This is a genomic window from Streptomyces sp. NPDC054932, assembly GCF_053610205.1.
The window spans coordinates 1-54,296 of the sequence record NZ_JBSGXU010000021.1 but is presented as its reverse complement, the minus strand read 5'-3'; the positions used below and the strand labels follow the sequence as shown (position 1 = coordinate 54,296).

Genomic DNA, 54,296 nt, shown 5'->3' with positions numbered 1-54,296 from the left:
GGGCGGAGGGCCGATCGGGCCGCTCCCCGCTTGCGCGCGGCGGGTTTTCGTGCTGGGCATTTGTTTTGACCTACCTCTGTGAGGTAGGTACGCTCTGACCTTGTGCCTGGGGTGTGCCCTGGGCTCCCGCGTGTGCGTAAGACCCCGCGGAGAGCCTGGAAGACCACACCGCAATCTGCGCCTGCCTCACTTCGGTGAGAGCGTGCAGTATTCGACACACCCGACCGCGTGGGTCGGGGAAGTTCCAGGTTAGTTTCACTACACGGCACACAGAAACCGGAGAAGTAGTGCCTACGATCCAGCAGCTGGTCCGTAAGGGCCGGCAGGACAAGGTCGAGAAGACAAAGACCCCCGCGCTTGAGGCTTCGCCCCAGCGTCGCGGCGTCTGCACGCGTGTGTTCACGACCACCCCGAAGAAGCCGAACTCGGCGCTCCGTAAGGTCGCGCGTGTGCGTCTGACCTCCGGCATCGAGGTCACCGCTTACATTCCGGGTGAGGGACACAACCTGCAGGAGCACTCGATCGTGCTCGTGCGTGGTGGCCGTGTGAAGGACCTGCCGGGTGTTCGTTACAAGATCATCCGCGGTGCGCTTGACACCCAGGCTGTCAAGAACCGCAAGCAGGCCCGCAGCCGCTACGGCGCCAAGAAGGAGAAGTAAGAATGCCTCGTAAGGGCCCCGCCCCGAAGCGCCCGGTCATCATCGACCCGGTCTACGCATCTCCTCTGGTGACGTCGCTCATCAACAAGATCCTCCTGAACGGCAAGCGCTCCACCGCCGAGCGCATCGTTTACGGCGCCATGGAAGGCCTCCGCGAGAAGACCGGCAACGACCCGGTCATCACGCTGAAGCGCGCGCTGGAGAACGTCAAGCCGTCCCTCGAGGTCAAGTCCCGCCGTGTCGGTGGCGCGACCTACCAGGTCCCCGTCGAGGTCAAGCCGGGTCGTCAGTCGACCCTGGCCCTCCGCTGGCTCGTGGGTTACTCCCGCGCCCGCCGTGAGAAGACCATGACCGAGCGCCTCATGAACGAGCTGCTCGACGCCTCCAACGGTCTTGGCGCTGCCGTCAAGAAGCGCGAGGACACGCACAAGATGGCCGAGTCCAACAAGGCCTTCGCGCACTACCGCTGGTAGTCCCAACCCACATCGAGACCGAGAGAAGACTGAGCCGATATGGCTACCACTTCGCTTGACCTGGCCAAGGTGCGCAACATTGGCATCATGGCCCACATCGACGCGGGCAAGACGACCACCACCGAGCGCATCCTGTTCTACACCGGTGTGTCTTACAAGATCGGTGAAGTCCACGACGGCGCTGCCACGATGGACTGGATGGAGCAGGAGCAGGAGCGCGGCATCACGATCACGTCCGCCGCGACGACCTGTCACTGGCCGCTCGAGGACGTCGACCACACCATCAACATCATCGACACCCCGGGTCACGTTGACTTCACGGTCGAGGTGGAGCGTTCGCTCCGCGTCCTCGACGGTGCCGTCACCGTGTTCGACGGTGTCGCCGGTGTGGAGCCGCAGTCCGAGACCGTTTGGCGTCAGGCGGACCGCTACGGCGTGCCGCGTATCTGCTTCGTCAACAAGCTCGACCGCACTGGCGCCGAGTTCCACCGCTGCGTCGACATGATCAAGGACCGCCTCGGTGCGGTTCCGATCGTCATGCAGCTCCCCATCGGTGCCGAGATGGACTTCCAGGGCGTTGTCGACCTGGTCACCATGAAGGCGTTCGTCTGGTCCGCCGAGGCGACCAAGGGCGAGATGTACGACATCGTCGACATCCCCGACACGCACACCGAGGCCGCTGAAGAGTGGCGCGGGAAGCTCGTCGAGACCGTCGCCGAGAACGACGACGAGATCATGGAGCTCTTCCTGAACGGCGACGAGCCGTCCGTGGAGCAGCTGCACGCCGCCGTGCGTCGCATCATCCTGAACTCGGGCAAGGGCAAGGGCGAGCCCACGATCACCGCGGTGTTCTGTGGCACGGCGTTCAAGAACAAGGGCGTTCAGCCCCTGCTCGACGCCGTCGTCCGCTACCTGCCGTCGCCGCTGGACATCGAGGCCATCGAGGGCCACGACGTCCGCGACGCCGAGGTCGTCGTGAAGCGCAAGCCGTCCGACGAGGAGCCCCTCGCCGCGCTCGCGTTCAAGATCATGAGCGACCCGCACCTCGGCAAGCTCACCTTCGTCCGGGTTTACTCGGGCCGCCTGGAGGCCGGCACTGCGGTGCTGAACTCCGTCAAGGGCAAGAAGGAGCGCATCGGCAAGATCTACCGCATGCACGCCAACAAGCGTGAAGAGATCGCCGCGGTGGGCGCCGGTGACATCGTCGCCGTCATGGGCCTGAAGCAGACCACCACCGGTGAGACGCTGTGTGACGACAAGGCACCCGTGATCCTGGAGTCCATGGACTTCCCGGCTCCGGTCATCCAGGTCGCCATCGAGCCCAAGTCCAAGGGTGACCAGGAGAAGCTGGGTGTCGCCATCCAGCGTCTCGCGGAGGAGGACCCCTCCTTCCACGTTCACTCGGACGAGGAGACGGGCCAGACCATCCTCGGCGGTATGGGCGAGCTGCACCTCGAGGTGCTGGTCGACCGTATGAAGCGCGAGTTCAAGGTCGAGGCCAACGTCGGCAAGCCGCAGGTCGCGTACCGCGAGACGATCCGCAAGGCCGTCGAGCGTCACGACTACACGCACAAGAAGCAGACCGGTGGTACCGGTCAGTTCGCCAAGGTGCAGATCGCGATCGAGCCCATCACCGAGACCGACGGTCCGGCGTACGAGTTCGTGAACAAGGTCACCGGTGGACGCGTCCCGAAGGAGTACATCCCTTCGGTCGACGCCGGTGCGCAGGAGGCCATGCAGTTCGGCATCCTGGCCGGCTACGAGATGACGGGCGTTCGCGTCACGCTTCTCGACGGTGGCTACCACGAGGTCGACTCCTCCGAGCTCGCGTTCAAGATCGCCGGCTCGCAGGCCTTCAAGGAGGCCGCGCGCAAGGCTTCTCCCGTGCTCCTTGAGCCGATGATGGCCGTCGAGGTCACCACGCCCGAGGACTACATGGGTGACGTCATCGGTGACATCAACTCCCGTCGTGGCCAGATCCAGTCCATGGACGAGCGTCACGGTGCTCGCGTCGTGAAGGGCCTCGTGCCCCTTTCGGAGATGTTCGGCTACGTCGGAGACCTCCGCAGCAAGACCTCGGGTCGCGCCAGCTACTCGATGCAGTTCGACTCCTACGCCGAGGTTCCCCGGAACGTCGCTGAGGAGATCATCGCGAAGGCCAAGGGCGAGTAACTCTTCCGAGTACACGCTTTAGGCTTGTCACCGGAGCCTCTGGGGCAACAGGAGTAACCCTCCGTTGCCCCGGGGGACCGGCTTTCCAGCAAAGATCACCTGGCGCCGATGAGTAAGGCGTACAGAACCACTCTCCAGGAGGACCCCGTGGCGAAGGCGAAGTTCGAGCGGACTAAGCCGCACGTCAACATCGGCACCATCGGTCACATTGACCACGGTAAGACGACCCTCACGGCCGCCATTACCAAGGTGCTGCACGACGCGTACCCGGACCTGAACGAGGCCTCGGCCTTCGACCAGATCGACAAGGCTCCTGAGGAGCGCCAGCGCGGTATCACCATCTCCATCGCGCACGTCGAGTACCAGACCGAGGCGCGTCACTACGCCCACGTCGACTGCCCGGGTCACGCGGACTACATCAAGAACATGATCACCGGTGCCGCGCAGATGGACGGCGCGATCCTCGTGGTCGCCGCCACCGACGGCCCGATGCCGCAGACCAAGGAGCACGTGCTCCTGGCCCGCCAGGTCGGCGTCCCCTACATCGTCGTCGCCCTGAACAAGGCCGACATGGTGGACGACGAGGAGATCCTGGAGCTCGTCGAGCTCGAGGTCCGCGAGCTCCTCTCCGAGTACGAGTTCCCGGGCGACGACCTGCCGGTCGTCCGCGTCTCCGCGCTGAAGGCGCTCGAGGGCGACAAGGAGTGGGGCGAGAAGCTCCTCGGCCTCATGTCCGCCGTCGACGAGGCCATCCCGACCCCGCCGCGTGACACCGAGATGCCGTTCCTCATGCCCGTCGAGGACGTCTTCACGATCACCGGTCGCGGTACCGTCGTCACCGGCCGTATCGAGCGTGGTGTCCTGAAGGTCAACGAGACCGTCGACATCATCGGTATCAAGGAGACCAAGACCACCACCACGGTCACCGGTATCGAGATGTTCCGCAAGCTCCTCGACGAGGGCCAGGCGGGCGAGAACGTCGGTCTGCTCCTCCGTGGCATCAAGCGCGAGGACGTCGAGCGCGGCCAGGTCATCATCAAGCCCGGTTCGGTCACCCCGCACACCGAGTTCGAGGCCCAGGCCTACATCCTGTCGAAGGACGAGGGTGGCCGTCACACCCCGTTCTTCAACAACTACCGTCCGCAGTTCTACTTCCGTACCACGGACGTCACGGGTGTCGTCACCCTGCCGGCCGGCACGGAGATGGTCATGCCGGGCGACAACACCGAGATGACGGTCGCGCTGATCCAGCCGGTCGCCATGGAGGAGGGCCTGAAGTTCGCCATCCGTGAGGGTGGTCGTACCGTGGGCGCCGGCCAGGTCACCAAGATCTCGAAGTAATTCGGGTTCTGACCTGGTAGCCCGTCCGACGGGCACCAAGTTGCACTGAAGGGCCTCGGCCCATCGCCTCGGCGGTGGGACGGGGCCCTTCGGCATGTCCGGGCCGGGTCCGGGCCGGGTCCGGGCGCCGTCCGGGTCCGTACCCCGTCCGGGGCCGTCCGGACGGGGTACGACGGAGGGCCGCACCCCGGACGGGGTGCGGCCCTCACGTGCGTACGGCGGTGGGTCAGTTCACGCGCAGGGACTCGGTGAACTCCACGCAGGCGGCGTGGTCGGGCAGCAGACCGGTCGCGAGCGCGTCGGCCAGCGAGGGGGCGGCCTCGTCGCGGGCGGACAGCAGCGGGACGTCGGCCGGCCACTCGATGCCCAGGTCGGGGTCGAGCGGGTGCACCGAGTGCTCACCGGTCGGGTTGTACGTCTCCGAACAGAGGTACGACAGGGTCGCGTCGTCGCTCAGGGCGCAGAAGCCGTGGCCGAGGCCCTCGGGGATGTAGACCGCGCGGCGGTCCACGTCGTCCAGGCGGACGCCTTCCCACTGACCGAAGGTGGGGGAGCCGACGCGGAGGTCGACGATGACGTCGAGCACGGCGCCGCGCACGCAGGTCACGTACTTGGCCTGGCCGCGCGGGACGTCCGCGAAGTGGATGCCGCGCACCACGCCGGCGGAGGAGACCGAGAGGTTCGCCTGCGCCAGGTTCAGCGGGTGGCCGACGACCTCGGCCAGCCGGTCGAAGCGGTACCACTCGGTGAACAGGCCGCGCGGGTCGCCGTGCAGCTGCGGGGTGACCTCGAAGGCGCCGGCGATGGAGAGTTCGCGGAACTTCATCGGGCGTCCTCCTCGGCGAGGAGCATGAGCAGGTAGTCGCCGTAGCCGCTCTTGGTCAGCGGCTCGGCGAGCGCGCGCAGCTGCGCGGAGTCGATGAGGCCGGCCCGCCAGGCCGCCTCCTCGATGCAGCCTATTTTGAAGCCCTGGCGCTCCTCGATCACGCGGACGAACTCGGAGGCCTGCACCATCGAGACGAAGGTGCCGGTGTCCAGCCAGGCGGTACCGCGGTCGAGGATGGTGACGTTGAGCTCGCCGGCCTGCAGGTACGCGTCGTTGACGGCGGTGATCTCCAGCTCGCCGCGGGCGCTGGGCTTCAGGCCGCGGGCGATCTCGACGACCTGGTTGTCGTAGAAGTACAGACCCGGCACCGCGTAGCGGGACTTGGGCTTCTCCGGCTTCTCCTCGATGGAGATGGCCTGGCCGTTCTCGTCGAACTCGACCACGCCGTAGGCGGTGGGGTCCGCCACCGGGTACGCGAACACGCGGCCGCCCTTGGCGTCCGTGTGCTGGGCGAGGCGGGTGCCGAGGCCACTGCCGTGGAAGATGTTGTCGCCGAGGATCAGGGCGACGGACTCGTCACCGATGAAGTCGGCGCCGAGGACGAACGCCTGGGCGATGCCCTCCGGGCGCTCCTGGACGGCGTACTCCAGCCGCAGGCCGAACTGCGAGCCGTCGCCGAGCAGTCGCTCGAACTGTTCGCGGTCGTCCGGGGTGGTGATGATCAGGATCTCGCTGATACCCGCCATCACGAGGGTGGAGAGGGGGTAGTAGATCATCGGCTTGTCGAAGACGGGCAGCAGCTGCTTCGAGACTGCCCGGGTCAGCGGCCAGAGTCGAGATCCGGTGCCACCGGCCAAGAGGATTCCACGCATGGGGAGAACCCTATGCGAGAGGGCGTGGGGGAGCAGAGCTCAGCGCATGTGACGTTCGGCAGACCGCTAGACTCTTCGTATTATGCGCATCCTCGTGACCGGCGGCGCCGGCTTCATCGGTTCAGAATTCGTCCGCCAGCAGCTCGCTGCAGATGCCACGGCGCAGATCACTGTCTTCGACAAGCTGACCTACTCGGGCGTCGAGGCCAACCTCGCCCCGGTCGCGGACCACCCCGGCTACGCCTTCGTCAAGGGCGACATCTGCGACGCGGACGCCGTGGACCAGGTCATGCCCGGTCACGATGTCGTCGTGCACTTCGCGGCCGAGTCCCACGTGGACCGCTCGATCGCCGGCGCGGGCCCGTTCGTGCTGACCAACGTCGTGGGCACCCAGGTGCTCCTCGACTCCGCCCGCAAGCACGGCGTCGGCCGCTTCGTCCACATCTCCACCGACGAGGTCTACGGCTCGATCAGCGAGGGCTCCTGGACGGAGGAGTGGCCGCTGGTGCCGAACTCCCCGTACTCCGCCTCGAAGGCATCGTCCGACCTGCTGGCGCTGGCCTACCACCGCACCCACGGCATGGACGTGGTGGTCACGCGCTGCTCCAACAACTACGGGCACTACCAGTTCCCGGAGAAGGTCATCCCGCTGTTCGTCTCGAACCTGATGGACGGCAAGAAGGTCCCGCTCTACGGCAACGGCGGCAACGTCCGCGACTGGCTGCACGTTTCCGACCACTGCCGCGGCATCGACCTGGCCATGCGCAAGGGCCGGGCCGGCGAGGTCTACAACATCGGCGGCGGCACCGAGCTCACCAACAAGGAGCTCACCGGCGTCCTGCTGGAGGCCGCCGGTCTCGGCTGGGAGATGGTCGAGCAGGTCGAGGACCGCAAGGGCCACGACCTCCGCTACTCCATCGACATCAGCAAGATCGGTGCCGAGCTGGGCTACGCCCCGCAGGTCACCTTCGAGGACGGCATCAAGGCCACCATCGACTGGTACCGCGACAACCGCGCCTGGTGGGAGCCGCTGAAGGCGAAGGCGGCCCTGCAGAAGTGAGCACCGACTCGCAGGCCGGGCGCTGGCTCGTCACCGGCGCCGCCGGAATGCTCGGCCAGGACGTCCTGGCCGTACTGAAGGACGCGGGCATCGAGGCCGTGGGCCTGCGCCGCGCCGACCTCGACATCACCGACCCGGCTGCCGTCCGGGCCGCGGTCGAGGGAGTCGCCGTGGTCGTGAACTGCGCCGCCTGGACCGACGTGGACGGCGCCGAGACCGCCGAGGACGCCGCGACCGCCGTCAACGGCACCGGCGTGCGCGTCCTCGCGGAGGCCTGCGCCGCCGCCCATGTGCGCCTGTTGCACGTCTCCACCGACTACGTGCTCCCCGGCGACGCGACGGAGCCGTACCGCGAGGATGCCGTGACCGGCCCGGTCAACGCCTACGGGCGCTCCAAGCTGGTCGGCGAACGGGCCGTCGCCGAACTGCTGCCGCAGGACGGCTACATCGTCCGGACCGCCTGGCTGTACGGCGAGCACGGTCCGAACTTCGTCGCCACCATGCTGAAGCTGGCCGCCCAGCGCGAGACCCTCGACGTGGTCGACGACCAGCACGGCCAGCCCACCTGGACCTACGCGCTGGCCCGCCGGCTGGTCGAGCTCGGCCTCGCCGCGCTGAAGGGCCGGGCCACGGGCGGGGTCTACCACGGCACCGCGAGCGGCCGCACCACCTGGATGGGGCTCGCCCGCGAGGCGTACCGGCTGAGCGGGCTCGACCCGGAGCGGATCCGGCCGACCACCTCCGAGGCGTTCGTGCGCCCCGCCGTGCGGCCCGCCTTCAGTGTCCTTGGTCACGAGGGCTGGGCGGCCGCCGGGCTCGAACCGCTGCCCGACTGGCAGGTCCAGCTCGCCGAGGCGATCACCCGCCCGGCCTTCGCTGATCTGCTGCGACTCCCCTCCACGAGGTGAGCCGGCGCGACTGACCGCCTGCGTACGCACGCCGTCGACAGGGCCCGGGAGGCAACCTTCCGGGCCCCGTTGGCGTCCTTCTGCGTGCCATATGCTTCTCCTACAAAGATGTTGGGCCCTTCGCGCGAAAGGCGCCGTCCGCTGTGCGACTCTCCGTTCTGACCTCCATCACCGGTCTTCTGGTGCTGGGGTACATCCTCGAGCTGCTGCGCCGCCAGCAACTGCGGGAGAAGTACGCGGCGATATGGCTCGCGATCGGATTGCTGGTCGCCCCCCTCGGCTTCGTTCCCGACCTGCTGGACCCGGTGGCCAGGAGCCTCGGCGTGGCATCCGGCGTGAGCCTGGTGCTGTTTGTCGGCTTTGTCCTGGTCCTGTTGGTGAGCCTGCACCTCAGCTGGGAGACCAGCCGACTGGAGGCGGAGACCCGCACCCTCGCGGAGGACGTCGCGCTGATCCGCGCACATCTCGTCCAGCAGGGCGGTTACCCCAGCACGTCGCCGCGCACGGAGGAATCCGGCGCCATCGAGGCACAGGTGAAGTCGTGAACGACGGTCGTCGCGTCCTGATCATTCTTCCCGCCTGGAACGAGGAGGACGGACTGCCCTCCGTCCTGCGCGAGATCCAGCAGCAACTGCCGCACGTCGACACCCTCGTGGTCGACGACGGGTCGGCGGACAACACCGCCGAGGTGGCCCGGGCAGCCGGTTCGGCCGTCGCCCAGCTGCCCTTCAACCTCGGTGTCGGCGGCGCCATGCGGCTCGGCTACCGCTACGCGCAGCAGCACGGCTACGACGTCGCGATCCAGGTGGACGCCGACGGCCAGCACGACCCGGCGTACGTGCCGGCCCTCCTCGAGCGCCTCGCCGTCGGCGACGCCGACCTCGTCATAGGCGCCCGGTTCGCCGGCGACGGCGACTACACGGTGCGCGGCCCGCGCAAGTGGGCGATGTCCCTCCTGTCCGTGGTGCTCTCGCGGATCACCCGCACCAAGCTCACCGACACCACCTCGGGCTTCCGCGCCTGCAACCGCCCGCTCATAGAGTTCTTCGCCCGCTGGTACCCGGTGGAGTACCTCGGCGACACCATCGAGTCCATGGTGGGCGCCGCCCGCTCCGGCTTCACCGTGCGCCAGATCCCCGTGGCCATGCGGGAGCGGACCACCGGCCGCCCGAGCGCCTCGCCGCTCAAGGCGATGGTCTACCTCACCCGGGCCGGCCTCGTGCTGCTGCTCGCGATGATCCGCCGCATGCCGAAGGAGCTCAAGACCTTCACGCCCGGCTCCCCGGCGTACACGGCGTTCCAGCAGCGCACGGCCGAGCTGGTCGGCCGCGAGCTGACCAAGGCCTAGGCGGAGAACATGTCGCGTTTCGAGATCCTGCTGCCGTACTACGGCGATGTCGCGCTGATGCAGGACGCGGTCCGCAGCGTCCTGGCCCAGGACGGCGACGACTGGCGGCTCACCGTGGTCGACGACGGCCGCGAGGCGGGCGTCCCCGAGTGGTTCGAGCAGCTGGCCGACTCCCGGGTCCGGTACTTCCGCAACGAGCGCAACCTCGGCGTGACCGGCAACTTCAACCGCTGCGTCGAGCTCGCCGAGTACGAGTACCTGGTGCTCATGGGCTGCGACGACCTCATGCACCCGAACTACCTCCAGGTCGTGCGCGCGGCGGCCGACCGCGAGCCGACCGCGGCGATGATCCAGCCGGGCGTCCGGGTGATCGGCTCCGACGGTCTGCCGTACGACACCCTGGGCGACCGCACCAAGCGCAAGCTGTACGCCCCCAAGGGCCCGGGCCGCGCCCTGCTCGGCGGCGAGGAACTCGCCACCAGCCTGCTGCGCGGCAACTGGCTGTACTTCCCCTCGATCTGCTGGCGCTCCGAGGCGGTCAAGCGCTTCGGCTTCCGCGCCGACCTGGGCGTCATCCAGGACCTCGCGCTGGTCGTGGACCTGCTGGTGGCGGGGGAGACCCTGGCCACCACCCCGGAGGTCTGCTTCAGCTACCGCCGGCACGCCGAGAGCGAATCCTCGGCCAAGGCCTTCACCGGCCACCGCTTCGAAGAGGCCAAGCGCTTCTTCGTGGAGACCGCCGACCGCCTCGACCGGCACGGCTGGCCGCGCGCGGCCAAGGTCTCCCGACTGCACCTCTCCTCCCGGCTGCATGCACTCACCCTGCTGCCCGGAGCGGCCAAGCACGCCGGTCGCCCCGGTGTCGGCGCCATGCTCCGCCACGCCACGCGCTGAGCGTGCGGCCTATGAAAGCTCCTGGATGAACCCGATAGCGAAACTGCTCAAGGCCCTGCCCCCCGGGACCGCCATGGTCGCGGGGGGCACCGCTGTGCTCGGCGCCGCCTCCTACATCCACCTCGCGGTGGCCGGACACAGCCTCACCAAGGCCGACATGGCCGGGGTCTCGGTGCTGTGGACCCTGGTGATGTCCGTCGGGATCGGCCTGTTCTTCCCGATCGAGCAGGAGCTCACCCGGATCGTCGCCGCCCGTACGGTCGGCGACGAGGGGGCCGCACCGGTGCTCCGGAAGGCGGGGCTGCTGACCGGCGGCATCCTCGCCGTGGTCCTCGGCGCGCTCGCCCTCTTCGCCGGGCCGATCGCCGACCGGCTGTTCCAGGGAGACCTCCAGCTCGTCGCCGTGCTCGGCGCCGCCTTCGCCGGGATGGCCCTGTGCTACCTCACCCGGGGCATCCTGGCCGGCACCGGCCGCTTCACCGCGTACGGCTCCCAGCTCGCCGTGGACGGCGGCCTGCGGATCGCGCTGGCCTTCGCCTGCGCGGCCGCCGGGCTGCACTCGGCGCTCGCCTTCAGCCTGATCCTCGTCGTCGCGCCCTTCGTCGCCCTGCTGGTGACGCTCGCCCCGACCCGAGCCGCGGCGCGGCCCGGCGGCCCGATCGCCGCCCGGGAGCTGGTCCGCGGCCTCGGCCCGCTGACCGCCTCCACCCTGCTCGCCCAGGTCGTCGTCAACGCGGCGGTGATGAGCACCCAGCTCCTGGAGCCGACCCGCACCGAACTGATCGCGGGCCTGCTCAGCGCCCTGGTGCTGGCCCGGGTGCCGCTCTTCGTCTTCGGCTCGCTGCAGGCCTCGCTGCTCTCCGGACTGTCCACCGTGGTGGCCGCCGGCCACCACCAGGGCTTCGCCCGGATGCTCCGCAAGGCGTGCCTGGTCGTGCTCGGCCTCGGCGTCGTCGGCGGTGTGCCGGCCGTGCTGATCGGACCCTGGCTGATCGAGGTCCTGTTCGGTGCCGCGCCCGGCCAGCTCGGCCACGCCGACTTCCTGTGGTTCGCCATCGGGACGACCTGCTACATGCTGGCGATGGTGCTCGGCCAGGCCCAGATGGTGCTGCACAAGCACCGGGCCCAGCTGGTGTGCTGGGTGCTCGGCACCGCGGTGCTGCTCGGCATCACGCTCGTCCCGGGCGACATCGCGCTGCGCGTGGGCCTCGCCTACGCGGTCGGATCGCTGGCCACCGCCGCGGCGATGCTGCTGACCCTGCGCGGCGCCGTGCCGCGCCGCACCACCGCCCCCGTACTCAACGGACATCTCACGGAAGTCTGACCTGTCATGACGCGAGTGGCCCCCCTGTCTACCGCCGACCCGGAGAACGCCCGGTCCGCCGGCGACGACTCTCCGGCGGACAGCCCCACCCCGGCGGGCTGGTGGCACGCCCGGTGGGTGGTGCCGGCCTCGCTGGCCCTCGGCTACGTGCTCAACGTGCTGTTCCGGCTGTCGCTGGTCACCCGGCAGGACTTCCCGACGGTCAGCCCCGACGAGTCGATGTACCTGGTGATGGCCAGGATCCTGGCGGGCCGGCCGACCACCGAGATCCCCGGTGACCAGGTCATCCCCGCCGGCTACTCGCTGCTGATCTCGCCCGCCCTGCGCCTCACCGACGACCCGGTGCACGGCTACCACCTGATCATGGGCATCAACGCCCTGATCAGCTGCCTGGTGCTGCCGATGGCGTACTGGGGGCTGCGCCGGCTGAACGTCTCCAGGCCGGTCTCCTACGTCGCCGCCGCCATGGTGACGCTGGTCCCGCCGGTGGTCTTCTACACGCAGTTCGCGATGGCGGACACCCCGCTGCCCGTCCTGGTGCTCGCGTGGCTGATCGGCCTGCACGGCCTGTTCTCCGAGGGCACCAAGAAGCGCCGGATCCTGTTCGCCCTGCTGGGCGCCTTCGCCGCCGGATACTGCCAGCTCACCCATGACCGCGGCGGTGTGATCATCGCGCTGACCGGTCTGGTGCTGCTGGTGGCGCTGGTCCTCAACTGGGCACCCCGGATCGCCACCGCGTCGGCGCTGGCCCTGCTGGCCGTCATGTTCGTCGTCAAGCAGCTGATGACCACCTGGATGATCTCCAAGATCGACGGCGCCGCCCCGAGCCAGGTCGGCAACGCCGTGTTCCAGACGCTCGAGAACACCCGCCTGCTGCGCCGCACCATCATGCGGATGATCGGCCACCTCTGGTACTTCATGACCTCCACCTGGGGCCTGGGCGCGCTGGCCCTGGTGGTCTGCGTGTGTGCGGTCCTCAGCCCGCGCTTCACCCTGGCCAACCGTGTGGTGGGCTTCCTGATGGTCGCGCTGCTCGGCGGCATCGCGCTGGCGGCGGCCGCCGGCCTGCCCAACGACCACCGGGTCGACACCATCGTCTACGCCCGCTACCTGTCCCTGCTGGTGCCGGTGTACCTGCTCGTCGCGGTCGCCGTGCTGTACCACGTCCGCGGCTGGAAGAAGATCGTCGCGCTCGGCGTGGCCGCGAGCGGTGTGACGCTGGCCCTCACGGCGGCGCTGCTCCACATGGCCAGCCAGCAGTGGGGCAAGTCCTGGTTCATCCTGTGGGGCCTGCCCGACGTCACCTTCCTCGCCAGCATCTCCGCGGACGGCTGGGGCGCCTTCCGCCCCGTACGCACCACCGCGGTCGCCCTGGCCGTGCTCGGTCTTGTGCTGCTGCTGCGCCTGCTCAGCGGCAACCGCCGGGCCGCGCTCGCCACCGGCGCCGCCGCACTGGCGCTGGCCGCGTTCGCCGGCACCGCGACCGTCGCGATCACCGACAACATCACCGAGCCCGCCACGGAGCGTCGCCGCGGTGACGGCAGCGGATTCATCGAGGGGGCCGGCATCCGGCCGGGGGACCGGCTGGTGATGGACAAGGACATCCGCTGGGAGCTGCGGATGACGATGGCCTACCAGGTGCTCGACGGCCGGGTCTGGACCCGCGCCCTGGTCACGAAGGACGCCCCGCCGCCCGAGGCCAACGTGGCCGTGGTCGCCCTGTTCGACAAGAAGGCCGGACTCCCCGGCAGCTGGCGCACCGCCCCGGCCGGCTGGCACGTCGACCGGCTCGTCGAGGACGGCCAGTACGTGATCTGGCGCCGGGGCTGATCCCGCGCCGCCGTACACGAAGCGCAGGTGGTCCCCCGGCCCGGCCGGCCGGGGGACCACCACCCGCTCCTGACCTGGGGAGGGTCCCGCCGGGCGAAGCGCGCGGTGCGGTTTGACCACTCAGCGTGGCGGGGTATTCTCTTCGGCCCGATTGGCCAGGTACGTGCCTCGTATGGCAGACTACTCAAGTTGCTCGGCTGAGTGCCGATGCTGCGCGCCTCCCGCCGGGAGGACCGGAAGCGAGTCCCACAGTACTCGTCGTCCTTAATCTGCCTCTCGGGGCAGCAATGGGGGCGGACGTACGGGAATCTTCTGGGAAGTGTCAGCACGGTGCCCACCAGGCACTCGGTGGGTGTTTCTCCCCCGAATCGCGGTCATCGGGACCGTACCCCCTTGGATGAGGGAATTTCCGTATGGGAATTTTCTGTAGAGGGAGTGCGACACGCCCGACCGCGTGGGTCGGAGGAGAGGCAGTGGGATCCGTCCCGCAGCCGACCGGGAGCCAGAGCGTTTCCACATACAGACAGGACTACGGAGTAGCCATGGCGGGACAGAAGATCCGCATCCGGCTCAAGGCCTACGACCACGAGGTCATCGATTCCTCGGCGAAGAAGATCGTCGAGACGGTGACGCGCACTGGTGCGTCGGTCGCGGGCCCGGTGCCGCTGCCCACTGAGAAGAACGTGTACTGCGTCATCAAGTCGCCGCACAAGTACAAGGACTCGCGCGAGCACTTCGAGATGCGCACGCACAAGCGCCTGATCGACATCCTCGACCCGACCCCCAAGACCGTTGACTCGCTGATGCGCCTGGACCTTCCGGCCGGCGTTGACATCGAGATCAAGCTCTGAGAGGCGTCGAGAAGATGGCAAAGCAGATCAAGGGCGTCCTGGGCGAGAAGCTCGGCATGACCCAGGTCTGGGACGAGAACAACCGTGTCGTCCCGGTGACCGTGGTCAAGGCCGGACCCTGCGTCGTTACCCAGGTCCGTACGAACGACATCGACGGCTACGAGTCGGTCCAGATCGCCTTCGGCGAGATCGACCCGCGCAAGGTGAACAAGCCCCTCAAGGGCCACTTCGCCAAGGCCGACGTGACCCCCCGCCGCCACCTGGTGGAGCTCCGCACCTCCGACGCCAGCGAGTACACGCTCGGCCAGGAGATCACTGCTGAGGTGTTCGAGTCCGGCGTCAAGGTTGACGTCACGGGCAACAGCAAGGGCAAGGGCTTCGCCGGTGTCATGAAGCGGCACAACTTCCGGGGCCTCGGCGCCGGTCACGGTGTGCAGCGCAAGCACCGCTCCCCCGGTTCGATCGGTGGCTGTGCCACCCCTGGGCGTGTCTTCAAGGGCATGCGCATGGCCGGTCGCATGGGTAACGAGCGTGTCACCACCCAGAACCTGACCATCCACGCGGTTGACGCGGAGAAGGGTCTGCTCCTCATCAAGGGTGCGGTCCCCGGTCCGAACGGCGGCCTCGTCCTGGTCCGTACCGCGGCCAAGGGGGCTTGAGGTAATGAGCACCATTGACATCCTTTCGCCGGCAGGCGACAAGGCCGGTACCGTCGAGCTCCCCGCGGAGATCTTCGACGCGAAGACCAGCGTTCCGCTGATCCACCAGGTCGTTGTCGCTCAGCTGGCTGCTGCCCGTCAGGGCACGCACAAGACCAAGCGTCGCGGCGAAGTCCGTGGTGGTGGCCGCAAGCCTTACCGCCAGAAGGGCACCGGCCGCGCGCGCCAGGGTTCGACCCGTGCGCCGCAGTTCGTCGGCGGTGGCGTCGTCCACGGCCCGCAGCCGCGTGACTACTCCCAGCGGACCCCGAAGAAGATGAAGGCCGCCGCCCTCCGCGGTGCCCTCTCGGACCGTGCGCGTCACTCCCGCATCCACGTCGTCACCGGCGTGGTCGAGGGTGCCGCCTCCACGAAGGCCGCCAAGACGCTGTTCGGCAAGATCTCGGAGCGCAAGAACCTGCTCCTGGTCGTCGACCGCGCCGAAGAGGCCGCGTGGCTGTCCGCCCGCAACCTGCCCCAGGTTCACATCCTGGAGCCGGGCCAGCTGAACACGTACGACGTGATCGTCTCTGACGACGTGGTCTTCACTCAGGCCGCTTTCGAGTCCTTCGTGTCTGGCCCCAAGGCCGATGAGACCGAAGGGAGCGACGCCTGATGTCTGAGGCGACCGTTACCAGCAAGACCTTCACTGACCCGCGCGACCTGCTGATCAAGCCGGTTGTCTCGGAGAAGAGCTACGCGCTGCTGGACGAGAACAAGTACACGTTCATCGTCGCGCCCGGCGCCAACAAGACCCAGATCAAGCAGGCCGTGGAAGCGGTCTTCTCGGTCAAGGTCACCGGGGTCAACACGATCAACCGTCAGGGTAAGCGCAAGCGCACCAAGACCGGTTTCGGCAAGCGTGCGAACACCAAGCGCGCCATCGTGACCCTTGCCGAGGGCAACCGTATCGACATCTTCGGCGGCCAGGCCTCCTAACGGAGGTCTAGTCGTCCGGAATCGGACGAGGACTGAGAAATGGGTATCCGCAAGTACAAGCCGACGACCCCGGGCCGTCGTGGCTCCAGCGTCGCCGACTTTGTCGAGATCACGCGGTCCACGCCGGAGAAGTCGCTGGTTCGCCCCCTGCACAGCAAGGGCGGCCGTAACAACACCGGTCGGATCACCGTTCGCCACCAGGGTGGTGGACACAAGCGCGCCTACCGCGTGATCGACTTCCGTCGTCACGACAAGGACGGCGTGCCGGCCAAGGTCGCGCACATCGAGTACGACCCCAACCGCACCGCGCGCATCGCGCTCCTGCACTACGCGGACGGCGAGAAGCGCTACATCATCGCGCCGAAGGCTCTGAAGCAGGGCGACCGGATTGAGAACGGCCCCACGGCCGACATCAAGCCCGGTAACAACCTGGCCCTCCGCAACATCCCGGTCGGTACCACGATCCACGCGATCGAGCTCCGTCCCGGTGGCGGCGCCAAGTTCGCGCGCTCCGCTGGTGCCTCCGTGCAGCTGCTGGCGAAGGAGGGCACGATGGCCCACCTTCGTATGCCGTCCGGTGAGATCCGTCTCGTCGACGCGCGCTGCCGCGCCACGGTCGGCGAGGTCGGCAACGCCGAGCAGTCGAACATCAACTGGGGCAAGGCCGGCCGCATGCGCTGGAAGGGCGTTCGCCCGTCCGTCCGCGGTGTCGCGATGAACCCGGTTGACCACCCGCACGGTGGTGGTGAGGGCAAGACCAGTGGTGGTCGCCACCCGGTCTCCCCGTGGGGTCAGAAGGAGGGTCGTACTCGCTCGCCGAAGAAGGCTTCGAGCAAGTACATCGTCCGCCGCCGCAAGACGAACAAGAAGCGCTAGGAGCGGGTTTAGATGCCGCGCAGTCTCAAGAAGGGGCCCTTCGTCGACGACCACCTCGTAAAGAAGGTGGACGTCCAGAACGAAGCCGGCACCAAGAACGTCATCAAGACCTGGTCCCGTCGCTCGATGATCATCCCCAGCATGCTGGGTCACACCATCGCGGTGCACAACGGCAAGACCCACGTCCCGGTGTTCGTCACCGAGTCGATGGTCGGCCACAAGCTCGGCGAGTTCTCGCCGACTCGCACCTTCCGCGGCCACGTCAAGGACGACCGGAAGTCGAAGCGCCGCTAAAGGCGGGGTGGTTATGACTATGACTTACACCGAAGGGACAACCATGGAAGCCAGGGCCCAGGCGCGGTACATCCGCGTCACGCCCATGAAGGCCCGCCGAGTGGTGGACCTTATCCGTGGCATGGATGCCACGGAGGCTCAGGCGGTCCTGCGTTTCGCCCCGCAGGCCGCGAGCGTGCCGGTTGGCAAGGTGCTTGACAGCGCCATCGCCAACGCCGCACACAACTACAACCACCCGGACGCCTCCACGCTGGTCATCAGCGAGGCGTACGTGGACGAGGGCCCGACCCTGAAGCGGTTCCGTCCGCGTGCGCAGGGCCGTGCCTACCGGATCCGCAAGCGGACCAGCCACATCACCGTGGTCGTCAGCAGCAAGGAAGGTTCCCGGTAATGGGCCAGAAGGTAAACCCGCACGGGTTCCGGCTCGGCATCACCACCGACTTCAAGTCGCGTTGGTACGCCGACAAGCTGTACAAGGACTACGTCAAGGAAGACGTCGCCATCCGTCGGATGATGACGTCCGGCATGGAGCGCGCCGGCATCTCGAAGGTTGAGATCGAGCGCACCCGTGACCGCGTGCGTGTGGACATCCACACCGCTCGTCCGGGCATCGTCATCGGCCGCCGTGGCGCCGAGGCCGACCGCATCCGCGGTGACCTCGAGAAGCTCACGGGCAAGCAGGTCCAGCTGAACATCCTCGAGGTCAAGAACCCCGAGCTGGATGCACAGCTGGTTGCTCAGGCCGTTGCCGAGCAGCTCTCCTCCCGCGTCTCCTTCCGTCGCGCCATGCGTAAGAGCATGCAGGGCACGATGAAGGCCGGCGCCAAGGGCATCAAGATCCAGTGTGGCGGCCGTCTCGGCGGCGCCGAGATGTCCCGCTCCGAGTTCTACCGCGAAGGCCGTGTGCCGCTGCACACGCTGCGCGCGAACGTGGACTACGGCTTCTTCGAGGCCAAGACCACCTTCGGCCGTATCGGTGTGAAGGTCTGGATCTACAAGGGCGACGTCAAGAACATCGCCGAGGTTCGCGCCGAGAACGCTGCAGCCCGTGCGGGTAACCGCCCGGCCCGTGGCGCGCAGGGCGCTGGCGACCGTCCCGCCGGCCGTGGTGGCCGTGGTGGCGAGCGCGGCGGCCGTGGTGGCCGCAAGCCGCAGCAGGCTGCTGGTGCCGAGGCCCCCAAGGCCGACGCTCCCGCCGCCGCTCCGGCCGAGAGCACCGGAACGGAGGCCTGACCGACATGCTGATCCCTCGTAGGGTCAAGCACCGCAAGCAGCACCACCCGAAGCGCAGCGGTATGGCCAAGGGCGGTACTGAGGTCACGTTCGGCGAGTACGGCATCCAGGCGCTGACCCCGGCTTACGTGACGAACCGCCAGATCGAGGCGGCTCGTATTGCGATGACCCGCCACATCAAGCGTGGCGGCAAGGTCTGGATCAACATCTACCCGGACCGCCCGCTGACGAAGAAGCCGGCCGAAACCCGCATGGGTTCCGGTAAGGGTTCTCCCGAGTGGTGGATCGCCAACGTGCACCCGGGCCGGGTCATGTTCGAGCTGTCCTACCCGAACGAGAAGATTGCTCGTGAGGCGCTCACCCGCGCTGCTCACAAGCTTCCGATGAAGTGCCGGATTGTTCGGCGCGAGGCAGGTGAGTCGTGATGGCGACGGGAACCAAGGCGTCCGAGCTGCGTGAGCTCGGCAACGAGGAGCTCGTTGGCAAGCTGCGCGAGGCCAAGGAGGAGCTGTTCAAGCTCCGCTTCCAGGCGGCCACGGGTCAGCTGGAGAACAACGGCCGGCTCAAGTCCGTCCGTAAGGACATCGCTCGCATCTACACCCTGATGCACGAGCGTGAGCTCGGTATCGAGACGGTGGAGAGCGCCTGATGAGCGAGAACAACGTGACTGAGAAGACCGAGCGCGGCTTCCGCAAGACCCGTGAGGGTCTGGTCGTCAGCGACAAGATGGACAAGACCGTCGTCGTCGCCGTCGAGGACCGCGTCAAGCACGCCCTGTACGGCAAGGTCATCCGCCGTACGAACAAGCTCAAGGCGCACGACGAGCAGAACGCTGCCGGCGTCGGCGACCGCGTCCTCATCATGGAGACGCGTCCGCTGTCGGCGAGCAAGCGCTGGCGCATCGTCGAGATCCTCGAGAAGGCCAAGTAATTCGTCCGGGGGGTTTCCCCCGGATTCGTTCCGCCAGGCTCGGTGGGGGCGGCGCTCTCCGGAGTGAAGCCCCCGCCGGGAACCGGCAGACAAACAGGAGATACACGTGATCCAGCAGGAGTCGCGACTGCGTATCGCCGACAACACTGGTGCCAAGGAAATCCTTTGCATCCGTGTTCTCGGTGGTTCCGGTCGCCGCTACGCGGGCATCGGTGACGTCATCGTCGCCACCGTCAAGGACGCGATCCCCGGTGGCAACGTGAAGAAGGGTGACGTCGTCAAGGCTGTCATCGTTCGCACCGTCAAGGAGCGTCGCCGCCAGGACGGCTCGTACATCCGCTTTGACGAGAACGCCGCCGTCATTCTGAAGAACGACGGCGACCCTCGCGGCACCCGTATCTTCGGCCCGGTGGGCCGTGAGCTGCGCGAGAAGAAGTTCATGAAGATCATCTCGCTCGCGCCGGAGGTGCTGTAAGCATGAAGATCAAGAAGGGCGACCTGGTCCAGGTCATCACCGGTAAGGACAAGGGCAAGCAGGGCAAGGTCATCGTTGCCTTCCCCGCTGAGAACCGCGTCCTCGTCGAGGGTGTCAACCGGGTCAAGAAGCACACCAAGGCTGCGCAGAACCAGGCCGGTGGCATTGTGATCACCGAGGCCCCGGTCCACGTCAGCAACGTTCAGCTGGTTGTGGAGAAGGACGGCAAGAAGGTCGTCACCCGCGTCGGCTACCGCTTCGACGACGAGGGCAACAAGATCCGCGTTGCCAAGCGGACGGGTGAGGACATCTGATGGCTACCACTCCGCGTCTCAAGACGAAGTACCGCGAGGACATCGCGGGCAAGCTGCGTGAGGAGTTCTCCTACGAGAACGTCATGCAGATCCCCGGTCTCGTGAAGATCGTGGTCAACATGGGTGTGGGCGACGCCGCCCGCGACTCCAAGCTGATCGACGGCGCCATCAAGGACCTGACGACGATCACCGGTCAGAAGCCGGCCGTCACCAAGGCCCGCAAGTCCATCGCGCAGTTCAAGCTGCGCGAGGGTCAGCCGATCGGCTGCCACGTCACCCTCCGTGGTGACCGTATGTGGGAGTTCCTGGACCGTACGCTGTCGCTCGCGCTGCCGCGTATCCGTGACTTCCGTGGTCTGTCGCCGAAGCAGTTCGACGGCCGTGGCAACTACACCTTCGGTCTCACGGAGCAGGTCATGTTCCACGAGATCGACCAGGACAAGATCGACCGTACCCGGGGTATGGACATCACCGTGGTCACCACGGCGACCAACGACGCTGAGGGCCGCGCGCTCCTTCGTCACCTCGGCTTCCCCTTCAAGGAGGCGTAAGCGAGATGGCGAAGAAGGCTCTCATCGCGAAGGCTGCCCGCAAGCCCAAGTTCGGTGTGCGTGCGTACACCCGCTGCCAGCGCTGCGGTCGCCCCCACTCCGTGTACCGCAAGTTCGGCCTGTGCCGCGTCTGCCTTCGTGAGATGGCTCACCGTGGCGAGCTGCCGGGCGTGACCAAGAGCTCCTGGTAATTCCCTTCCGTCCGTAAGGACTTGGGAAGTACCAGAGACTCTCGGTAAGCATCTGGTCGGTGGGTGCCCAGCTCCGCATGCCGTAGGCTTGTGGGGTTGGGCGTCCGCCGCCCTATCGACTTACTACGCCGTAGGTCCCCGCACCGCACCCGTCCCGCCACTGAGTGGGGAGAGGGATGGCGCATACAGGAAACCCCGGCGAGAGAGGCCGAAGGCCACTTCATGACCATGACTGACCCGATCGCAGACATGCTGACCCGTCTGCGTAACGCTAACTCGGCGTACCACGACACCGTCGTGATGCCGCACAGCAAGATCAAGTCGCACATCGCAGAGATCCTCAAGCAGGAGGGTTTCATCACCGGCTGGAAGGTCGAGGACGCCGAGGTCGGCAAGAACCTCGTCCTCGAGCTGAAGTTCGGGCCGAACCGTGAGCGCTCCATCGCGGGCATCAAGCGGATCTCGAAGCCCGGTCTGCGCGTGTACGCGAAGTCCACCAACCTGCCGAAGGTGCTCGGCGGCCTGGGCGTGGCGATCATCTCCACGTCGCACGGTCTGCTCACCGGCCAGCAGGCAGGCAAGAAGGGCGTAGGTGGGGAAGTCCTCGCCTACGTCTGGTAGTCGGGAACGGAGGAAAAGCAATGTCGCGAATCGGCAAGCTCCCCATCCAGGTTCCCGCCGGTGTGGACGTCACCATCGATGGCAGCACGGTCGCGGTGAAGGGCCCCAAGGGTTCCCTCTCCCACACCGTCAAGGCTCCCATCGCCGTCGTTAAGGGCGAGGACGGCGTTCTGAACGTCACCCGTCCGAACGACGAGCGTCAGAACAAGGCCCTGCACGGCCTGTCCCGCACGCTGGTGGCGAACATGATCACCGGTGTGACCACGGGATACGTCAAGGCTCTCGAGATCAGCGGTGTCGGTTACCGTGTCCTGGCGAAGGGCTCCAACCTGGAGTTCCAGCTGGGTTACAGCCACCCGATCCTGGTGGAGGCGCCCGAGGGCATCTCCTTCAAGGTCGAGTCGCCGACCAAGTTCACGGTCGAGGGCATCGACAAGCAGAAGGTCGGCGAGGTCGCCGCCAACATCCGCAAGCTGCGGAAGCCCGACCCGTACAAGGCCAAGGGTGTCAAGTACGCCGGCGAGGTCATCCGCCGCAAGGTCGGAAAGGCTGGTAAGTAGCCATGGCATACGGTGTGAAGATCGCCAAGGGCGACGCGTACAAGCGCGCTGCCAAGGCTCGCCGCCACATCCGCATCCGCAAGAACGTCTCGGGTACGGCGGAGCGTCCGCGCCTCGTCGTGACGCGTTCCAACCGCAACATCGTTGCTCAGGTCATCGACGACCTCCAGGGTCACACCCTGGCGTCGGCGTCGACCCTGGACGCTTCGATCCGTGGTGGCGAAGGCGACAAGAGCTCGCAGGCCCAGGCTGTCGGCGCGCTCGTCGCCGAGCGTGCCAAGGCTGCGGGTGTCGAGACCGTCGTGTTCGACCGCGGTGGCAACCGATACGCCGGGCGCATTGCCGCTCTGGCTGACGCCGCCCGCGAAGCCGGGCTGAAGTTCTAAGCCCCGGTTCCGGGACTCACGGACGTAACAGAGAGAGGTAATCCAATGGCTGGACCCCAGCGCCGCGGAAGCGGTGCCGGTGGCGGCGAGCGGCGGGACCGGAAGGGTCGCGACGGTGGCCCTGCCGCCGAGAAGACCGCTTACGTTGAGCGCGTTGTCGCGATCAACCGCGTCGCCAAGGTTGTCAAGGGTGGTCGCCGCTTCAGCTTCACCGCGCTGGTCGTGGTGGGCGACGGTGACGGCACTGTAGGTGTCGGTTACGGCAAGGCCAAGGAAGTTCCCGCGGCCATCGCCAAGGGTGTCGAGGAAGCGAAGAAGAACTTCTTCAAGGTTCCGCGCATCCAGGGCACCATTCCTCACCCGATCCAGGGCGAGAAGGCTGCGGGCGTCGTCCTGCTGAAGCCTGCTTCCCCCGGTACCGGTGTTATCGCCGGTGGCCCGGTGCGCGCCGTTCTGGAGTGCGCCGGCGTTCACGACATCCTGTCGAAGTCCCTGGGCTCCGACAACGCGATCAACATCGTGCACGCGACCGTGGCGGCCCTCCAGGGCCTGCAGCGTCCCGAGGAGATCGCGGCTCGCCGTGGTCTGCCCCTCGAGGACGTCGCCCCCGCGGCTCTGCTTCGTGCACGTGCTGGGGCGGGTGCGTAATGGCTCGCCTCAAGATCACGCAGACGAAGTCGTACATCGGCAGCAAGCAGAACCACCGCGACACGCTGCGTTCGCTCGGGCTCAAGCGCCTGAACGACGTCGTCGTCAAGGAGGACCGCCCCGAGTTCCGCGGAATGGTTCACACCGTCCGCCACCTCGTGACGGTTGAGGAGGTTGACTAATCATGGCTGAGAACAGCCCGCTGAAGGCCCACAACCTCCGTCCCGCCCCCGGCGCCAAGACCGCGAAGACCCGTGTCGGTCGTGGTGAGGCGTCGAAGGGTAAGACGGCCGGTCGTGGTACGAAGGGCCAGAAGGCCCGTTACCAGATCCCGCAGCGCTTCGAGGGTGGGCAGATGCCCCTCCACATGCGTCTGCCGAAGCTCAAGGGCTTCAAGAACCCGTTCCGCACCGAGTTCCAGGTCGTGAACCTGGACAAGCTCGGCGCTCTCTACCCCGAGGGTGGAGAAGTCACGGTGGCCGACCTGGTCGCCAAGGGCGCGGTTCGCAAGAACAGCCTCGTCAAGGTCCTGGGCCAGGGCGAGATCTCCGTGGCGCTGCAGGTTTCGGTTGACGCCGTTTCCGCCTCCGCCAAGGAGAAGATTGCCGCTGCCGGCGGCACCGTCACCGAGCTCGTCTAAGACGATTTCGGTGGCTGAATAGCTCGAAACCCGACCGGGGATGCCTCACATATGGGGCATCCCCGGTCGGTCGTTCCACGGAAGGCACACTCGCCGGTAAGGTGGCGTGCACCTTTGCTTTGTCGTATACGTCGATCCCTCAGACCGTCACCTCTGACGCAGTAGCGCGGGGGTCGCAGGAGGCACCGTGCTCACCGCGTTCGCCCGGGCGTTCAAGACGCCCGACCTGCGCAAGAAGCTGCTCTTCACGCTCGGCATCATCGTGCTGTTCCGGCTCGGGTCCCACATCCCGGTACCCGGCGTGAGCTACAAGAACGTCCAGATCTGTGTTGAGCAGGCAGGCAGCAGCAATGGGCTGTTCGGCCTCGTCAACATGTTCAGCGGCGGTGCGCTGCTGCAGATCACGATCTTCGCGCTCGGCATCATGCCCTACATCACGGCGAGCATCATTCTGCAGCTGCTGACCGTGGTCATCCCGAAGCTGGAGACCCTCAAGAAAGAGGGCCAGTCCGGCACGGCGAAGATCACTCAGTACACGCGCTATCTGACGGTCGCGCTCGCGATCCTGCAGGGCACGGGCCTCGTCGCCACGGCCCGCACCGGTGCCCTGTTCCAGGGTTGCCAGGTCGCCAGCCAGATCGTTCCCGACCGGTCGATCTTCACCACGGTCGTCATGGTGGTCACCATGACCGCCGGTACCTGCGTCGTCATGTGGCTCGGTGAGCTCATCACCGACCGCGGCATCGGCAACGGCATGTCGATCCTCATGTTCATCTCGATCGCCGCCGGCTTCATCGGCGCGCTGTGGCAGATCAAGCTCCAGGGCAAGATCGCCGACGGCTGGGTCGAGTTCGGCGTCGTCATGCTCGTCGGCCTCGCGATGGTGGGCCTCGTGGTCTTCGTCGAGCAGGCACAGCGACGGATCCCGGTCCAGTACGCGAAGCGCATGATCGGCCGCCGTGCCTACGGCGGTACGTCGACCTACATCCCGCTCAAGGTGAACCAGGCGGGCATCATCCCCGTCATCTTCGCCTCGTCGCTGCTCTACATTCCGGCGCTGGTCGTGCAGTTCAGCGGTTCCACCGCGGGCTGGGCCACCTGGATCCAGAAGCACTTCGTCAAGGGCGACCACCCGTACTACATCGCGGTGTACTTCCTGCTGATCGTTTTCTTCGCGTTCTTCTACGTGGCGATCTCGTTCAACCCCGAGGAAGTTGCAGACAACATGAAGAAGTATGGTGGGTTCATCCCGGGCATCCGCGCCGGTCGGCCCACCGCCGAGTACCTCAGCTACGTACTCAACCGGATCACCTGGCCGGGGTCGCTGTACCTGGGTCTCATCGCTCTTGTGCCGACGATGGCGTTGGCCGGCTTCGGAGCGAACCAGAACTTCCCGTTCGGCGGGACGAGCATCCTGATCATCGTGGGTGTGGGTCTGGAAACCGTGAAGCAGATCGAGAGCCAGCTCCAGCAGCGTAATTACGAAGGGTTCCTCCGCTGATGCGAATCGTCCTCGTTGGACCGCCCGGTGCGGGCAAGGGAACGCAGGCCGCGTTCCTTGCCAAGAACCTGTCGATTCCGCACATCTCCACGGGCGACCTGTTCCGGGCCAACATCAGCCAGGGCACCGAGCTCGGCAAGCAGGCGAAGGCGTACATGGACGCCGGCGACCTGGTTCCCGACGAGGTGACCATCGGCATGGCGAAGGACCGGATGGAGCAGCCGGACGCCGTGAACGGCTTCCTGCTCGACGGCTTCCCGCGCAACGTCTCGCAGGCCGAGGCGCTCGACGTGATGCTCCAGGCGGCGGGCATGAAGCTCGACGCCGTCCTCGACCTGGAGGTCGAGGAGGACGAGGTCGTCAAGCGGATCGCCGGCCGGCGGATCTGCCGCAACGACTCCTCGCACGTCTTCCACGTGACGTACGCCCCGGCGAAGGCCGAGGGTGTCTGCGACACCTGTGGCGGCGAGCTGTACCAGCGCGGCGACGACTCCGAGGCCACGGTCCGTAACCGGCTGGAGGTCTACCACACGCAGACCGAGCCGATCATCGACTACTACAAGGCCCAGGGCCTGCTGGTGACCATCCCGGCCCTCGGTGAGGTCGCGGACGTCACGAAGCGCGCGATGGACGCCCTCAAGAAGTAGTAACCCCTTGTCGTGCAGGTACGGCCGCGGTGTCCCCAGGACATCGCGGCCGTACTGTTGAGAAGACCTGAACAACGCATATCCGAAGGTGGAAGGCACTTCCCATGGTCCAGATCAAGACCCCCGAGCAGATCGCGAAGATGCGCGAGGCAGGGCTGGTCGTCGCCGCGATCCACGCTGCGACCCGTGAGGCGGCCGTACCGGGCGCCACGACGCGGGATCTGGACATGGTGGCCCGCAAGGTCATCGAGGACGCCGGGGCCAAGTCGAACTTCCTCGGCTACGGCGGCTTCCCCGCGACCATCTGCACCTCGGTGAACGAGGTCGTCGTCCACGGCATCCCGGACGACAAGACCGTGCTCAAGGACGGCGACATCATCTCGATCGACGCCGGTGCGATCGTGGACGGCTGGCACGGCGACGCCGCGTACACCGCCTTCGTGGGCACCGGGCACGCTCCTGAGCTCGTGGAGCTGTCCCGGGTGACCGAGGAGTCCATGTGGGCCGGCATCGCCGCCATGAAGCTCGGCAACCGCCTCGTGGACATCTCCAAGGCGATCGAGACGTACATCAAGCGCCAGCCCCGTCCCGCCACCGGTGAGCACAGCCTCGGCAAGTTCGGGATCATCGAGGACTACGGCGGCCACGGCATCGGGTCCGAGATGCACATGGACCCGCACCTGCTGAACTACGTCTCGCGCAAGCGGGGCAAGGGGATCAAGCTCGTTCCGGGCCTCTGCCTGGCGATCGAGCCGATGGTCTCCCTGGGAACCGCCCGGACGGAGGTCCTTTCGGACGACTGGACGGTCATCACGACGGACGGCACCTGGTCCTCGCACTGGGAGCACTCCATCGCGCTGACGGAGGCCGGGCCCATCGTCCTGACCAGCCCGGACTGCGGCAAGGCGAAGCTGGCGGAGTACGGAGTCACCACGGCTCCGGACCCTCTCGGTTAATGATCTAGACTCTGGGGCAAACTTTCCGGATTCGTCTTTCTGGGTGCCCTGACGTAGACTGACTCGTCGGCTCTCGTGCACTTCCATGCCTGCATGGCGCACGGAGCTGATCAAGGTAGCCGATTCGAAAGGCGAAGCGTGGCCAAGAAGCAAGGTGCCATCGAAATCGAGGGCACCGTGATCGAGTCCCTCCCGAACGCGATGTTCAAGGTGGAACTCCAGAACGGTCACAAGGTCCTCGCGCACATCAGCGGCAAGATGCGCATGCACTACATCCGCATCCTCCCCGATGACCGGGTCGTTGTGGAGCTGTCTCCGTACGACCTGACGCGTGGCCGGATCGTCTACCGATACAAGTAGATCTTGCTCTCACTCCTGCCTGGGCATCCGTCCCGGTGCGGGTGGTGGCACTGACCCGGAGAACCTCACCAACATGAAGGTCAAGCCGAGCGTCAAGAAGATCTGCGACAAGTGCAAGGTGATCCGCCGTCACGGTCGGGTCATGGTCATCTGCGACAACCTGCGCCACAAGCAGCGCCAGGGCTGACGCACGCCGACCGACCTGCCTTCCGCAGTTCTTCGCGCGACGTAAGAAAACGTACATACGCAGAACCCGCCCAGCCCTGTACGGGGCCGGCGGCACCTCCGGCGGGGGCCGGGGACCCGGGCGTACCATCACTCCACTTCGGAGTGGTCGGCGGTCGGGGTCGGTTCTGCTGAAGACCCCCGAACACACAGGAGCCATTGAATGGCACGCGTTTCCGGTGTTGACATCCCGCGCGAAAAGCGCGTGGAGATCGCACTCACCTACGTCTTCGGTATCGGGCGCACCCGGTCCAAGGAGATCCTCGCCTCCACCGGCGTGAACCCGAACACCCGCGTTCGTGACCTGGCCGAAGAGGACCTCGTCAAGATCCGCGAGTACGTGGACGCCAACCTCCGTACCGAGGGTGACCTCCGCCGCGAGATCCAGGGCGACATCCGCCGCAAGATCGAGATCCAGTGCTACCAGGGTATCCGCCACCGTCGCGGCCTCCCGGTGCACGGTCAGCGCACCAGCACCAACGCGCGTACCCGCAAGGGCCCGCGTCGCGCGATCGCCGGTAAGAAGAAGCCGGGCAAGAAGTAGTCCTGTTCAGCGGTCTTGCGCTGTAGGACCGACCACCTCCCGTAGGAGATTTAGATGCCCCCCAAGGGTCGTCAGGGCGCTGCCAAGAAGGTGCGCCGCAAGGAAAAGAAGAACGTCGCTCACGGGCACGCCCACATCAAGAGCACGTTCAACAACACCATCGTTTCGATCACCGACCCCTCGGGCAACGTGATCTCCTGGGCCTCCGCCGGCCACGTCGGCTTCAAGGGCTCGCGCAAGTCCACCCCCTTCGCCGCGCAGATGGCCGCCGAGTCGGCCGCCCGTCGCGCGCAGGAGCACGGCATGCGCAAGGTTGACGTCTTCGTGAAGGGTCCGGGCTCCGGCCGCGAGACCGCGATCCGCTCCCTCCAGGCCACCGGCCTCGAGGTCGGCTCGATCCAGGACGTCACCCCCACCCCGCACAACGGCTGCCGCCCGCCGAAGCGCCGCCGCGTCTGACGCAGCGGACGCACCTGTGCGTTCTTGAGTGTCCGGGCGGTACGACCCCTTCGGGGGACGTACCGCCCGTACCCTTGCAGTAGCCGTACCCCCGGTACGGCATCCCGTCGGGCGTCAAATAGTGGGCGTCCACGAATGAAGGAACACAGACATGCTTATCGCTCAGCGTCCTTCGCTGACCGAAGAGGTCGTCGACGAGTACCGCTCGCGGTTCGTGATCGAGCCGCTGGAGCCGGGCTTCGGTTACACCCTCGGCAACTCCCTGCGCCGTACGCTCCTGTCCTCCATCCCGGGTGCCGCTGTCACCAGCATCCGCGTGGACGGCGTCCTGCACGAGTTCACCACCGTGCCGGGCGTCAAGGAAGACGTCACCGACATCATCCTCAACATCAAGCAGCTGGTCGTCTCCTCGGAGCACGACGAGCCGGTCGTGATGTACCTGCGCAAGCAGGGTCCCGGTCTGGTCACCGCTGCTGACATCGCGCCCCCGGCCGGTGTCGAGGTGCACAACCCGGACCTGGTCCTCGCCACGCTCAACGGCAAGGGCAAGCTGGAGATGGAGCTGACCGTCGAGCGCGGTCGCGGCTACGTCTCCGCCGTCCAGAACAAGCAGCTGGGCCAGGAGATCGGCCGCATCCCGGTCGACTCCATCTACAGCCCGGTCCTCAAGGTCACCTACAAGGTCGAGGCGACCCGAGTCGAGCAGCGCACCGACTTCGACAAGCTGATCGTCGACGTCGAGACCAAGCAGGCCATGCGCCCGCGCGACGCCATGGCGTCCGCCGGTAAGACCCTGGTCGAGCTGTTCGGTCTGGCGCGCGAGCTCAACATCGACGCCGAGGGCATCGACATGGGCCCGTCCCCGACGGACGCCGCCCTGGCCGCCGACCTGGCGCTGCCGATCGAGGAGCTCGAGCTCACGGTCCGCTCGTACAACTGCCTCAAGCGCGAGGGCATCCACTCCGTGGGTGAGCTCGTCGCCCGCTCCGAGGCCGACCTGCTCGACATCCGCAACTTCGGTGCGAAGTCGATCGACGAGGTCAAGGCGAAGCTGGCCGGCATGGGCCTGGCCCTCAAGGACAGCCCGCCCGGATTCGACCCGACCGCCGCCGCCGACGCCTTCGGCGCCGACGACGACGCGGACGCCGGTTTCGTCGAGACCGAGCAGTACTGATTCACCCCGCCGCCGGCGGCCGAGGTCCGCGGACCGTGGTCGCCGGCCGGGCTTGGAACCAAGACTTTCCCGCGGCATCCGCCTCGGGGGAACTGACACCGGTACCTGACACGGCCGGTGCAGATATGAAGGAGTAACACCATGCCGCGTCCCGCAAAGGGTGCCCGTCTGGGCGGCTCCGCCGCGCACGAGAAGCACCTCCTCGCGAACCTCGCGAAGGCGCTCTTCGAGCACGGCCGCATCACCACCACCGAGGCCAAGGCCCGCCGCCTGCGTCCCTACGCCGAGCGTCTGGTCACCAAGGCCAAGAAGGGCGACATCCACAACCGTCGCCTGGTGCTGCAGACGATCACGGACAAGAGCATCGTGCACACGCTGTTCACCGAGATCGCCCCGCGCTACGAGAACCGCCCCGGTGGTTACACGCGCATCACCAAGATCGGCAACCGTCGTGGCGACAACGCCCCGATGGCCGTGATCGAGCTGGTCGAGGCCCTTACGGTCGCCCAGCAGGCCACCGGTGAGGCCGAGGCCGCCACCAAGCGCGCGGTCAAGGAGGCGGAGGCTGTCGAGACCCCCGCCGAGGAGACCAAGGAGGCCTGATCCTTCGGGATCACGCTTGCTTGAACGGCTCTGAACGGGCCCGCCCCTTCCGGGGCGGGCCCGTTCTGCATATGGGTGATTCTGAGAGGATCGGTCACGTGAGTGACGAGGTGGAGCCCGGGCACGTCCGGGTGCGGCTGGACCTGAGCTACGACGGCAAGGACTTCTCCGGCTGGGCGAAGCAGCGCGTGCTGCGCACCGTCCAGGGCGAGCTGGAGTCGGCCCTGCAGACCGTGATGCGGCTGTCCGAGCCGGTCGAGCTGACCGTGGCCGGGCGCACCGACGCGGGGGTGCACGCCCGCGGACAGGTCGCCCAGTTCGACCTCGCCGAGGAGGTCTGGGCCGAGCACCACGACAAGCTGCTGCGCCGCCTCGCGGGCCGGCTGCCGCACGACGTACGGGTGTGGAAGGTCGCCGAGGCCCCCGAGGGCTTCAACGCGCGTTTCTCGGCCATCTGGCGCCGCTACGCCTACCGCGTCGGCGACCACCAGGGCGGCGTCGACCCGCTGCGCCGAGGGCACGTCCTGTGGCACCAGTGGCCGCTCGACGTGGACGCCATGAACGAGGCCGCCGCCCCGCTGCTCGGCGAGCACGACTTCGCCGCGTACTGCAAGAAGCGCGAGGGCGCCACGACCATCCGTACGCTCCAGCAGCTCAGCTGGGAGCGCGCCGAGGACGGCATCGTCACCGCGACCGTCCGCGCCGACGCCTTCTGCCACAACATGGTCCGCTCGCTGGTGGGCGCCCTGCTGCACGTCGGGGACGGGCACCGGCCCACCGACTGGCCCGGCAGGGTGCTGGCGGCCGGCGTACGGGACTCCTCGGTCCACGTGGTCAAGCCGCACGGGCTGACCCTGGAGGAGGTCGGCTACCCGGCGGACGAGCTGCTGGCCGCCCGCAGCAAGGAAGCGCGCAACATGCGGACCCTGCCGGGCGCCGGCTGCTGCTAATCCGTTTGGGCGGATCGGGGCCCGGCCGGGACAATGCGCGGCATGGGACATCTCGAAGCCAGCCACCTGGAGTACTACCTTCCCGACGGGCGGGTACTGCTCCCCGACGTCTCCTTCCGGGTGGGGGAGGGGTCGGTCGTCGCCCTGGTCGGGGCGAACGGGGCCGGCAAGACCACCCTGCTGAAGCTGATCTCCGGCGAGCTCCAGCCGCACGGCGGCGGAGTGACCATCAGCGGCGGGCTCGGCGTGATGTCGCAGTTCGTGGGCTCCGTACGGGACGAGACGACCGTACGGGACCTGCTGGTCTCCGTGTCCCAGCCGCGGATCCGGGAGGCGGCGAAGGCCGTGGACCGGGCCGAGCAGCTGATCCTCACGGTCGACGACGAGGCCGCGCAGATGGCGTACGCCCAGGCGCTCAGCGACTGGGCCGACGTCCAGGGCTACGAGGCCGAGACCCTGTGGGACGTCTGCACGATGGCCGCGCTGGCCGTCCCGTACGACACCGCGCAGTTCCGCGAGGTGCGCACGCTGTCGGGCGGTGAGCAGAAGCGGCTCGTGCTGGAGGCGCTGCTGCGCGGCCCGGACGAGGTGCTGCTGCTCGACGAGCCGGACAACTACCTCGACGTCCCGGGCAAGCGCTGGCTGGAGGAGCAGCTGAGGGCCACCCGCAAGACGGTGCTCTTCGTCAGCCACGACCGGGAACTGCTCACCCAGGCCTCGGAGAAGATCATCAGCCTTGAGGCGAGCCCGACGGGCAGCGACGTGTGGGTGCACGGCGCCGGCTTCGCGACGTACCACGAGGCCCGCAAGGAGCGCTTCGCGCGCTTCGAGGAGCTCAAGCGGCGCTGGGACGAGGAGCACGCCCGGCTGCGGGCCCTGGTGCTGCGGCTGCGCAATCAGGCCGCGAGCAGCCCCGACATGGCCTCGCGCTACCGGGCGATGCAGACCCGCTTCCAGAAGTTCGAGGAGGCCGGACCGCCGCCCGAGCCGCCGCGCGAGCAGGACATCAAGATGCGGCTCAAGGGCGGGCGTACGGGCGTGCGCGCGCTCACCGTGGAGAACCTGGAGCTCACGGGCCTGATGAAGCCCTTCTCCCTGGAGGTCTTCTACGGGGAGCGGGTCGCGGTGCTCGGCTCGAACGGGTCGGGCAAGTCGCACTTCCTGCGGCTGCTGGCGGGCGAGGACGTCAAGCACACGGGCACCTGGAAGCTGGGCGCACGGGTGGTTCCCGGCCACTTCGCACAGACGCACGCGCACCCGGAGCTGTTCGGCCGCACCCTCGTCGACATCCTGTGGACGGAGGCGGCCAAGCCCCTGGGCCAGGCGATGGGGGCCCTGCGCCGCTACGAGCTGGAGCGCCAGGGCGAGCAGCCCTTCGAGAAGCTCTCGGGCGGCCAGCAGGCACGTTTCCAGATCCTGCTGCTGGAGCTGGCGGGCACGACGGCGCTGCTGCTGGACGAACCGACGGACAACCTGGACCTGGAGTCCGCGGAGGCCCTGCAGGACGGCCTGGAGGCGTACGAGGGCACCGTGCTGTGCGTCACGCACGACCGCTGGTTCGCGCGCACATTTGACCGTTACCTGGTCTTCGGTTCGGACGGTGTTGTGCGGGAGACTCAGGAACCCGTCTGGGACGAACGTAGAGTCGAACGCAAGCGCTAGGGGGAGACCGTCACCCCCTCGGTCGAGTGAGGGGCAGGCGTCGTGGGGCTGCGGCCTAGCATCTGGCTGATGAAGTGGGAGCACCAGAGCACCGGGAACCGGGGGCCCTGGGACCGGGGCGCCGGGAACCGGGCCTCGGGGAGCCGGCTGGTCGACTGGCTGCTGCAGCCGGCCTCCCGGCCCTGGCAGCTGGTCTCCCTCGCGGTGCTCCTCGGGATCGCCGTCTCCACCAGCCTGCGGGCGAACTGGGGCTCCGACAACGCCTTCGTGGTCAAGGCCGCCCAGACGCTGCTGGAGGGCGGTTCCCCGTACGAGGACAAGCGCTTCCTCTACCTGCCCAGTGCCGTGATCATGGCGGTGCCGGAGGCGCTGCTGCCGCGTGAGGTGCTGCGGTGGCTGCTGCCGGTCGGGATGTCGGGGCTGCTCGGCATCGGCTGGCTGGCCGCCCTGCGGTTGTTCTCGGTGCCGTTGCGCTCGCGCTTCGCGGTCGGCGGTTTCGCGGTGTTCGCCCTCGCCTACAAGCCGTACGTGAACCTCGTGCTGATCGGCAACTGGACCGCCATCTCGGTGGCCGCGCTGCCGGTGGCGCTGCTGCTCGCGCACCGGCGCTCGTGGGGCGCGGCCGGGCTGGTGGTGGGGCTCGCGATCGCCTGCAAGCCGATGCTGGTGCCGATCGGGCTGCTCTTCCTGTTCGCGCGCCGGTGGCGGGGGCTGGCCGCGGCGGTGCTGGTGCCGCTCGGGTTCTCGCTGGCCGGTGCGCTGATGATGCCGAGCCCGACGCTGTTCTTCACCAAGACCCTGCCGTTCCTGCTGCAGGGGCAGGACTCCTACGCCCTGCCGTGGGACGCCTCGCCGATCGCCGTGCTGCCGCGGCTGGGGGTCCCGGAGCCGGTGGCGGTGGCCGTGGCCTTCGCGGGGGCCGGAGCCGGGCTGTGGGGCGCCTGGCGGCGCTGGCGGCGGCCGGACCCCGCCGGGGGCGAGGGGGGCGACCAGGGTCAGCTGCGGCTGGTGGAGACCGCCTGCATGGTGATGCTCGCCGCATTCCTGGTCTCCCGTCCCTCCTTCGACCACTACCTCCTGGTGGTGCTGCCGCTGCTGCTGGCGTCGGGGGTGCGGCCCGGCTCGATGCCCCGCTCGCCCTGGTTCTGGCTGGCCCTGACGCCCCAGGTGGCCCTGATCCCGTGGCCCTCCGAGCTGGCCCACAAACGGCGCGCCTTCAAGGACTGCGCCACCCTGTGCGGACTCGCGATTGTGCTGGTGCGTCGTGCGCTGCGCTCCGGGCGGGTTACTCTGGAGCCCGTAACAACTGCGGGGTCCCCACCCAGGACCGAACCGGAGTGCGCCGCGACGCCAGCAGAATCGGCATCGCGGACCGCGTTTTGACCCGTACGGGTTTGCTTGGGTATCCTGCTGGTTTGTTATGCGTATTGGCTTTCTCATTCTCACGTGAAAGGGCCTTGCGCCGGTCCACCGGACCGATGACCAGCAGTTCGCGCGGGTTGCGTCCCCGTTGTGAACGAGGGCTGTCGTGATCGTCCGTGGTGACCCTGTCAGGACCTTCCCGTGGGGCTTTGCGCCCTTGGGATACCACCACTGAAGAAGCGAAGGCATACGCGTGCGTACGTTCAGCCCCAAGCCCGGCGACATCTCGCGCCAGTGGCTCGTCATCGACGCCCAGGACGTTGTCCTCGGCCGTCTGGCGACCCAGGCCGCTGCCCTCCTGCGGGGTAAGCACAAGCCGACTTACGCCCCCCACATGGACATGGGCGACTTCGTCATCATCGTCAACGCCGACAAGGTTCACCTGTCCGGCAACAAGGCGACCCAGAAGATGGCGTACCGCCACTCCGGCTACCCGGGCGGTCTCCGTTCGGTGCGCTACGACGACCTCCTGGCGAACAACCCGGAGAAGGCCGTCGAGAAGGCCATCAAGGGCATGCTCCCCAAGAACACCCTGGGCCGTCAGATGCTCTCGAAGCTGAAGGTCTACTCGGGCGACCAGCACCCCCACGCTGCCCAGCAGCCGGTGCCGTTCGAGATCACCCAGGTCGCGCAGTAGTTCCGGCCACCCCCTAAGACGTAGAAAATTCTGAGGAGCATCGTGGCCGAGACCACCGCCGAGACGACCCCCGTCGACGAGTTCGAGGGCAACGTCGAGGAGTACACCAGCGAGTCCGAGGTTGTCGTCGAGGGCGACTACACCTCCGAGTCCCTTGCCGGCCGCTTCGGCGACCCCCAGCCGGCCGCCGGCCTGGGCCGTCGCAAGAACGCCATCGCCCGCGTCCGGATCGTTCCGGGCACCGGCAAGTGGAAGATCAACGGTCGCACCCTTGAGGACTACTTCCCCAACAAGGTGCACCAGCAGGAAGTCAACGAGCCCTTCAAGCTCCTCGAGCTTGACGGCCGCTACGACGTCATCGCCCGTATCGCGGGTGGCGGCGTCTCCGGTCAGGCCGGCGCCCTGCGCCTCGGCGTGGCCCGTGCGCTGAACGAGGCGGACGTGGACAACAACCGCCCGGCGCTGAAGAAGGCCGGCTTCCTCTCCCGCGATGACCGTGCGGTCGAGCGCAAGAAGGCCGGTCTCAAGAAGGCCCGTAAGGCTCCGCAGTACAGCAAGCGTTAATCTGCGCCTGCTGTTCTGCAACGAAACCGCCCCGGCAGCACTCTCTGTGCTGTCGGGGCGGTTCGTTTACCGCCACAAGCGGCAAATATCTGTCACAAGCGGTCATATGCGAAGCGGAAACTCGGGAGGACAACAGTGGGACGACTCTTCGGGACGGACGGTGTACGCGGCGTTGCCAACGCGGATCTGACGGCGGAGCTCGCGCTCGGCCTCTCCGTGGCGGCTGCCCACGTACTGGCGGAGGCGGGCACCTTCGCGGGCCACCGGGCGACCGCCGTGGTCGGCCGGGATCCCCGTGCCTCCGGCGAATTCCTGGAGGCCGCGGTCGTCGCCGGCCTCGCGAGCGCGGGCGTGGACGTCCTGCGCGTCGGTGTGCTGCCCACCCCGGCGGTGGCGTATCTCACCGGTGCGCTGGGCGCCGACCTCGGCGTGATGCTCTCCGCCAGCCACAACGCCATGCCCGACAACGGCATCAAGTTCTTCGCGCGCGGCGGCCACAAGCTCGCCGACGAGCTGGAGGACCGCATCGAGTCGACCTACGAGGAGCACCGCACCGGTGCCCCCTGGGACCGGCCCACCGGCTCCGGCGTCGGCCGCGTCTCCGACTACACCGAGGGCTTCGACAAGTACGTCGCCCACCTCATCGGGGTCCTCCCCAACCGCCTCGAGGGCCTGAAGGTCGTCCTGGACGAGGCGCACGGCGCGGCCGCGTACGTCTCGCCCGAGGCCTTCACCCGGGCCGGCGCGGAGATCGTCACGATCGGCGCCGAGCCCAACGGCCTCAACATCAACGACGGCTGCGGCTCCACCCACCTCGGCCTGCTCAAGGCGGCCGTGGTCGAGCACGGCGCCGACTTCGGCATCGCGCACGACGGGGACGCGGACCGCTGCCTCGCGGTGGACGGCTCCGGCGAGGAGGTCGACGGCGACCAGATCCTCGCGGTGCTGGCCCTGGCCATGCGCGAGGCCGGCCAGCTGCGCGAGAACACCGTGGTCGGCACCGTGATGTCGAACCTGGGCTTCAAGCTGGCCATGGAGGCCGAGGGCATCCAGGTCGTGCAGACCGGGGTCGGCGACCGGTACGTGCTGGAGTCGATGAAGGAGAACGGCTACGCGCTCGGTGGCGAGCAGTCCGGCCACGTGATCATCCTCGACCACGCGACGACCGGCGACGGCACGCTGACCGGCCTGCTGCTGGCGGCGCGCGTCGCGGCCACCGGCAAGTCCCTCGCCGAGCTGACGGGCGTCATGCAGCGGCTGCCGCAGGTGCTGATCAACGTTCCCGACGTGGACAAGTCCCGCGTCACCACCTCCGCCGAGCTGGCCGCGGCGGTCAACGACGCCGAGCGCGAGCTGGGTACCACGGGCCGGGTGCTGCTGCGTCCGTCCGGTACGGAGCCGCTGGTACGGGTGATGGTCGAGGCCGCCGACATCGAGCAGGCCCGCGCGGTCGCCGGCCGGCTCGCGGACGTCGTGAAGTCCGCGCTCGGCTAGACGACCTAGATCTCAGGGCTGCTGCCCGGCCTGCGTGGCGCACCCGGCTTCCGGATCATCCGGCTCTGCTGGGTGCGCCACAGCAGTTTCCAGCAGATGAGGGTGAGCGTCCCGGCGAGGATGATGCCGCCCAGGTTCAGGGCCAGCTGCACCGCCGAGCCCCACATCTGGGAGAAGTCCCCGTAGCTGAGGGCCACCGCGGCGTTGGCGCCCGCCGGGACGGTGGTGACCGAGATCGCCACGCCCACCAGCGCACCGGCCTTCGCCGAGGTCAGCGACAGCATGCCGGCCACACCGGCGAGCAGCGCCACGACGAAGGAGAACGGGTCGGGCTGCCAGATGAAGCTGGTGTTCGGCCGGGAGTTCTCGAGCATGGCCTCGTGGAAGAGGCCCAGTGCCTCCATCACCAGACTGAAGACCGTCGTCGCCACGATCGCCGCCGCGAAGCCGATCACCAGCGCGGAGAGCGAGCGCAGGGCGAGCCGGTGCCTGCGCTGCACCAGCCCGGTGCAGATGCCGGCGAGCGGGCCGAACTCCGGGCCCACCGCCATGGCGCCCACGATCAGGACCGCGTTGTCCAGGACCACGCCGCAGGCCGCGATCATCGTTGCGATGATCATGAAGGCGGCGTAGGTGATCGTGAGGGTGGATTCCTCGTGCGTCGACTCGGCGAGCTGCTCCCAGACCACCGCGTCGGCGGCCTCGCCCGGGGCCTCCTCCTCGGCCTCGTCGGCGCGCCGGGAGATCGACAGGTCGATGTTCTCGACGGCGATCGAACCGGTCCGGTCGATGCCGAGCGAGCGCATCTCCTGCAGCAGTTCGTCGGCCGCCTCGCGGGCGACGTCGCACAGGACGAGATCGCCCTCGGGGTCGCGGGCGGCGCCGGCCAGGACGACCAGATGCGTGGTTCCGACCGTCCGGTCGATCAGCGCCACCACCTGCTCGGTGAGGTGATGCGGGGTGATCATCCGCAGATGCAGCATTTCCGCACCCTAGCGACTGCGGGCTAGAGCTTGCGGAGGCTCAGCTTCTGCACCTTGTGGTCGGGTCCCTTGCGTACGACGAGGGTGGCCCGGCCGCGGGTGGGCGCCACGTTCTCCAGCAGGTTGGGCCGGTTGATCGTCCGCCACATCGTCTGCGCGTACTCCATGGCCTCCTCCTCGGAGACCTGGGTGTACTTGCGGAAGTAGGAGAAGGGGTTCTGGAAGGCGGTCGCGCGCAGCTTCCGGAAGCGGCCCAGGTACCAGCGCTCGATGTCCTCCGGGCGCGCGTCCACGTACACGCTGAAGTCGAAGTAGTCGGCGAGGGCCACACGGGTGCGGCCGTCCGTGCCGGGGAGGGCCGGCTGGAGCACGTTGAGGCCCTCGACGATGAGGATGTCCGGGCGGCGGACGACGAGCTCCTCACCGGGGACGATGTCGTAGATCAGGTGCGAGTAGACCGGGGCCCGCACCTCGTCCTTGCCGGCCTTGATGTCGGCGACGAAGCGGGTGAGCGCGCGGCGGTCGTAGGACTCCGGGAACCCCTTGCGGGAGGTGAGCCCGCGCCGCTGGAGCTCCTTCATCGGATACAGGAACCCGTCGGTGGTGACCAGCTCCACGCGCGGGTGCTCGGGCCAGCGGGCGAGCAGGGCCTGGAGCAGGCGGGCCACGGTGGACTTGCCGACGGCGACCGAACCGGCGACGCCTATGACGAACGGGGTGCCCTGCTGGGCGCCGTGCCCGTTGCCCGCGTCGCCGAGGAAGGTGTTGAGGGTGCCGCGGAGGTTGCTGGTGGCGCCGACGTAGAGGTTGAGGAGCCGGGAGAGCGGCAGGTAGACGTCGCGGACCTCGTCGAGGTCGATGACGTCGCCGAGGCCGCGCAGCCGCTCCACCTCGTCGGCGGTCAGCGGCAGCGGGGTCCGCTCCCGCAGGGCGCTCCACTCGGCGCGGGTGAGGTCCACGTACGGCGAGACCTCGGGGCCCCGGCGGTGCGCGGGCCGTGTGGGGTGCCCGTCCCGGCCGGTGCGCTCCGGTGCGTCGTCCGGCGTGTTGCTTCGTGGCGGCGAAGTGATCACACCGCCATTGTCGGGGCTCCGGGGCGGTTGTGGGTGGTGGGGTCGGTCACGTGTGCAACGGGGCGCGGGGGCGGATACCGGGCGCTGCCGGGCCGGATCCGCTGTGGTTGTACGCAGAGTGGTTTCGGTTGGAAATGCTTGGGGTCTCGCCCGGGTCACGATTGGCGGCGATGGGCGCCCGGCGTCACGGGGTGATCGCGCGCCCCCGTACATTGTTGATCACCGCAGTCATGCCCACGCCCCGCTTCGGGGGGTGCGGTTCGGGCTGCCCTGCCGTTTTCGTATTCCATGGGGGATTTCTCGTGCGTACCGCTCTTGTCCGTCGTACCGTCCTGGCCGCGTCCGCGGTGTCCCTGGCCCTGCTGGCCACCGCGTGCGGCGGCGAGAAGGCCGACACCAAGGCCGACGCCAAGCCGTCCGAGGCCGCCGCGACGTCGGCCGCCCCGGCCGCCAAGGCGAAGACCACCGCCGAGCTGGCCGGTGTGCTCGTGGTCCAGGCCGACCTGCCGAACCACGTGGTCAAGGCGGCCACCCCGGCCGAGACCGCCGCCGCGGCCGGCGCCAAGAGCGACAAGCCGGAGTGCCAGCCGCTGGTCTCCGCGCAGTCGATGAACCCGGTCGGCACCGCCGCGGGCACCGCCGGTACCAAGGTCGTCGCCAAGGGCAAGGAGCCGGCGGCCGACGCCAGCCCCGAGGACAAGCTCAAGGCCGCGATGGGCGCCCTGGGCGCCACCGCCACCTCGGTCTCCCTCCACTCGTACGAGGGCAAGGGCGCCGCGGAGGCCTTCGCCACCCTCAAGACGGCGGGCACGGCCTGCGCCGGCGGCTACACGGGCAGCCAGGCGGGCGACTCGCTCAAGATCACGAAGGTGGCCCCGGGTGCCGCCGTCACCGCGGGCGACGAGGCCCTCTCGTACACCGTGACGGGTGACGCGGACGGCACGGCGATGGGCATGGAGCTCGTGGTCGTGCGCAAGGGCAACACCCTCGCGACCTTCTCGGCCCTGAGCCTGACCGGCGCCGCCGAGCAGCCGAAGGACGTCGTCGACGTCCAGGTCAAGAAGCTCGGCTGACCCCTTCCCGGGGGACGGACGTCAACCCCGCTCCGGCGCGCACGCCGGGGCGGGGTTTCGTCTTGTTCCGCTACGGGGCAGACTGCCAACCACGGCGTACCCTGCGGCGTATGTGCGGAATTGTGGGTTACGTGGGAGCGCAGTCGGCGCTCGATGTGGTCATCGCCGGACTCAAGCGGCTGGAGTACCGCGGCTACGACTCGGCCGGGGTCGCCGTGCTCGCGGACGGCAGCCTGGCGGCCGTCAAGAAGGCCGGAAAGCTCGTCAATCTGGAGAAGGAACTGGTCGGGCACCCGCTGCCGGCCGGTTCCACGGGACTCGGACACACCCGGTGGGCGACCCACGGCGGGCCCACCGACGCCAATGCCCATCCGCACCTCGACAATTCGGGGCGGGTGGCCGTCGTGCACAACGGCATCATCGAGAACTTCGCCGCGCTCCGCGCCGAACTGGCCGAGCGCGGGCACCGGCTGGAGTCCGAGACCGACACCGAGGTCGTCTCGCACCTGCTGGCCGAGCAGTTCTCGGCGACCGGCGATCTCGCCGAGGCGATGCGGCAGGTGTGCCGGCGCCTGGAGGGCGCGTTCACGCTGGTCGCGGTGCACGCCGACGAGCCGGACGTGGTGGTCGGCGCGCGCCGGAACTCGCCCCTGGTGGTGGGCGTCGGAGAGGGCGAGAACTTCCTCGCCTCGGACGTGGCCGCCTTCATCGCCCACACGCGGTCCGCGATCGAGCTGGGGCAGGACCAGGTCGTCGAGCTGCGCCGCGAGGGCGTCTCGGTGACCAACTTCGACGGCTCGGTCGCGACCGTGCGCGCCTACCACGTGGACTGGGACGCCTCGGCGGCCGAGAAGGGGGGCTATGACTACTTCATGCTCAAGGAGATCGCCGAGCAGCCGAAGGCCGTCGCCGACACCCTCCTGGGCCGGATCGACGCGAGCGGCTCGCTGACCCTGGACGAGGTGCGCATCCCCGTCTCGGTGCTCAGGGAGGTCGACAAGGTCGTGATCGTGGCGTGCGGTACGGCCTATCACGCGGGGATGATCGCGAAGCTGGCCATCGAGCACTGGACCCGCATCCCGTGCGAGACGGAGCTGGCGAGCGAATTCCGCTACCGCGACCCGATCCTGGACCAGCGGACGCTGGTGGTCGCGATCTCGCAGTCCGGCGAGACCATGGACACCCTGATGGCGCTGCGCCACGCACGCGAGCAGGGCGCCAAGGTGCTGGCCATCTGCAACACCAACGGGTCGACGATCCCGCGCGAATCGGACGCCGTGCTCTACACGCACGCCGGCCCCGAGGTGGCCGTCGCCTCGACCAAGGCGTTCCTGACGCAGCTGGTGGCCTGCTACCTGGTCGCCCTGTACCTCGGGCAGGTCCGGGGCACGAAGTGGGGCGACGAGATCGAGGCCGTGATCCGGGAGCTGTCGGACATCGCCGCGGCCGTGGACACCGTACTGGAGACCATGGAGCCCGTACGGCAGCTCGCGCGGTCCCTCGCCGACAAGAACACCGTGCTCTTCCTGGGGCGGCACGTCGGGTACCCGGTGGCGCTGGAGGGCGCGCTCAAGCTCAAGGAGCTGGCGTACATGCACGCCGAGGGCTTCGCGGCGGGCGAGCTCAAGCACGGGCCGATCGCACTGATCGAGAAGGACCTGCCGGTGGTCGTGGTCGTCCCCTCGCCGCGCGGCCGTTCGGTGCTCCACGACAAGATCGTGTCGAACATCCAGGAGATCCGGGCGCGCGGGGCGCGGACCATCGTGATCGCGGAGGAGGGCGACGAGGCGGTCGTCCCGTACGCCGACCACCTGATCCGGATCCCGGCGACGCCGACGCTGCTCCAGCCGCTGGTGGCGACGGTGCCGCTGCAGGTCTTCGCGTGCGAGCTGGCCACGGCGCGCGGCAACGAGGTGGACCAGCCGCGTAACCTCGCCAAGTCGGTGACCGTGGAGTAGTCGGGCAGTGGAGTTGTCGTTGTGATTATCGGCGTCGGGATCGACGTAGCGGAGATCGAGCGGTTCGGCGCGGCGCTGGAGCGCACGCCGAACCTGGCCGGACGGCTGTTCGTCGACGCCGAGTTGACGCTGCCGAGCGGCGAGCGGCGCGGGACCGCCTCGCTCGCCGCACGGTTCGCCGCCAAGGAGGCCCTCGCCAAGGCGCTCGGCGCGCCCGCCGGGCTGCTGTGGACCGACGCCGAGGTGTACGTCGAGGACAGCGGACAGCCGCGGCTGCGGGTGTCCGGGACGGTCGAGGCGCGGGCGCTGGCGCTGGGCGTGAAGTCCTGGCACATCTCGCTCAGCCACGACGCCGGGATCGCCTCCGCCGTGGTGATCGCAGAAGGATAGGGGGCAGTCCGTGCGCACTGCTTACAGCGTGGAGACCGTACGGGCCGCCGAGCGGGAGCTGATGGCCCGGCTCCCCGAGGGCGCCCTGATGCAGCGGGCGGCCGCCGGCCTGGCCGCCGCGTGCGCCGGGCTGCTGCGGCGGACCCGCGGCGGGGTGTACGGGGCCCGGGTCGTCCTGCTCGTCGGCCCCGGGGACAACGGCGGCGACGCGCTGTACGCGGGCGCCCGGCTGGCGCGGCGCGGGGCCGGGGTGACGGCGGTGCCGATGGACCCCGAGCGGATGCACGCGGGCGGGCTGGCCGCGCTGCGGGCCGCCGGGGGACACCTCGCGCGGTCCGTCCCGCAGCGGGCGGACCTCGTACTGGACGGACTGCTCGGGATCGGCGGCAGGGGCGGGCTGCGCCCGGCGGCCGCGGCGCTGGTGGAGCGGATTCCGCCGGGGGTCCCCGTGGTCGCGGTGGACCTGCCGAGCGGGGTGGACGCGGACACCGGGGAGGTGGCGGGGCCGGCCGTCACGGCCGGTGTGACGGTGACCTTCGGGGCGTACAAGCCCGGCCTGCTGATCGACCCGGGGGCCTCGCGGGCGGGCGCGGTGCACCTCGTGGACATCGGGCTGGAGCTGCCCACGCCCCAGGTGGAGGCCCTGCAGCACGCCGACGTGGCGGGGCTGCTGCCCGAGCCGACGGCATCGAGCGACAAGTACCGGCGGGGCGTGGTCGGGATCGTCGCCGGGTCCGCGCAGTACCCCGGAGCGGCGGTGCTGGCCGTGGCCGGAGCACTGCGGGGCGGCGCGGGCGCCGTGCGGTACGTGGGTCCGGCCGCGGAGGCGGTGCTCGCCCGCTACCCCGAGACGCTGATCGGCCCCGGCCGGGTGCAGGCGTGGGTGGTCGGCCCGGGGCTGGGCGAGGGTCGCGCCGGGGAGGTCGCGGAGCTGCTGGCCGGGGACACGGCGGTACTGGTCGATGCCGACGGGCTGCGAGGACTGGACCCGGCGGTGCTGCGGGCGCGGAAGGCCCCGACCCTGCTGACCCCGCACGCGGGGGAGGCCGCGGCGCTGCTGGGCGTGGACCGGGAGTCGGTGGAGGCGGGCCGGCTGGGCGCCGTACGGGCGCTGGCGCAGCGGTACGGGGCGGCGGTGCTGCTGAAGGGCTCGACGACGCTGGTCGCCTCCGACGGCGCGCCCGTCCGGGTGAATCCGACGGGAACCCCGTGGCTGGCCACCGCGGGCAGCGGGGACGTGCTGTCCGGGCTCGCCGGATCCCTCCTGGCGGGCGGGCTGTCCGGCGCGGACGCGGGCTCGGTGGGCGCGTACCTCCACGGCCTGGCGGCCCGCCGGGTCGGGGGCCCGCTCCTGGCCCACCAGGTCGCCGAAGCCCTCCCGGAAGCCTGGCGCGACGTCCGCCGCCCCTGACGCCGCCGAGACGCGCCTTCAGGAACGGGTGTTCGTGCCCGCGGGCAGAGCCCGGGAAACGGTGAACGCGCACCCGGCGGATCGTTCGCCGCGACGCGAGGGAGGAATTGTCCGCCCCTTCGGCCGCCCGCACCAGGGCCGGGCGGGGGTTCTGAGAGACTGGGGGCGATGAACGAGACAGCGACGCGCGTGTACGCCGAGATCGATCTTGACGCCGTACGGGAGAACGTGCGCGCTCTGCGCGAGCGGGCGCCCCGGGCCGAGCTGATGGCCGTGGTCAAGGCGAATGCCTATGGGCACGGGGCCCCGGAATGCGCCAGGGCCGCCCAGGAGGCCGGTGCCACCTGGCTGGGGACGGCCACGCCCGACGAGGCCCTCGCGCTGCGCGCGGCCGGCATCGAGGGCCGCATCCTGTGCTGGCTCTGGACCCCGGGCGGGCCCTGGCGGGAGGCCGTCGAGGCCGATCTGGACGTCGCCGTCAGCGGCATGTGGGCCCTCGACGAGGTGCGCGCGGCCGCCCGCGCGGCGGGCCGTACCGCGCGCATCCAGCTCAAGGCCGACACCGGCCTCGGCCGCAACGGCTGCCAGCCCGCCGACTGGGAGGCACTGGTCGGGGCGGCCGTCGCCGCCCAGGCCGAGGGGACCGTACGGGTCACCGGAGTCTGGTCGCACTTCGCCTGCGCCGACGAGCCCGGGCACCCCTCGATCCAGCTCCAGCTGGCCGCGTTCCGCGACATGCTCGCCTACGCCGAGAAGGAGGGCGTCGAGCCCGAGGTCCGGCACATCGCCAACTCGCCGGCCACCCTCACCCTGCCCGAGTCCCACTTCGACCTGGTGCGCTGCGGACTGGCCGTCTACGGGGTCTCGCCCGCGCCCGAGCTCGGGACCCCGGCCCAGCTGGGCCTGCGGCCCGCGATGACCCTCAAGGCCTCCGTCGCACTGGTCAAGACGGTCCCCGCCGGGCACGGGGTGAGCTACGGCCACCACTACGTCACCGACGCCGAGACGAACCTCGCGCTGATCCCGGCGGGCTACGCCGACGGCATCCCGCGGCAGGCCTCCGGCCTCGGCCCGGTGCTCGTCGGCGGCCGGATCCGCCAGGTCGCCGGACGCGTCGCGATGGACCAGTTCGTGGTCGACTTGGGGGAGGACCACGCCCGCGCCGGTGACGAAGCCGTCATCTTCGGGGACGCGGAACGCGGTGAACCCACCGCCGAGGACTGGGCCCGGGCGGCGCAGACGATCGCGTATGAGATCGTCACCCGTATCGGTGCACGCGTGCCCCGGGTGTACCTGGGCCGCTGAGCGGAGTGAGGACGGCGGCGTGAGCGAGAACTGGCGCAAGGCCGGCTGGGCCGGCGCCGCCATCGGCGTGATAGCCGCGGGTGCGGCGGCCGGTGTCGCGGTCGAACGAATCACCGTCGGGCGCGGCGTGCGGATGAAGGCGCGCCTCGCCCTCGACGCGGCCGGGGACTACGGGTCCCTGCGCGGGACCGAGGGGATCTGCCGGGCCGAGGACGCCACCGAGCTCTACTACGAGGTCGACGAGCTCCCCGAGGACGGCAAGCGGCGGCGGCTGCGCCGCAAGCCCGAGCCCCAGGCCACCGTCGTCTTCTGTCACGGCTACTGCCTCGCCCAGGACTCCTGGCACTTCCAGCGCGCCGCCCTGCGCGGTGTGGTCCGCGCGGTCTACTGGGACCAGCGCAGCCACGGCCGCAGCGCCCGCGGCCTCGCCCAGGCGGACGGCGAGCCGCTGGGCATCGAACAGCTCGGCCGGGACCTCAAGACCGTCATCGACGCCGCCGCCCCCGAGGGGCCGCTGATCCTGGTGGGTCACTCGATGGGCGGAATGACCATCATGGCCTTCGCCGAGCAGTACCCCGAGCTCGTGCGCGACCGCGTCGTCGGGGTGGCCCTGGTCGGGACCTCCAGCGGCCGCCTCGGCGAGGTGACCTACGGGCTGCCCGCCGTCGGCATGGGAGCCGTGCGCCGGCTCCTGCCGGGCGTGCTCAAGGCGCTCGGCTCGCAGGTGGAGCTGGTGGAGAAGGGCCGCCGGGCGACCGCGGACCTGTTCGCCGGCATGATCAAGATGTATTCGTTCGGTTCCCGGGACGTGGATCCCGGCGTCGCGCGGTTCGCGGAACGGCTGATCGAGGCCACGCCCATCGACGTGGTCGCCGAGTTCTACCCGGCCTTCCAGACCCACGACAAGACCTCCGCGCTCCAGCTGTTCGCGGACCTGCCGGTGACCGTCGTCGCCGGGGACAAGGACATGATCACCCCGCCCGCGCACAGCGTGGCCATCAAGGAGGCGCTGCCCGGCGCCGACCTCGTGGTCCTGGAGTCCACCGGGCACCTGATGATGCTGGAACGCCCGGAGACCGTGACGCGGCTGCTCACCGAGCTGCTGGCGCGCACCGGGGCGGTGGCGGTCCCCGCAGCGACTAACGTTGGCGGGCATGGAAGAAGTACCGCTGGAAGCACAGCGCAGCCAGGCACCGGCACCTGAGGCCGCGGCCGGCACGGAGACCCGGATCACCGTCGATTCCCCGGACGCGATGCAGGAACTGGGCCGCAGGATCGCCGCCCTGCTGCGCCCCGGTGACCTCGTCCTGCTGACCGGCGAGCTGGGCGCGGGCAAGACCACGCTCACCCGGGGCCTCGGTGAGGGCCTGGGCGTGCGGGGGGCCGTGACCTCGCCGACCTTCGTGATCGCCCGCGTGCACCCCTCGCTGACCGGTGGACCGGCGCTGGTGCACGTGGACGCGTACCGGCTCGGCGGCGGGCTGGACGAGATGGAGGACCTGGACCTCGACGTCTCGCTGCCCGAGTCCGTGATCGTCGTGGAGTGGGGCGACGGCAAGGTGGAGGAGCTCTCCGACGACCGGCTGCACGTGGTGATCGCCCGGGCGGTCGGCCACGAGGAGGTCCTGGACGATGTACGGGAGGTCTCGGTGCGCGGGATCGGGACGCGCTGGGGCGCCGGTGCCGGGCTGGATGCCCTGGCCGGGGTCCTCTCGGAGTAAACGTACCGACAACTCGTCGGCAAGATATTGCGCTGTCGGCAGCACTCGTGGTGACATGGTACCGAGAGTTTCTTAGGTATGCCTAAGTACGGTGTCCCGGGTCCAGGAGGCAGCCATGTCGGCACCAGCAGGAGCACATCGCGAACCCCGCCCGTCCACCGTCTCCATGTGGACGCTCCTCGCTGCCGGCGCGGCCGCCACCGCCGTCTCGACGCCTCCCGCGCGGGAGTGCGCGGCGGGCACGGGCGGGCCGGCGGAGGGCGCGCGCGAAGAGGCCGCCCCGGAATCCGAAGCGGCCTAGTCCTGGTCCTGGTTCCGGACCCCGGCGGTCCTCGCCGACCCGTGTCGCGTCACCCGGTTGGGTGAAAGAGCGGGGGATCCGTCGGAGGGGTCCGTCAGGGAACGACGACGACCTTCGAGCCGATCGTCGCGAAGGCCCACATCGCGTCCCCGTCGGCACGGGCCATGCGGATGCCGCCGGTCTTCTTGTTCGGGTCGGGCTCCGGCGTCGCGCCGTCCGTGCGGGCGCTGAAACCGACCGCCACACCCTCCGCGGTGGCGAACCGGACGACGTGCTCGATCGGCACCCCGTCCGAACCGGTCACCGAACCCGAGCGCGAACCGACCGCGTAACTGCCCGCCTTCGGGTGCACCGTGCTCGGCATCACCGGGAACGACTTCGGCGGCTGCGCGGGGTCGCCCACCAGCCACACCCGCTTCTGGCCCACCGAGTACACGACGCGGATCCCGGTGCCGGAGCCCTCGGGCACGGGCGCCGGCTTCGCCGGGTCCTGCTTGGCGGCCTGACTCGCGGCGGGGGCCGGTTCCTGCGCGGCCGCCTTCGGCGGGAGCGCGGGCGCCGTGGCGGAGGCCTGGTAACCGAGGAAGCCGACGGCGGCGATTGCCGCGGCGGTGAGCCCGGCCACGATTCCCGAGCTGCTGCGTGCCACCTTGCTCCACCTCTCCGCACTGACTGGTACCACGTCCGGATACCCCCGTCGAAAGGTAGCAGCCACCCTGCTCCGAGACCGGCCGCAAGGGGCCCGGCCGCCGGAGTCGTAGGCTGTTCGCGTGCTCTTGCTCGCCGTAGATACCGCCACGCCCGCCGTCACCGTCGCCCTGCACGACGGTGAGTCCGTCGTCGCCGAGTCGAACCAGGTCGACGCCCGCCGCCACGGGGAGCTCCTGCTGCCCTCCGTGGACAAGGTCCTCGCCGAGGCCGGGGTCAAGCTCGAAGCCGTCACCGGCGTCGTCGTCGGCGTCGGCCCCGGCCCCTACACGGGGCTGCGCGTCGGCCTCGTCACCGCCTCCACCTTCGCCGCCGTGCTGGGCGTGCCCGTCCACGGCCTGTGCACGCTCGACGGCCTCGCCTACGCAGCCGGGACCGCCGGGATCGAGGGCCCCTTCACCGTCGCCACCGACGCGCGGCGCAAGGAGGTCTACTGGGCCCGGTACGAGGACCCGCGCACGCGCGTCGGCGAGCCCTCCGTGGACCGCCCGGCCGACATCGCCGAGCAGGTCGCGGGCGTGCCCGCGGTGGGCCAGGGCGCGCTCCTCTACCCCGAGGTGTTCCCGGACGCGCGGGGCCCCGAGCACCAGTCCGCCGCCGCGCTCGCCTCGCTGGCCGCGGAACGACTGGCGGCGGGCCTGGAGTTCCTGCCTCCGACCCCGCTCTACCTGCGCCGGCCCGACGCCCAGGTACCCAAGAACTACAAGGTGGTCACCCCGCAGTGACATCCCACACGCTGCGCGAGATGCGCTGGTGGGACATCGGGCCCGTGCTGGAACTGGAGCACGAGCTGTTCCCCGAGGACGCCTGGTCCGCGGGGATGTTCTGGTCCGAACTCGCCCACGCCCGCGGCCCGCAGGCCACGCGCCGCTACATCGTGGCCGAGGACGCGGCGGGCCGCCTGGTCGGCTACGCCGGACTGGCCGCCGTCGGCGACCTCGCCGACGTACAGACCATCGCGGCCGCCCGCGACCAGTGGGGGACCGGGCTCGGCGCCCGGCTCCTGACCGACCTGCTGCGCGCCGCCACCGCGTTCGAGTGCGCCGAGGTGCTGCTGGAGGTACGTGTGGACAACACCCGTGCCCAGAAGCTCTACGAGCGCTTCGGCTTCGAGCCCATCGGCTTCCGGCGCGGCTACTACCAGCCCGGCAACGTCGACGCGCTCGTCATGCGACTGACCGACCCCGCACAAGCACGAACTGAGAGCAGTGAGAGCAATGGCTGACGAACCGCTCGTCCTCGGCATCGAGACCTCCTGCGACGAGACCGGCGTCGGCGTCGTCCGCGGCACCACCCTGCTCGCGGACGCGATCGCGTCGAGCGTCGACGAGCACGCGCGCTTCGGCGGCGTCGTGCCCGAGGTGGCCTCGCGGGCCCACCTGGAGGCGATGGTCCCCACCATCGAACGCGCCCTGAAGGAGGCCGGGGTCAGCGCCCGCGACCTCGACGGCATCGCCGTCACGGCCGGACCGGGTCTCGCGGGCGCGCTGCTCGTGGGCGTCTCGGCGGCCAAGGCCTACGCGTACGCGCTCGGCAAGCCGCTGTACGGGGTGAACCACCTGGCCTCCCACATCTGCGTGGACCAGCTGGAGCACGGGCCGCTGCCGGAGCCGACGATGGCCCTGCTCGTGTCCGGCGGTCACTCCTCGCTGCTGCTGGCCCCCGACATCACCTCCGACGTACGGCCGCTCGGCGCGACCATCGACGACGCGGCGGGCGAGGCCTTCGACAAGATCGCGCGCGTGCTCCAGCTGGGCTTCCCCGGCGGCCCGGTCATCGACCGGCTCGCGCGCGAGGGCGACCCGAAGGCGATCAACTTCCCGCGCGGGCTGACGGGCCCGCGCGACGCCGCGTACGACTTCTCCTTCTCCGGGCTGAAGACGGCCGTCGCCCGCTGGATCGAGGCGAAGCGGAACGCGGGCGAGGACGTACCGGTGCGCGATGTGGCGGCGTCCTTCCAGGAGGCCGTGGTGGACGTGCTGACGCGCAAGGCGATCCGGGCGTGCAAGGACGAGGGCGTCGACCACCTGATGATCGGCGGCGGCGTGGCTGCCAATTCCCGGCTGCGCTCGCTCGCCCAGGAGCGGTGCGACGCCGCGGGGATCGTACTGCGCGTGCCGCGGCCGAAGCTGTGCACGGACAACGGCGCGATGGTGGCGGCGCTGGGTGCGGAGATGGTCAAGCGGAACCGGCCCGCATCCGACTGGGACCTGTCGGCGGACTCCTCGCTGCCGGTGACGGACCCGCACGTGCCGGGGACCGCGCACGACCACGACCACGACTCCGGGCACGGCCACGGACACGGACACGGTCACACCCACGATCACGACCACGTGCACGAACTCAGCAAGGACAACCTGTACTCGTGAGCACCGTCGCGCTGATGTGGGAGGCCCGGGCCGCCGACGGCCGGGGCAACGAACTGCTGGAATGGGCCCGCTCCCGGGTCCTCGCCCGGGAGCCGGTGCGCCGCGAGGTGTTCCGCGCCCAGCAGGACCGGGTGCTCGTGATCACCTGGTGGGAGGCCGCCGAGGGTGTGGCGGCGGACCTCCCCGAGCTGCCCGAGCCCGCGGCCGACCTGATCACGCGGGCGGTCCACCGCTGGCGGTTCGAATCGGTGGAGGTCGAAGAAGGCTGACCACCCGGCCGGGGGCACACCGGTCCGGCGCCGCACCGGCCCGATCCGCGCCGCCGGGCGGGGGACTGCCCGACCTGCGCTACCGGTCCGGCACCTCACCCGACCCGCGCCGCCGCCCCCGGCACCTCACCCGACCCGGCATCGCACCGGCACGCGCCGCCGGACCGGCATCACGCCGGCCCGCGCGGCCCGGCACGTCACTGCCCGACCCGCGCAGCCCGGCACGTCACCCGCCGGGCGTCGCCGCAGGCGGTACGGCAGGCGGTACGGCGGGCGGTACCGCCGGCGCGCCGATCAGCATCGAGGGGGCTCCCGCCACCCGGGTCAGGAAGACGGTCGCGGAGTTCGGCCCCTGCGGCTTGACCTTCCTGCGCAGTTCCTCGGGCTCGATCGCCGAGCCGCGCTTCTTCACGGTCAGGATCCCGACCCCGCGCTCGCGCAGCAGCGCCTTCAGCTTCTTCAGGCCGAAGGGCAGCACGTCGGTGATCTCGTACGCCGTCGCGTACGGCGTCGCGCGCAGCTCGTCTGCGGTGATGTAGGCGATGGTCGGGTCGATCAGCCGCCCGTCCAGCTGCCCGGCGACCTCGGCGACCAGGTGGGCGCGGATGACGGCGCCGTCCGGCTCGTAGAGCCAGCGGCCGACCGGTCCGGCCGCCGGATCGGGCAGGGGATCGGCGGTCTGCAGCGCGCGCGGCCCGGGGAGCAGGGTGGCGCGCACGGTCCCCGGCGCGGTCCCGAACCAGAGCACGGCCTCCTTGACGTCCCCCTGGTCGGAGATCCACTCGGCCTCGGCCTCGGCAGGCACGGCCTCGTGCGGGATCCCGGGGGCGATCTTGATGGCGGCGTGCTTCGCGGCCCGGGCCGTCTCCACCGCCCACGACAGCGGCGGCGAGTACGACTCGGGGTCGAAGATCCGGCCGCGCCCCCCGCGCCGGGCCGGGTCGATGAAGACGGCGTCGTAGCCGGAGGTGTCCACCTCGGTCACGTCCGCCTCCCGGACCTCGATCAGGTCCGCCAGACCCAGCGCCTCGGCGTTGGCCCGCGCGACGGCGGCGGTGAGCGGGTCGTGGTCCACCGCGAGGACCCGGATGCCGAGCCGGGCCAGGGCCAGGGCGTCCCCGCCGATGCCGCAGCACAGGTCCGCGAGGCTGCGTACGCCGAGGGCCGCGAGCCGCTCGGCCCGGTACGAGGCCACGGACGCGCGGGTGGCCATCTCGCCGCCGCCGGGCGTGAAGTACATCCGGAAGGCGTCCTCCGCACCGAACTTCGCCACCGCGCGCTGCCGCAGCCGGGCCTGCCCGAGCGCGGCGGAGACCAGAGCCGCGGGGTGCTCGCGGCGCAGCCGGGTGGCGACGGCCAGCTCCTGGGCCGGGTCGTAGTCGCGGAGCGAGTCGAGGAGGGCGCGGCCCTCGGGGGTGAGGAGCGCGGCGAAGTCTTCGGGGGTCACGCGTCCATTGTCGGCGACGGGCCGGCCCGGGGGCGGCGCGGGCGGGACCGGAGGAGGATGGGGAGGGGGTGGGGGAACGGGTCCCGCGGTGGACGGTGTGGGCCAGTCGAAGGAAGGTGACACCGCGTTCGCGGGTGTCTTCCCGGTAGCCCGTGTGTCGGGTGCCAGGATGCGCTGCTATGCAGCTAGTACGACAAAAGGAACATAACTCGCAACAGGGTCACCGGTACGCGGCAGGTCCGCGCGGCCGGTTCGGGGTGGCCGTGGCAGCCCTGCTCGTCGCCGCGCTCGGGACGGCGTGCGGCTCCGGGAGTTCCGGGCCGGACGCGGCCGAGAAGGCGAAGGCCGCCAAGGCCGCGGAGGCGGGCGCCGCGGGCGCGCTCAGCGCCGCCGAGAAGGCCAAGGCCGCCCAGCAGGCGCGCATCGTCGCGGCGAAGAAGTGGGGACTGCGCAAGACCCCGCTCGCCGCCCCGCCGGCGCCCAAGGAGAAGCCCGAGATCACCACGCGCGACGGATTCGAGGTGGAGGACCAGGAGGAGTACCCGGCCGTCTTCACCACCGTCCCGACCGAGGACAAGGTCGTCTTCCTGACGATCGACGACGGCTCGGAGAAGGACCCCGAGTTCCTGAAGATGATGCAGGAGCTGAAGATCCCGTACACGGCCTTCCTCAGCGACTACGTCGTACGGGACAACTACCCGTACTTCAAGCAGATGCAGGCCGCGGGCGTCACCCTGAACAACCACACGCTCAACCACCGGTACATGCCGGGCCTGTCGTACGAGCAGCAGCGCCAGGAGATCTGCGGCCAGCAGGACACGATCCAGAAGGAGTTCGGCAAGCGGCCGACGCTCTTCCGGCCGCCGTACGGCAACTACAACCAGGACACGCTGCGCGCGGCGAAGTCCTGCGGCATCAAGGCGGTCCCGCTGTGGAACGCGGAGGCGTTCACCAACCGGATGGACTACCGGGAATGGGACCGCGATCTGCACCCCGGTGACATCATCCTCACTCACTTCCGCGGCAAGGAGGACTGGAAGGGCACGATGCCTGACATGATCCGTCATGTCATGAAGACCGTCACGGACAAGGGGTATGCCGTGGCTCGCCTGGAGGATTATCTGTGAAGCACGCGCGCCGGTTGGTAGCCGGAACGCTGGCGGCCGGCGCGCTCGCGCTGTCCCTGACGGGGTGCGGGGACAGCGCGGCCCCCACGGAACGCCTGGCACGCAAGACGGCGGAGGCGACACCGGAGGCCGGTGGCGCCACGCCGTCGACGGGCAGGTCCACGGCGCCGCCGGCGTCACCGGCGCCGGGAGGCGCATCCGACGAGGCGTACAAGAAATGGGGCCTGACGGCCCCCCTCCAGTACGCGCCCAAGCCCGCCCAGAAACCGCAGATCCCGAAGCCCGGCCCGGGCAAGGTCCCGGTGATAGACCGAATACCCGTGCCGGCCGGGGAGAAAATAGTCTTCCTGACCTTCGACGACGGCGCGGAGAAGGACCCCGAGTTCCTGAAGATGGCGGCCGACCTCAAGCTGCCGATCAGCATGTTCCTGACGGACAGTGTGGCCTCGTCGGACTACGGGCACTTCGAGAAGCTCCGCGACAACGGCTCGGCGAGCACGATAAACAACCACACGCTGACGCACCCGAACCTACGGACCCTCTCCTTCGAGGGGCAGAAGAAGGAGATATGCGGCCAGCAGGAACGGCTGGAGAAGCGCTTCGGCCAGCGCCCGCCGCTCTTCCGCCCGCCCTTCGGCAACTACAACGACGACACCCTCCGGGCAGCCTCGGAGTGCGGTGTCTCGTCGGTGGTCCTGTGGCGGGTGTCGATGCAGATCAACAACTTCCAGTACGCCCAGGGCTCCGCCCTGCAGCCCGGGGACATCGTCCTGGCCCACTTCCGCGGCCCCGGTGAACTCAAGGGCACGACGGAAACGCAGATGACGACGCGCATGCTCCAGCGCATCCAGGAGCAGGGCTACAGCATCGGGCGGCTGGAGGACTACTTGTAGGGGTGGGGGCTTCGGGGGCGGGAGCGGGGCTTTCGGTGGGGCGGTGGTCAGGGATGTGTATGGGGGTTTCCCGGCAGTCTTCGTCTCTCCGTGTCGGGCCGGCCCCTCAAGGGCGCTCGTTCCTCGCGTCGCTGCGCGATGGCCTTCGGCCACCCT

At 69.2% G+C, this 54,296-nt stretch carries 67 protein-coding genes; 61 read left to right on the top strand and 6 right to left on the bottom strand.

Translation table 11 applies throughout. The annotated features are described in order from the left end of the window. The first annotated feature begins 287 nt into the window (after positions 1–287). The 4 genes from rpsL to tuf all read left to right on the top strand — a co-directional run bounded on the left by rpsL (position 288) and on the right by tuf (position 4,645). On the top strand, positions 288–659 hold the full coding sequence (gene rpsL, locus ACWGE1_RS09040; protein WP_007265893.1) for a 30S ribosomal protein S12: 372 nt from the start codon (positions 288–290) through the stop codon (positions 657–659). A gap of 2 nt (positions 660–661) precedes the next feature. Next, entirely contained in the window at positions 662–1,132 is a 471-nt protein-coding gene (gene rpsG, locus ACWGE1_RS09035; RefSeq protein WP_007265894.1) for a 30S ribosomal protein S7, read from the top strand. 39 nt (positions 1,133–1,171) lie between these two features. Further along, positions 1,172–3,304, top strand: a complete 2,133-nt coding sequence (gene fusA / locus ACWGE1_RS09030) for an elongation factor G (RefSeq protein ID WP_453419858.1) — start codon at positions 1,172–1,174, stop codon at positions 3,302–3,304. A 147-nt stretch (positions 3,305–3,451) separates the two neighbouring features. Beyond that, positions 3,452–4,645, top strand: coding sequence for an elongation factor Tu (gene tuf / locus ACWGE1_RS09025; RefSeq protein ID WP_030388873.1), 1,194 nt, complete (start codon positions 3,452–3,454; stop codon positions 4,643–4,645). Positions 4,646–4,871: 226 nt separating this feature from the next. On the opposite strand, the gene rfbC is transcribed toward tuf, so the two are convergent. Together rfbC and rfbA are read right to left on the bottom strand one after the other, a co-directional pair. After that, positions 4,872–5,471 (bottom strand): dTDP-4-dehydrorhamnose 3,5-epimerase, encoded by a 600-nt coding sequence (gene rfbC / locus ACWGE1_RS09020; protein ID WP_030008456.1) that lies wholly within the window; start codon positions 5,469–5,471, stop codon positions 4,872–4,874. Beyond that, on the bottom strand, positions 5,468–6,343 hold the full coding sequence (gene rfbA / locus ACWGE1_RS09015) for a glucose-1-phosphate thymidylyltransferase RfbA (RefSeq protein WP_052876416.1): 876 nt from the start codon (positions 6,341–6,343) through the stop codon (positions 5,468–5,470). Before rfbA ends, rfbC begins: the two co-directional genes overlap by 4 nt. Positions 6,344–6,425: 82 nt before the next feature. On the opposite strand from rfbA, the gene rfbB reads away from it, so the two are divergent. From rfbB to glmM, 43 genes are all read left to right on the top strand, one after another. Further along, the gene (gene rfbB / locus ACWGE1_RS09010; RefSeq protein WP_453419857.1) at positions 6,426–7,403 is read left to right on the top strand and encodes a dTDP-glucose 4,6-dehydratase; all 978 of its coding nucleotides are present in this window, start codon (positions 6,426–6,428) and stop codon (positions 7,401–7,403) included. Then, complete coding sequence (rfbD, locus tag ACWGE1_RS09005; RefSeq protein WP_453419856.1) at positions 7,400–8,311, top strand: dTDP-4-dehydrorhamnose reductase; 912 nt, start codon at positions 7,400–7,402, stop codon at positions 8,309–8,311. Before rfbB ends, rfbD begins: the two co-directional genes overlap by 4 nt. 143 nt (positions 8,312–8,454) lie before the next feature. Then, positions 8,455–8,856 (top strand): DUF2304 family protein, encoded by a 402-nt coding sequence (locus ACWGE1_RS09000; RefSeq protein WP_453419855.1) that lies wholly within the window; start codon positions 8,455–8,457, stop codon positions 8,854–8,856. Next, a complete protein-coding gene (locus ACWGE1_RS08995) occupies positions 8,853–9,659 on the top strand; it encodes a glycosyltransferase family 2 protein (RefSeq protein WP_453419854.1) in 807 nt (268 codons plus the stop codon). Before ACWGE1_RS09000 ends, ACWGE1_RS08995 begins: the two co-directional genes overlap by 4 nt. A gap of 9 nt (positions 9,660–9,668) precedes the next feature. Beyond that, complete coding sequence (locus ACWGE1_RS08990) at positions 9,669–10,553, top strand: glycosyltransferase family 2 protein (RefSeq protein WP_453419853.1); 885 nt, start codon at positions 9,669–9,671, stop codon at positions 10,551–10,553. Between the two features lie 25 nt (positions 10,554–10,578). Continuing rightward, entirely contained in the window at positions 10,579–11,877 is a 1,299-nt protein-coding gene (locus tag ACWGE1_RS08985) for a lipopolysaccharide biosynthesis protein (protein ID WP_453419852.1), read from the top strand. A 15-nt stretch (positions 11,878–11,892) separates the two neighbouring features. Beyond that, positions 11,893–13,707, top strand: a complete 1,815-nt coding sequence (locus tag ACWGE1_RS08980) for a hypothetical protein (protein WP_453419851.1) — start codon at positions 11,893–11,895, stop codon at positions 13,705–13,707. A 542-nt stretch (positions 13,708–14,249) separates the two neighbouring features. Further along, positions 14,250–14,558 (top strand): 30S ribosomal protein S10, encoded by a 309-nt coding sequence (gene rpsJ, locus ACWGE1_RS08975; RefSeq protein ID WP_003948644.1) that lies wholly within the window; start codon positions 14,250–14,252, stop codon positions 14,556–14,558. Between the two features lie 14 nt (positions 14,559–14,572). Further along, complete coding sequence (gene rplC, locus ACWGE1_RS08970) at positions 14,573–15,217, top strand: 50S ribosomal protein L3 (RefSeq protein WP_007265899.1); 645 nt, start codon at positions 14,573–14,575, stop codon at positions 15,215–15,217. Between the two features lie 4 nt (positions 15,218–15,221). Further along, complete coding sequence (gene rplD / locus ACWGE1_RS08965; protein ID WP_030388861.1) at positions 15,222–15,872, top strand: 50S ribosomal protein L4; 651 nt, start codon at positions 15,222–15,224, stop codon at positions 15,870–15,872. Further along, a complete protein-coding gene (gene rplW, locus ACWGE1_RS08960) occupies positions 15,872–16,195 on the top strand; it encodes a 50S ribosomal protein L23 (protein ID WP_007265901.1) in 324 nt (107 codons plus the stop codon). The genes rplD and rplW overlap by 1 nt, the downstream gene beginning before the upstream one ends. Before the next feature lie 39 nt (positions 16,196–16,234). Beyond that, a complete protein-coding gene (gene rplB / locus ACWGE1_RS08955; RefSeq protein WP_008739715.1) occupies positions 16,235–17,071 on the top strand; it encodes a 50S ribosomal protein L2 in 837 nt (278 codons plus the stop codon). Between the two features lie 12 nt (positions 17,072–17,083). After that, a complete protein-coding gene (rpsS, locus tag ACWGE1_RS08950; protein WP_008739713.1) occupies positions 17,084–17,365 on the top strand; it encodes a 30S ribosomal protein S19 in 282 nt (93 codons plus the stop codon). A gap of 43 nt (positions 17,366–17,408) precedes the next feature. Beyond that, positions 17,409–17,756 (top strand): 50S ribosomal protein L22, encoded by a 348-nt coding sequence (rplV, locus tag ACWGE1_RS08945; protein ID WP_007265904.1) that lies wholly within the window; start codon positions 17,409–17,411, stop codon positions 17,754–17,756. Next, complete coding sequence (gene rpsC / locus ACWGE1_RS08940; protein ID WP_008739710.1) at positions 17,756–18,598, top strand: 30S ribosomal protein S3; 843 nt, start codon at positions 17,756–17,758, stop codon at positions 18,596–18,598. The genes rplV and rpsC overlap by 1 nt, the downstream gene beginning before the upstream one ends. Before the next feature lie 5 nt (positions 18,599–18,603). Beyond that, positions 18,604–19,023, top strand: a complete 420-nt coding sequence (gene rplP, locus ACWGE1_RS08935; RefSeq protein WP_008739704.1) for a 50S ribosomal protein L16 — start codon at positions 18,604–18,606, stop codon at positions 19,021–19,023. After that, positions 19,023–19,247 carry a 50S ribosomal protein L29 gene (gene rpmC / locus ACWGE1_RS08930; protein WP_008739703.1) on the top strand — a complete coding sequence of 75 codons (225 nt, stop codon included), beginning with the start codon at positions 19,023–19,025 and terminating at the stop codon, positions 19,245–19,247. Before rplP ends, rpmC begins: the two co-directional genes overlap by 1 nt. Further along, entirely contained in the window at positions 19,247–19,528 is a 282-nt protein-coding gene (gene rpsQ, locus ACWGE1_RS08925; RefSeq protein WP_030008467.1) for a 30S ribosomal protein S17, read from the top strand. The genes rpmC and rpsQ overlap by 1 nt, the downstream gene beginning before the upstream one ends. A gap of 106 nt (positions 19,529–19,634) precedes the next feature. Further along, positions 19,635–20,003 carry a 50S ribosomal protein L14 gene (gene rplN, locus ACWGE1_RS08920; RefSeq protein WP_008739701.1) on the top strand — a complete coding sequence of 123 codons (369 nt, stop codon included), beginning with the start codon at positions 19,635–19,637 and terminating at the stop codon, positions 20,001–20,003. A 2-nt stretch (positions 20,004–20,005) separates the two neighbouring features. After that, positions 20,006–20,317 carry a 50S ribosomal protein L24 gene (gene rplX / locus ACWGE1_RS08915; protein ID WP_150258782.1) on the top strand — a complete coding sequence of 104 codons (312 nt, stop codon included), beginning with the start codon at positions 20,006–20,008 and terminating at the stop codon, positions 20,315–20,317. Next, positions 20,317–20,868, top strand: a complete 552-nt coding sequence (gene rplE, locus ACWGE1_RS08910; protein WP_030008469.1) for a 50S ribosomal protein L5 — start codon at positions 20,317–20,319, stop codon at positions 20,866–20,868. The genes rplX and rplE overlap by 1 nt, the downstream gene beginning before the upstream one ends. A 5-nt stretch (positions 20,869–20,873) precedes the next feature. Further along, positions 20,874–21,059 carry a type Z 30S ribosomal protein S14 gene (locus tag ACWGE1_RS08905; RefSeq protein ID WP_003956452.1) on the top strand — a complete coding sequence of 62 codons (186 nt, stop codon included), beginning with the start codon at positions 20,874–20,876 and terminating at the stop codon, positions 21,057–21,059. 222 nt (positions 21,060–21,281) lie between these two features. Beyond that, complete coding sequence (gene rpsH, locus ACWGE1_RS08900; protein WP_007265911.1) at positions 21,282–21,680, top strand: 30S ribosomal protein S8; 399 nt, start codon at positions 21,282–21,284, stop codon at positions 21,678–21,680. A gap of 20 nt (positions 21,681–21,700) precedes the next feature. Next, positions 21,701–22,240: a 50S ribosomal protein L6 gene (gene rplF, locus ACWGE1_RS08895; RefSeq protein WP_030008470.1), complete on the top strand. Its 540-nt coding sequence runs from the start codon at positions 21,701–21,703 to the stop codon at positions 22,238–22,240. A 2-nt stretch (positions 22,241–22,242) separates the two neighbouring features. Beyond that, positions 22,243–22,626: a 50S ribosomal protein L18 gene (gene rplR / locus ACWGE1_RS08890; RefSeq protein WP_030008471.1), complete on the top strand. Its 384-nt coding sequence runs from the start codon at positions 22,243–22,245 to the stop codon at positions 22,624–22,626. Between the two features lie 45 nt (positions 22,627–22,671). Beyond that, on the top strand, positions 22,672–23,274 hold the full coding sequence (gene rpsE, locus ACWGE1_RS08885; RefSeq protein WP_030388857.1) for a 30S ribosomal protein S5: 603 nt from the start codon (positions 22,672–22,674) through the stop codon (positions 23,272–23,274). Next, positions 23,274–23,456: a 50S ribosomal protein L30 gene (rpmD, locus tag ACWGE1_RS08880; protein WP_005313525.1), complete on the top strand. Its 183-nt coding sequence runs from the start codon at positions 23,274–23,276 to the stop codon at positions 23,454–23,456. The genes rpsE and rpmD overlap by 1 nt, the downstream gene beginning before the upstream one ends. Before the next feature lie 2 nt (positions 23,457–23,458). Beyond that, entirely contained in the window at positions 23,459–23,914 is a 456-nt protein-coding gene (gene rplO / locus ACWGE1_RS08875; RefSeq protein ID WP_030008473.1) for a 50S ribosomal protein L15, read from the top strand. 187 nt (positions 23,915–24,101) lie between these two features. Next, positions 24,102–25,415 carry a preprotein translocase subunit SecY gene (gene secY, locus ACWGE1_RS08870; RefSeq protein WP_189970611.1) on the top strand — a complete coding sequence of 438 codons (1,314 nt, stop codon included), beginning with the start codon at positions 24,102–24,104 and terminating at the stop codon, positions 25,413–25,415. Continuing rightward, the gene (locus ACWGE1_RS08865; protein ID WP_314248143.1) at positions 25,415–26,062 is read left to right on the top strand and encodes an adenylate kinase; all 648 of its coding nucleotides are present in this window, start codon (positions 25,415–25,417) and stop codon (positions 26,060–26,062) included. Before secY ends, ACWGE1_RS08865 begins: the two co-directional genes overlap by 1 nt. Before the next feature lie 104 nt (positions 26,063–26,166). Beyond that, positions 26,167–27,018, top strand: a complete 852-nt coding sequence (map, locus tag ACWGE1_RS08860; RefSeq protein WP_453419850.1) for a type I methionyl aminopeptidase — start codon at positions 26,167–26,169, stop codon at positions 27,016–27,018. 138 nt (positions 27,019–27,156) lie between these two features. After that, positions 27,157–27,378: a translation initiation factor IF-1 gene (infA, locus tag ACWGE1_RS08855; RefSeq protein ID WP_003956442.1), complete on the top strand. Its 222-nt coding sequence runs from the start codon at positions 27,157–27,159 to the stop codon at positions 27,376–27,378. Positions 27,379–27,451: 73 nt separating this feature from the next. Next, on the top strand, positions 27,452–27,565 hold the full coding sequence (gene rpmJ / locus ACWGE1_RS08850; RefSeq protein ID WP_003956441.1) for a 50S ribosomal protein L36: 114 nt from the start codon (positions 27,452–27,454) through the stop codon (positions 27,563–27,565). Between the two features lie 201 nt (positions 27,566–27,766). Further along, complete coding sequence (rpsM, locus tag ACWGE1_RS08845; protein WP_007265919.1) at positions 27,767–28,147, top strand: 30S ribosomal protein S13; 381 nt, start codon at positions 27,767–27,769, stop codon at positions 28,145–28,147. A gap of 54 nt (positions 28,148–28,201) precedes the next feature. Continuing rightward, on the top strand, positions 28,202–28,606 hold the full coding sequence (rpsK, locus tag ACWGE1_RS08840) for a 30S ribosomal protein S11 (RefSeq protein WP_003956432.1): 405 nt from the start codon (positions 28,202–28,204) through the stop codon (positions 28,604–28,606). Between the two features lie 151 nt (positions 28,607–28,757). Then, a complete protein-coding gene (locus tag ACWGE1_RS08835; RefSeq protein ID WP_007265920.1) occupies positions 28,758–29,780 on the top strand; it encodes a DNA-directed RNA polymerase subunit alpha in 1,023 nt (340 codons plus the stop codon). A 141-nt stretch (positions 29,781–29,921) separates the two neighbouring features. Further along, positions 29,922–30,383 (top strand): 50S ribosomal protein L17, encoded by a 462-nt coding sequence (gene rplQ, locus ACWGE1_RS08830; protein ID WP_030154710.1) that lies wholly within the window; start codon positions 29,922–29,924, stop codon positions 30,381–30,383. Between the two features lie 98 nt (positions 30,384–30,481). Beyond that, positions 30,482–31,333, top strand: a complete 852-nt coding sequence (gene truA / locus ACWGE1_RS08825) for a tRNA pseudouridine(38-40) synthase TruA (protein WP_453419849.1) — start codon at positions 30,482–30,484, stop codon at positions 31,331–31,333. Between the two features lie 33 nt (positions 31,334–31,366). After that, positions 31,367–32,995 carry an ATP-binding cassette domain-containing protein gene (locus ACWGE1_RS08820; RefSeq protein ID WP_453419848.1) on the top strand — a complete coding sequence of 543 codons (1,629 nt, stop codon included), beginning with the start codon at positions 31,367–31,369 and terminating at the stop codon, positions 32,993–32,995. Between the two features lie 69 nt (positions 32,996–33,064). Next, the gene (locus ACWGE1_RS08815; protein WP_453419847.1) at positions 33,065–34,378 is read left to right on the top strand and encodes a glycosyltransferase family 87 protein; all 1,314 of its coding nucleotides are present in this window, start codon (positions 33,065–33,067) and stop codon (positions 34,376–34,378) included. A 232-nt stretch (positions 34,379–34,610) separates the two neighbouring features. Further along, a complete protein-coding gene (gene rplM, locus ACWGE1_RS08810; protein WP_073912858.1) occupies positions 34,611–35,054 on the top strand; it encodes a 50S ribosomal protein L13 in 444 nt (147 codons plus the stop codon). 42 nt (positions 35,055–35,096) lie between these two features. Beyond that, positions 35,097–35,618 carry a 30S ribosomal protein S9 gene (rpsI, locus tag ACWGE1_RS08805; protein ID WP_189733342.1) on the top strand — a complete coding sequence of 174 codons (522 nt, stop codon included), beginning with the start codon at positions 35,097–35,099 and terminating at the stop codon, positions 35,616–35,618. 135 nt (positions 35,619–35,753) lie between these two features. Continuing rightward, entirely contained in the window at positions 35,754–37,112 is a 1,359-nt protein-coding gene (gene glmM / locus ACWGE1_RS08800; protein WP_453419846.1) for a phosphoglucosamine mutase, read from the top strand. 5 nt (positions 37,113–37,117) lie between these two features. On the opposite strand, the gene ACWGE1_RS08795 is transcribed toward glmM, so the two are convergent. Both ACWGE1_RS08795 and coaA read right to left on the bottom strand, forming a co-directional pair. Then, positions 37,118–38,095, bottom strand: coding sequence for a DUF389 domain-containing protein (locus tag ACWGE1_RS08795; protein ID WP_453419845.1), 978 nt, complete (start codon positions 38,093–38,095; stop codon positions 37,118–37,120). A 23-nt stretch (positions 38,096–38,118) separates the two neighbouring features. After that, complete coding sequence (gene coaA, locus ACWGE1_RS08790; RefSeq protein ID WP_453419866.1) at positions 38,119–39,054, bottom strand: type I pantothenate kinase; 936 nt, start codon at positions 39,052–39,054, stop codon at positions 38,119–38,121. 416 nt (positions 39,055–39,470) lie between these two features. On the opposite strand from coaA, the gene ACWGE1_RS08785 reads away from it, so the two are divergent. From ACWGE1_RS08785 to ACWGE1_RS08750, 8 genes are all read left to right on the top strand, one after another. Next, the gene (locus ACWGE1_RS08785) at positions 39,471–40,241 is read left to right on the top strand and encodes a hypothetical protein (RefSeq protein ID WP_453419844.1); all 771 of its coding nucleotides are present in this window, start codon (positions 39,471–39,473) and stop codon (positions 40,239–40,241) included. Between the two features lie 110 nt (positions 40,242–40,351). After that, on the top strand, positions 40,352–42,199 hold the full coding sequence (gene glmS / locus ACWGE1_RS08780; protein WP_453419843.1) for a glutamine--fructose-6-phosphate transaminase (isomerizing): 1,848 nt from the start codon (positions 40,352–40,354) through the stop codon (positions 42,197–42,199). A gap of 21 nt (positions 42,200–42,220) precedes the next feature. Next, positions 42,221–42,589: a holo-ACP synthase gene (locus ACWGE1_RS08775; protein WP_327736912.1), complete on the top strand. Its 369-nt coding sequence runs from the start codon at positions 42,221–42,223 to the stop codon at positions 42,587–42,589. A 10-nt stretch (positions 42,590–42,599) separates the two neighbouring features. After that, positions 42,600–44,000 carry an NAD(P)H-hydrate dehydratase gene (locus ACWGE1_RS08770; protein ID WP_453419842.1) on the top strand — a complete coding sequence of 467 codons (1,401 nt, stop codon included), beginning with the start codon at positions 42,600–42,602 and terminating at the stop codon, positions 43,998–44,000. A gap of 168 nt (positions 44,001–44,168) precedes the next feature. Then, positions 44,169–45,305, top strand: coding sequence for an alanine racemase (gene alr / locus ACWGE1_RS08765; protein WP_453419841.1), 1,137 nt, complete (start codon positions 44,169–44,171; stop codon positions 45,303–45,305). Continuing rightward, positions 45,250–46,509 (top strand): alpha/beta fold hydrolase, encoded by a 1,260-nt coding sequence (locus ACWGE1_RS08760; protein ID WP_453419840.1) that lies wholly within the window; start codon positions 45,250–45,252, stop codon positions 46,507–46,509. The genes alr and ACWGE1_RS08760 overlap by 56 nt, the downstream gene beginning before the upstream one ends. Further along, entirely contained in the window at positions 46,460–47,026 is a 567-nt protein-coding gene (gene tsaE / locus ACWGE1_RS08755) for a tRNA (adenosine(37)-N6)-threonylcarbamoyltransferase complex ATPase subunit type 1 TsaE (protein WP_453419839.1), read from the top strand. The genes ACWGE1_RS08760 and tsaE overlap by 50 nt, the downstream gene beginning before the upstream one ends. 115 nt (positions 47,027–47,141) lie before the next feature. Then, a complete protein-coding gene (locus ACWGE1_RS08750; protein ID WP_453419838.1) occupies positions 47,142–47,327 on the top strand; it encodes a hypothetical protein in 186 nt (61 codons plus the stop codon). Between the two features lie 94 nt (positions 47,328–47,421). On the opposite strand, the gene ACWGE1_RS08745 is transcribed toward ACWGE1_RS08750, so the two are convergent. After that, positions 47,422–47,976 (bottom strand): hypothetical protein, encoded by a 555-nt coding sequence (locus ACWGE1_RS08745; RefSeq protein ID WP_453419837.1) that lies wholly within the window; start codon positions 47,974–47,976, stop codon positions 47,422–47,424. Between the two features lie 121 nt (positions 47,977–48,097). On the opposite strand from ACWGE1_RS08745, the gene tsaB reads away from it, so the two are divergent. Genes tsaB through ACWGE1_RS08725 form a run of 4 tightly spaced genes read left to right on the top strand, consistent with a single transcriptional unit; the run spans position 48,098 to position 50,673 of the window. Then, positions 48,098–48,760, top strand: a complete 663-nt coding sequence (gene tsaB / locus ACWGE1_RS08740; RefSeq protein ID WP_453419836.1) for a tRNA (adenosine(37)-N6)-threonylcarbamoyltransferase complex dimerization subunit type 1 TsaB — start codon at positions 48,098–48,100, stop codon at positions 48,758–48,760. A 20-nt stretch (positions 48,761–48,780) separates the two neighbouring features. After that, a complete protein-coding gene (gene rimI / locus ACWGE1_RS08735; RefSeq protein ID WP_453419865.1) occupies positions 48,781–49,260 on the top strand; it encodes a ribosomal protein S18-alanine N-acetyltransferase in 480 nt (159 codons plus the stop codon). After that, a complete protein-coding gene (gene tsaD, locus ACWGE1_RS08730; protein ID WP_453419835.1) occupies positions 49,253–50,404 on the top strand; it encodes a tRNA (adenosine(37)-N6)-threonylcarbamoyltransferase complex transferase subunit TsaD in 1,152 nt (383 codons plus the stop codon). The genes rimI and tsaD overlap by 8 nt, the downstream gene beginning before the upstream one ends. Continuing rightward, the gene (locus tag ACWGE1_RS08725) at positions 50,401–50,673 is read left to right on the top strand and encodes a hypothetical protein (protein ID WP_453419834.1); all 273 of its coding nucleotides are present in this window, start codon (positions 50,401–50,403) and stop codon (positions 50,671–50,673) included. The genes tsaD and ACWGE1_RS08725 overlap by 4 nt, the downstream gene beginning before the upstream one ends. A 226-nt stretch (positions 50,674–50,899) precedes the next feature. On the opposite strand, the gene ACWGE1_RS08720 is transcribed toward ACWGE1_RS08725, so the two are convergent. Then, positions 50,900–52,120, bottom strand: coding sequence for a class I SAM-dependent methyltransferase (locus ACWGE1_RS08720; RefSeq protein WP_453419833.1), 1,221 nt, complete (start codon positions 52,118–52,120; stop codon positions 50,900–50,902). 257 nt (positions 52,121–52,377) lie between these two features. On the opposite strand from ACWGE1_RS08720, the gene ACWGE1_RS08715 reads away from it, so the two are divergent. Both ACWGE1_RS08715 and ACWGE1_RS08710 read left to right on the top strand, forming a co-directional pair. Next, positions 52,378–53,247, top strand: coding sequence for a polysaccharide deacetylase family protein (locus ACWGE1_RS08715; RefSeq protein ID WP_453419864.1), 870 nt, complete (start codon positions 52,378–52,380; stop codon positions 53,245–53,247). After that, positions 53,244–54,140 carry a polysaccharide deacetylase family protein gene (locus ACWGE1_RS08710; RefSeq protein WP_453419832.1) on the top strand — a complete coding sequence of 299 codons (897 nt, stop codon included), beginning with the start codon at positions 53,244–53,246 and terminating at the stop codon, positions 54,138–54,140. Before ACWGE1_RS08715 ends, ACWGE1_RS08710 begins: the two co-directional genes overlap by 4 nt. Positions 54,141–54,296 lie beyond the last annotated feature (156 nt).

Coding starts and splice junctions, on each gene's coding strand:
- rplD (WP_030388861.1), top strand. CDS start 15,222: ATGAGCACCATTGACATCCTTTCGCCGGCAGGCGACAAGGCCGGTACC.
- rfbC (WP_030008456.1), bottom strand. CDS start 5,471: ATGAAGTTCCGCGAACTCTCCATCGCCGGCGCCTTCGAGGTCACCCCG.
- rplE (WP_030008469.1), top strand. CDS start 20,317: ATGGCTACCACTCCGCGTCTCAAGACGAAGTACCGCGAGGACATCGCG.
- tsaD (WP_453419835.1), top strand. CDS start 49,253: ATGGCTGACGAACCGCTCGTCCTCGGCATCGAGACCTCCTGCGACGAG.
- rpsS (WP_008739713.1), top strand. CDS start 17,084: ATGCCGCGCAGTCTCAAGAAGGGGCCCTTCGTCGACGACCACCTCGTA.
- rfbA (WP_052876416.1), bottom strand. CDS start 6,343: ATGCGTGGAATCCTCTTGGCCGGTGGCACCGGATCTCGACTCTGGCCG.
- rpmJ (WP_003956441.1), top strand. CDS start 27,452: ATGAAGGTCAAGCCGAGCGTCAAGAAGATCTGCGACAAGTGCAAGGTG.
- rplX (WP_150258782.1), top strand. CDS start 20,006: ATGAAGATCAAGAAGGGCGACCTGGTCCAGGTCATCACCGGTAAGGAC.
- rpsM (WP_007265919.1), top strand. CDS start 27,767: ATGGCACGCGTTTCCGGTGTTGACATCCCGCGCGAAAAGCGCGTGGAG.
- rpsC (WP_008739710.1), top strand. CDS start 17,756: ATGGGCCAGAAGGTAAACCCGCACGGGTTCCGGCTCGGCATCACCACC.
- ACWGE1_RS08820 (WP_453419848.1), top strand. CDS start 31,367: ATGCGCGGCATGGGACATCTCGAAGCCAGCCACCTGGAGTACTACCTT.
- rpsJ (WP_003948644.1), top strand. CDS start 14,250: ATGGCGGGACAGAAGATCCGCATCCGGCTCAAGGCCTACGACCACGAG.
- rpsG (WP_007265894.1), top strand. CDS start 662: ATGCCTCGTAAGGGCCCCGCCCCGAAGCGCCCGGTCATCATCGACCCG.
- ACWGE1_RS08865 (WP_314248143.1), top strand. CDS start 25,415: ATGCGAATCGTCCTCGTTGGACCGCCCGGTGCGGGCAAGGGAACGCAG.
- rpsK (WP_003956432.1), top strand. CDS start 28,202: ATGCCCCCCAAGGGTCGTCAGGGCGCTGCCAAGAAGGTGCGCCGCAAG.
- ACWGE1_RS08985 (WP_453419852.1), top strand. CDS start 10,579: ATGAACCCGATAGCGAAACTGCTCAAGGCCCTGCCCCCCGGGACCGCC.
- ACWGE1_RS08905 (WP_003956452.1), top strand. CDS start 20,874: ATGGCGAAGAAGGCTCTCATCGCGAAGGCTGCCCGCAAGCCCAAGTTC.
- rimI (WP_453419865.1), top strand. CDS start 48,781: ATGCGCTGGTGGGACATCGGGCCCGTGCTGGAACTGGAGCACGAGCTG.
- ACWGE1_RS08795 (WP_453419845.1), bottom strand. CDS start 38,095: ATGCTGCATCTGCGGATGATCACCCCGCATCACCTCACCGAGCAGGTG.
- rplQ (WP_030154710.1), top strand. CDS start 29,922: ATGCCGCGTCCCGCAAAGGGTGCCCGTCTGGGCGGCTCCGCCGCGCAC.
- map (WP_453419850.1), top strand. CDS start 26,167: ATGGTCCAGATCAAGACCCCCGAGCAGATCGCGAAGATGCGCGAGGCA.
- rpsQ (WP_030008467.1), top strand. CDS start 19,247: ATGAGCGAGAACAACGTGACTGAGAAGACCGAGCGCGGCTTCCGCAAG.
- rpmC (WP_008739703.1), top strand. CDS start 19,023: ATGGCGACGGGAACCAAGGCGTCCGAGCTGCGTGAGCTCGGCAACGAG.
- glmS (WP_453419843.1), top strand. CDS start 40,352: ATGTGCGGAATTGTGGGTTACGTGGGAGCGCAGTCGGCGCTCGATGTG.
- rfbB (WP_453419857.1), top strand. CDS start 6,426: ATGCGCATCCTCGTGACCGGCGGCGCCGGCTTCATCGGTTCAGAATTC.
- ACWGE1_RS08750 (WP_453419838.1), top strand. CDS start 47,142: ATGTCGGCACCAGCAGGAGCACATCGCGAACCCCGCCCGTCCACCGTC.
- ACWGE1_RS08835 (WP_007265920.1), top strand. CDS start 28,758: ATGCTTATCGCTCAGCGTCCTTCGCTGACCGAAGAGGTCGTCGACGAG.
- rplO (WP_030008473.1), top strand. CDS start 23,459: ATGGCTGAGAACAGCCCGCTGAAGGCCCACAACCTCCGTCCCGCCCCC.
- alr (WP_453419841.1), top strand. CDS start 44,169: ATGAACGAGACAGCGACGCGCGTGTACGCCGAGATCGATCTTGACGCC.
- ACWGE1_RS08990 (WP_453419853.1), top strand. CDS start 9,669: ATGTCGCGTTTCGAGATCCTGCTGCCGTACTACGGCGATGTCGCGCTG.
- rplF (WP_030008470.1), top strand. CDS start 21,701: ATGTCGCGAATCGGCAAGCTCCCCATCCAGGTTCCCGCCGGTGTGGAC.
- rpmD (WP_005313525.1), top strand. CDS start 23,274: ATGGCTCGCCTCAAGATCACGCAGACGAAGTCGTACATCGGCAGCAAG.
- rplC (WP_007265899.1), top strand. CDS start 14,573: ATGGCAAAGCAGATCAAGGGCGTCCTGGGCGAGAAGCTCGGCATGACC.
- rplW (WP_007265901.1), top strand. CDS start 15,872: ATGTCTGAGGCGACCGTTACCAGCAAGACCTTCACTGACCCGCGCGAC.
- rpsE (WP_030388857.1), top strand. CDS start 22,672: ATGGCTGGACCCCAGCGCCGCGGAAGCGGTGCCGGTGGCGGCGAGCGG.
- rplV (WP_007265904.1), top strand. CDS start 17,409: ATGGAAGCCAGGGCCCAGGCGCGGTACATCCGCGTCACGCCCATGAAG.
- rpsH (WP_007265911.1), top strand. CDS start 21,282: ATGACCATGACTGACCCGATCGCAGACATGCTGACCCGTCTGCGTAAC.
- ACWGE1_RS08760 (WP_453419840.1), top strand. CDS start 45,250: ATGAGATCGTCACCCGTATCGGTGCACGCGTGCCCCGGGTGTACCTGG.
- rplP (WP_008739704.1), top strand. CDS start 18,604: ATGCTGATCCCTCGTAGGGTCAAGCACCGCAAGCAGCACCACCCGAAG.
- tsaE (WP_453419839.1), top strand. CDS start 46,460: ATGGAAGAAGTACCGCTGGAAGCACAGCGCAGCCAGGCACCGGCACCT.
- ACWGE1_RS08815 (WP_453419847.1), top strand. CDS start 33,065: ATGAAGTGGGAGCACCAGAGCACCGGGAACCGGGGGCCCTGGGACCGG.
- rplR (WP_030008471.1), top strand. CDS start 22,243: ATGGCATACGGTGTGAAGATCGCCAAGGGCGACGCGTACAAGCGCGCT.
- rplB (WP_008739715.1), top strand. CDS start 16,235: ATGGGTATCCGCAAGTACAAGCCGACGACCCCGGGCCGTCGTGGCTCC.
- fusA (WP_453419858.1), top strand. CDS start 1,172: ATGGCTACCACTTCGCTTGACCTGGCCAAGGTGCGCAACATTGGCATC.